Origin of the sequence: Mesorhizobium loti CJ3sym (assembly GCF_000472785.1) — a bacterium.
Lineage (GTDB): Bacteria > Pseudomonadota > Alphaproteobacteria > Rhizobiales > Rhizobiaceae > Mesorhizobium > Mesorhizobium loti_E.
In genome coordinates this window covers 111,498-166,048 of the sequence record NZ_AXAL01000008.1, presented here as the reverse complement: position 1 = coordinate 166,048, position 54,551 = coordinate 111,498, and the positions used below count along the sequence as shown (strand labels likewise).

Annotated in this window: 57 protein-coding genes and 1 tRNA gene (2 of these 58 cut by a window edge); 36 read left to right on the top strand and 22 right to left on the bottom strand. The window is 62.4% G+C overall.

Going from position 1 to position 54,551, the window contains the following annotated elements:
• Positions 1-124, bottom strand: partial view of a hypothetical protein gene (locus A3A9_RS45185; protein WP_080680850.1) — the 5' portion only. 44 nt of this gene lie to the left of the window's left edge; the window shows 124 of its 168 coding nt (coding positions 1-124); its start codon is at positions 122-124; the stop codon falls past the left edge of the window.
• 308 nt (positions 125-432) lie between these two features.
• On the opposite strand from A3A9_RS45185, the gene A3A9_RS0112670 reads away from it, so the two are divergent.
• Positions 433-1,386, top strand: a complete 954-nt coding sequence (locus A3A9_RS0112670; RefSeq protein ID WP_027059118.1) for a ring-cleaving dioxygenase — start codon at positions 433-435, stop codon at positions 1,384-1,386.
• Positions 1,387-1,501: 115 nt separating this feature from the next.
• On the top strand, positions 1,502-1,663 hold the full coding sequence (locus tag A3A9_RS45180; RefSeq protein WP_080643995.1) for a hypothetical protein: 162 nt from the start codon (positions 1,502-1,504) through the stop codon (positions 1,661-1,663).
• Positions 1,664-1,691: 28 nt separating this feature from the next.
• On the opposite strand, the gene A3A9_RS0112660 is transcribed toward A3A9_RS45180, so the two are convergent.
• The 7 genes from A3A9_RS0112660 to tkt form a co-directional block, all read right to left on the bottom strand.
• Complete coding sequence (locus tag A3A9_RS0112660; RefSeq protein WP_027059117.1) at positions 1,692-2,405, bottom strand: SGNH/GDSL hydrolase family protein; 714 nt, start codon at positions 2,403-2,405, stop codon at positions 1,692-1,694.
• 122 nt (positions 2,406-2,527) lie between these two features.
• Positions 2,528-3,268, bottom strand: coding sequence for a DUF899 domain-containing protein (locus A3A9_RS0112655; RefSeq protein ID WP_027059116.1), 741 nt, complete (start codon positions 3,266-3,268; stop codon positions 2,528-2,530).
• 169 nt (positions 3,269-3,437) lie between these two features.
• Positions 3,438-4,463 (bottom strand): class I fructose-bisphosphate aldolase, encoded by a 1,026-nt coding sequence (locus A3A9_RS0112650; RefSeq protein ID WP_027059115.1) that lies wholly within the window; start codon positions 4,461-4,463, stop codon positions 3,438-3,440.
• A 121-nt stretch (positions 4,464-4,584) separates the two neighbouring features.
• Positions 4,585-5,787 carry a phosphoglycerate kinase gene (locus tag A3A9_RS0112645; RefSeq protein WP_027059114.1) on the bottom strand — a complete coding sequence of 401 codons (1,203 nt, stop codon included), beginning with the start codon at positions 5,785-5,787 and terminating at the stop codon, positions 4,585-4,587.
• A 123-nt stretch (positions 5,788-5,910) separates the two neighbouring features.
• The gene (locus A3A9_RS0112640) at positions 5,911-7,800 is read right to left on the bottom strand and encodes a potassium/proton antiporter (RefSeq protein WP_027059113.1); all 1,890 of its coding nucleotides are present in this window, start codon (positions 7,798-7,800) and stop codon (positions 5,911-5,913) included.
• Between the two features lie 184 nt (positions 7,801-7,984).
• Complete coding sequence (gene gap, locus A3A9_RS0112635; protein WP_027059112.1) at positions 7,985-8,995, bottom strand: type I glyceraldehyde-3-phosphate dehydrogenase; 1,011 nt, start codon at positions 8,993-8,995, stop codon at positions 7,985-7,987.
• A gap of 158 nt (positions 8,996-9,153) precedes the next feature.
• On the bottom strand, positions 9,154-11,145 hold the full coding sequence (gene tkt / locus A3A9_RS0112630) for a transketolase (protein WP_027059111.1): 1,992 nt from the start codon (positions 11,143-11,145) through the stop codon (positions 9,154-9,156).
• A 260-nt stretch (positions 11,146-11,405) separates the two neighbouring features.
• On the opposite strand from tkt, the gene A3A9_RS0112625 reads away from it, so the two are divergent.
• The 4 genes from A3A9_RS0112625 (at position 11,406) to A3A9_RS0112610 (ending at position 13,947) form a co-directional block, all read left to right on the top strand.
• The gene (locus A3A9_RS0112625; RefSeq protein ID WP_027059110.1) at positions 11,406-11,678 is read left to right on the top strand and encodes a DUF4164 domain-containing protein; all 273 of its coding nucleotides are present in this window, start codon (positions 11,406-11,408) and stop codon (positions 11,676-11,678) included.
• A gap of 11 nt (positions 11,679-11,689) precedes the next feature.
• Positions 11,690-12,055 carry a cell division protein ZapA gene (locus A3A9_RS0112620; protein WP_027031503.1) on the top strand — a complete coding sequence of 122 codons (366 nt, stop codon included), beginning with the start codon at positions 11,690-11,692 and terminating at the stop codon, positions 12,053-12,055.
• A gap of 217 nt (positions 12,056-12,272) precedes the next feature.
• Positions 12,273-12,932: a peroxiredoxin gene (locus A3A9_RS0112615; RefSeq protein ID WP_027059109.1), complete on the top strand. Its 660-nt coding sequence runs from the start codon at positions 12,273-12,275 to the stop codon at positions 12,930-12,932.
• A 154-nt stretch (positions 12,933-13,086) separates the two neighbouring features.
• Positions 13,087-13,947, top strand: coding sequence for an MBL fold metallo-hydrolase (locus A3A9_RS0112610; protein ID WP_430515880.1), 861 nt, complete (start codon positions 13,087-13,089; stop codon positions 13,945-13,947).
• 155 nt (positions 13,948-14,102) lie between these two features.
• Here the strand turns inward: A3A9_RS0112610 and rpoH are convergent, their stop codons facing one another.
• Both rpoH and A3A9_RS0112600 read right to left on the bottom strand, forming a co-directional pair.
• Positions 14,103-15,014 carry an RNA polymerase sigma factor RpoH gene (gene rpoH, locus A3A9_RS0112605; protein ID WP_027031500.1) on the bottom strand — a complete coding sequence of 304 codons (912 nt, stop codon included), beginning with the start codon at positions 15,012-15,014 and terminating at the stop codon, positions 14,103-14,105.
• 212 nt (positions 15,015-15,226) lie between these two features.
• Positions 15,227-16,297 carry an RluA family pseudouridine synthase gene (locus tag A3A9_RS0112600; RefSeq protein ID WP_027059107.1) on the bottom strand — a complete coding sequence of 357 codons (1,071 nt, stop codon included), beginning with the start codon at positions 16,295-16,297 and terminating at the stop codon, positions 15,227-15,229.
• A 25-nt stretch (positions 16,298-16,322) separates the two neighbouring features.
• On the opposite strand from A3A9_RS0112600, the gene A3A9_RS0112595 reads away from it, so the two are divergent.
• The 7 genes from A3A9_RS0112595 (at position 16,323) to A3A9_RS0112565 (ending at position 20,606) form a co-directional block, all read left to right on the top strand.
• Positions 16,323-16,706 (top strand): hypothetical protein, encoded by a 384-nt coding sequence (locus A3A9_RS0112595; protein ID WP_027059106.1) that lies wholly within the window; start codon positions 16,323-16,325, stop codon positions 16,704-16,706.
• Positions 16,707-16,743: 37 nt separating this feature from the next.
• Positions 16,744-17,151 (top strand): VOC family protein, encoded by a 408-nt coding sequence (locus A3A9_RS0112590; protein WP_027059105.1) that lies wholly within the window; start codon positions 16,744-16,746, stop codon positions 17,149-17,151.
• Between the two features lie 90 nt (positions 17,152-17,241).
• A tRNA-Glu gene (locus tag A3A9_RS0112585) sits at positions 17,242-17,316 on the top strand.
• 20 nt (positions 17,317-17,336) lie between these two features.
• On the top strand, positions 17,337-17,708 hold the full coding sequence (locus A3A9_RS0112580; protein ID WP_033838520.1) for a hypothetical protein: 372 nt from the start codon (positions 17,337-17,339) through the stop codon (positions 17,706-17,708).
• Positions 17,709-18,489: 781 nt separating this feature from the next.
• Positions 18,490-19,071, top strand: a complete 582-nt coding sequence (locus A3A9_RS0112575) for a VOC family protein (protein ID WP_027059103.1) — start codon at positions 18,490-18,492, stop codon at positions 19,069-19,071.
• 29 nt (positions 19,072-19,100) lie between these two features.
• The gene (locus A3A9_RS0112570) at positions 19,101-19,967 is read left to right on the top strand and encodes a glutathione S-transferase family protein (protein ID WP_027059102.1); all 867 of its coding nucleotides are present in this window, start codon (positions 19,101-19,103) and stop codon (positions 19,965-19,967) included.
• Positions 19,968-20,237: 270 nt separating this feature from the next.
• A complete protein-coding gene (locus tag A3A9_RS0112565) occupies positions 20,238-20,606 on the top strand; it encodes a hypothetical protein (protein ID WP_027059101.1) in 369 nt (122 codons plus the stop codon).
• Between the two features lie 70 nt (positions 20,607-20,676).
• Here the strand turns inward: A3A9_RS0112565 and A3A9_RS42510 are convergent, their stop codons facing one another.
• Positions 20,677-20,892 carry a hypothetical protein gene (locus tag A3A9_RS42510; RefSeq protein ID WP_082222035.1) on the bottom strand — a complete coding sequence of 72 codons (216 nt, stop codon included), beginning with the start codon at positions 20,890-20,892 and terminating at the stop codon, positions 20,677-20,679.
• Between the two features lie 214 nt (positions 20,893-21,106).
• Between A3A9_RS42510 and A3A9_RS0112560 the strand changes: the two genes are divergently transcribed.
• From A3A9_RS0112560 to phoB, 8 genes are all read left to right on the top strand, one after another.
• The gene (locus tag A3A9_RS0112560; protein WP_027059100.1) at positions 21,107-21,343 is read left to right on the top strand and encodes a hypothetical protein; all 237 of its coding nucleotides are present in this window, start codon (positions 21,107-21,109) and stop codon (positions 21,341-21,343) included.
• Between the two features lie 590 nt (positions 21,344-21,933).
• Positions 21,934-26,127: a PAS domain-containing protein gene (locus tag A3A9_RS0112555; RefSeq protein ID WP_027059099.1), complete on the top strand. Its 4,194-nt coding sequence runs from the start codon at positions 21,934-21,936 to the stop codon at positions 26,125-26,127.
• Between the two features lie 522 nt (positions 26,128-26,649).
• Positions 26,650-27,705 carry a phosphate ABC transporter substrate-binding protein PstS gene (pstS, locus tag A3A9_RS0112550; protein WP_027059098.1) on the top strand — a complete coding sequence of 352 codons (1,056 nt, stop codon included), beginning with the start codon at positions 26,650-26,652 and terminating at the stop codon, positions 27,703-27,705.
• Positions 27,706-27,773: 68 nt separating this feature from the next.
• Positions 27,774-28,757 carry a phosphate ABC transporter permease subunit PstC gene (pstC, locus tag A3A9_RS0112545; protein ID WP_027031452.1) on the top strand — a complete coding sequence of 328 codons (984 nt, stop codon included), beginning with the start codon at positions 27,774-27,776 and terminating at the stop codon, positions 28,755-28,757.
• Between the two features lie 4 nt (positions 28,758-28,761).
• Positions 28,762-29,613 carry a phosphate ABC transporter permease PstA gene (gene pstA, locus A3A9_RS0112540; protein ID WP_027059097.1) on the top strand — a complete coding sequence of 284 codons (852 nt, stop codon included), beginning with the start codon at positions 28,762-28,764 and terminating at the stop codon, positions 29,611-29,613.
• Positions 29,610-30,413 carry a phosphate ABC transporter ATP-binding protein PstB gene (pstB, locus tag A3A9_RS0112535; RefSeq protein ID WP_027031450.1) on the top strand — a complete coding sequence of 268 codons (804 nt, stop codon included), beginning with the start codon at positions 29,610-29,612 and terminating at the stop codon, positions 30,411-30,413. Before pstA ends, pstB begins: the two co-directional genes overlap by 4 nt.
• Before the next feature lie 25 nt (positions 30,414-30,438).
• The gene (gene phoU / locus A3A9_RS0112530; protein WP_027059096.1) at positions 30,439-31,146 is read left to right on the top strand and encodes a phosphate signaling complex protein PhoU; all 708 of its coding nucleotides are present in this window, start codon (positions 30,439-30,441) and stop codon (positions 31,144-31,146) included.
• A 15-nt stretch (positions 31,147-31,161) separates the two neighbouring features.
• The gene (gene phoB / locus A3A9_RS0112525; protein ID WP_006328038.1) at positions 31,162-31,851 is read left to right on the top strand and encodes a phosphate regulon transcriptional regulator PhoB; all 690 of its coding nucleotides are present in this window, start codon (positions 31,162-31,164) and stop codon (positions 31,849-31,851) included.
• Positions 31,852-32,030: 179 nt separating this feature from the next.
• Here the strand turns inward: phoB and A3A9_RS0112520 are convergent, their stop codons facing one another.
• Positions 32,031-33,278 carry an ROK family protein gene (locus A3A9_RS0112520; protein ID WP_027059095.1) on the bottom strand — a complete coding sequence of 416 codons (1,248 nt, stop codon included), beginning with the start codon at positions 33,276-33,278 and terminating at the stop codon, positions 32,031-32,033.
• 270 nt (positions 33,279-33,548) lie between these two features.
• Here A3A9_RS0112520 and xylF point away from each other — a divergent pair, with 270 nt between their 5' ends.
• From xylF to A3A9_RS0112500, 4 genes are all read left to right on the top strand, one after another.
• Positions 33,549-34,589 (top strand): D-xylose ABC transporter substrate-binding protein, encoded by a 1,041-nt coding sequence (gene xylF, locus A3A9_RS0112515; RefSeq protein ID WP_027059094.1) that lies wholly within the window; start codon positions 33,549-33,551, stop codon positions 34,587-34,589.
• A 142-nt stretch (positions 34,590-34,731) separates the two neighbouring features.
• Complete coding sequence (locus A3A9_RS0112510) at positions 34,732-36,084, top strand: sugar ABC transporter permease (RefSeq protein ID WP_027059093.1); 1,353 nt, start codon at positions 34,732-34,734, stop codon at positions 36,082-36,084.
• 15 nt (positions 36,085-36,099) lie between these two features.
• Positions 36,100-36,897 (top strand): ATP-binding cassette domain-containing protein, encoded by a 798-nt coding sequence (locus tag A3A9_RS0112505; RefSeq protein WP_027031443.1) that lies wholly within the window; start codon positions 36,100-36,102, stop codon positions 36,895-36,897.
• Positions 36,898-37,062: 165 nt separating this feature from the next.
• Positions 37,063-38,688 (top strand): CHASE domain-containing protein, encoded by a 1,626-nt coding sequence (locus A3A9_RS0112500; protein ID WP_027059092.1) that lies wholly within the window; start codon positions 37,063-37,065, stop codon positions 38,686-38,688.
• A gap of 91 nt (positions 38,689-38,779) precedes the next feature.
• On the opposite strand, the gene A3A9_RS0112495 is transcribed toward A3A9_RS0112500, so the two are convergent.
• The 6 genes from A3A9_RS0112495 to A3A9_RS0112470 form a co-directional block, all read right to left on the bottom strand.
• Positions 38,780-39,037, bottom strand: coding sequence for a YMGG-like glycine zipper-containing protein (locus A3A9_RS0112495; protein WP_027059091.1), 258 nt, complete (start codon positions 39,035-39,037; stop codon positions 38,780-38,782).
• Positions 39,038-39,120: 83 nt separating this feature from the next.
• Entirely contained in the window at positions 39,121-39,447 is a 327-nt protein-coding gene (locus A3A9_RS0112490; protein WP_027059090.1) for a hypothetical protein, read from the bottom strand.
• Positions 39,448-39,577: 130 nt separating this feature from the next.
• Entirely contained in the window at positions 39,578-39,754 is a 177-nt protein-coding gene (locus A3A9_RS45175; RefSeq protein ID WP_202596368.1) for a hypothetical protein, read from the bottom strand.
• Positions 39,755-39,869: 115 nt separating this feature from the next.
• Positions 39,870-40,904 (bottom strand): sensor histidine kinase, encoded by a 1,035-nt coding sequence (locus A3A9_RS0112480; protein ID WP_027059089.1) that lies wholly within the window; start codon positions 40,902-40,904, stop codon positions 39,870-39,872.
• A 187-nt stretch (positions 40,905-41,091) separates the two neighbouring features.
• Positions 41,092-41,256, bottom strand: a complete 165-nt coding sequence (locus tag A3A9_RS42495) for a DUF1328 domain-containing protein (protein ID WP_027059088.1) — start codon at positions 41,254-41,256, stop codon at positions 41,092-41,094.
• A gap of 207 nt (positions 41,257-41,463) precedes the next feature.
• Positions 41,464-42,258 (bottom strand): response regulator, encoded by a 795-nt coding sequence (locus tag A3A9_RS0112470; RefSeq protein ID WP_027059087.1) that lies wholly within the window; start codon positions 42,256-42,258, stop codon positions 41,464-41,466.
• Between the two features lie 221 nt (positions 42,259-42,479).
• On the opposite strand from A3A9_RS0112470, the gene A3A9_RS0112465 reads away from it, so the two are divergent.
• Positions 42,480-42,683 (top strand): NepR family anti-sigma factor, encoded by a 204-nt coding sequence (locus A3A9_RS0112465; RefSeq protein WP_027059086.1) that lies wholly within the window; start codon positions 42,480-42,482, stop codon positions 42,681-42,683.
• 3 nt (positions 42,684-42,686) lie between these two features.
• Positions 42,687-43,238, top strand: a complete 552-nt coding sequence (locus tag A3A9_RS0112460) for an RNA polymerase sigma factor (RefSeq protein ID WP_027031435.1) — start codon at positions 42,687-42,689, stop codon at positions 43,236-43,238.
• 43 nt (positions 43,239-43,281) lie between these two features.
• Here A3A9_RS0112460 and A3A9_RS0112455 read toward each other — a convergent pair whose 3' ends face one another.
• Positions 43,282-43,602, bottom strand: coding sequence for a response regulator (locus A3A9_RS0112455; RefSeq protein ID WP_051370878.1), 321 nt, complete (start codon positions 43,600-43,602; stop codon positions 43,282-43,284).
• Positions 43,603-43,810: 208 nt separating this feature from the next.
• Here A3A9_RS0112455 and A3A9_RS0112450 point away from each other — a divergent pair, with 208 nt between their 5' ends.
• The 3 genes from A3A9_RS0112450 (at position 43,811) to A3A9_RS0112440 (ending at position 45,501) form a co-directional block, all read left to right on the top strand.
• On the top strand, positions 43,811-44,572 hold the full coding sequence (locus tag A3A9_RS0112450; protein WP_027059084.1) for a Crp/Fnr family transcriptional regulator: 762 nt from the start codon (positions 43,811-43,813) through the stop codon (positions 44,570-44,572).
• A gap of 126 nt (positions 44,573-44,698) precedes the next feature.
• Complete coding sequence (locus A3A9_RS0112445; protein ID WP_027059083.1) at positions 44,699-45,025, top strand: DUF883 family protein; 327 nt, start codon at positions 44,699-44,701, stop codon at positions 45,023-45,025.
• 11 nt (positions 45,026-45,036) lie between these two features.
• Entirely contained in the window at positions 45,037-45,501 is a 465-nt protein-coding gene (locus A3A9_RS0112440; protein WP_027059082.1) for a hypothetical protein, read from the top strand.
• A gap of 22 nt (positions 45,502-45,523) precedes the next feature.
• Here the strand turns inward: A3A9_RS0112440 and A3A9_RS0112435 are convergent, their stop codons facing one another.
• On the bottom strand, positions 45,524-47,056 hold the full coding sequence (locus A3A9_RS0112435; RefSeq protein WP_027059081.1) for a sensor histidine kinase: 1,533 nt from the start codon (positions 47,054-47,056) through the stop codon (positions 45,524-45,526).
• A 155-nt stretch (positions 47,057-47,211) separates the two neighbouring features.
• On the opposite strand from A3A9_RS0112435, the gene A3A9_RS45170 reads away from it, so the two are divergent.
• Positions 47,212-47,385, top strand: a complete 174-nt coding sequence (locus tag A3A9_RS45170) for a hypothetical protein (protein WP_082222031.1) — start codon at positions 47,212-47,214, stop codon at positions 47,383-47,385.
• 29 nt (positions 47,386-47,414) lie between these two features.
• Here the strand turns inward: A3A9_RS45170 and A3A9_RS0112425 are convergent, their stop codons facing one another.
• Positions 47,415-48,335, bottom strand: a complete 921-nt coding sequence (locus A3A9_RS0112425; RefSeq protein ID WP_027059080.1) for a diacylglycerol/lipid kinase family protein — start codon at positions 48,333-48,335, stop codon at positions 47,415-47,417.
• A gap of 262 nt (positions 48,336-48,597) precedes the next feature.
• On the opposite strand from A3A9_RS0112425, the gene A3A9_RS0112420 reads away from it, so the two are divergent.
• The gene (locus tag A3A9_RS0112420; protein WP_027059079.1) at positions 48,598-49,869 is read left to right on the top strand and encodes a PRC-barrel domain-containing protein; all 1,272 of its coding nucleotides are present in this window, start codon (positions 48,598-48,600) and stop codon (positions 49,867-49,869) included.
• Between the two features lie 48 nt (positions 49,870-49,917).
• On the opposite strand, the gene A3A9_RS0112415 is transcribed toward A3A9_RS0112420, so the two are convergent.
• The gene (locus A3A9_RS0112415) at positions 49,918-51,489 is read right to left on the bottom strand and encodes an alkaline phosphatase family protein (RefSeq protein ID WP_027059078.1); all 1,572 of its coding nucleotides are present in this window, start codon (positions 51,487-51,489) and stop codon (positions 49,918-49,920) included.
• A gap of 226 nt (positions 51,490-51,715) precedes the next feature.
• Between A3A9_RS0112415 and A3A9_RS0112410 the strand changes: the two genes are divergently transcribed.
• From A3A9_RS0112410 to A3A9_RS0112395, 4 genes are all read left to right on the top strand, one after another.
• Positions 51,716-52,648 (top strand): VOC family protein, encoded by a 933-nt coding sequence (locus tag A3A9_RS0112410; protein ID WP_027059077.1) that lies wholly within the window; start codon positions 51,716-51,718, stop codon positions 52,646-52,648.
• 4 nt (positions 52,649-52,652) lie between these two features.
• Positions 52,653-53,273 (top strand): alpha/beta hydrolase, encoded by a 621-nt coding sequence (locus A3A9_RS0112405; protein WP_027059076.1) that lies wholly within the window; start codon positions 52,653-52,655, stop codon positions 53,271-53,273.
• Positions 53,274-53,275: 2 nt separating this feature from the next.
• Positions 53,276-53,575, top strand: a complete 300-nt coding sequence (locus A3A9_RS0112400) for a GNAT family N-acetyltransferase (protein WP_027031425.1) — start codon at positions 53,276-53,278, stop codon at positions 53,573-53,575.
• Between the two features lie 145 nt (positions 53,576-53,720).
• Positions 53,721-54,551, top strand: the 5' portion of a protein-coding gene (locus A3A9_RS0112395; protein WP_027059075.1) for a dipeptidase. Its footprint extends 228 nt past the window's final position; 831 of the gene's 1,059 nt are visible here — the first part of the coding sequence; it begins with the start codon at positions 53,721-53,723; the stop codon falls past the right edge of the window.

Below are 54,551 nucleotides of genomic sequence, written 5' to 3'. Positions count from 1 at the left end.
CAATATCCTTGCGGATATCCGCGGGTAGTGCGTTCATGAAACGCTGCGTGCGGATTTCGTTGCGCATGGTGCGAACCTTGCCGACATAATGCTGCATGCCGCGCAGAATGGTGTAACCGTTCATAACCAGTCTCCTCTCTCTTGATGGAGACACTATCGCATACCCCTCCTGACAGCAGTCTGTCAGGAGCATGTCAGGCGTTCGGCGATAGTTTGGTTCGATGCGTCTCCTCAGGGGAAGCCTTGTTTCTCGCTGTCGTCGTGCCTCGACACAGCAAGCCGGTGAGCGCTGATTGTTCACCAATGGAAGAACAATGAGCGCGGTGTTGTTCATCACATGGCGACGGACTGTCAGGATAGACGGCCTTCAGCAAGGTGGCCGCAGTTCTGATATGAAGGGAGAAAATTCTTCCCCAAAACAGGGAGACGACCATGAGCCTGCAACTGACAGGAATTCACCATCTGACCGCCATCACAGCCAATGCGCCGGGCAATCTTCATTTCTACACCAAGGTGCTGGGCCTGCGGCTGGTCAAGAAGACGGTCAATCAGGACGATACCTCGGCCTATCACCTCTTCTATGCCGACGGCGAGGCAACGCCGGGCACCGATCTCACCTTCTTCGACTGGCCGGTCGGCCGCGAACTGCGCGGCACAAACAGCATTGCGCGAACCAGTCTCAGGGTCGGCAGTCCGGAAAGCCTTGCCTGGTGGAAGCAGCACCTCAACGGCGAGGGCATCGTGACGAGTGAGATTGCCGACATCGGCGGCTACCAGTCGCTGGACTTCGAAGACCCCGAAGGCCAGCGGCTGCGGCTGGTCAGCGATGGCGGCAAGGGCGGAAGCCATCCCTGGGCGCAGAGCCCGGTGCCGGCCGAGCATCAGATCCGCGGCCTCGGGCCGATCATCATCAGTGTTCCCGACATCACCAACACCGAAGCTGTGCTGACCAGGGTGATGAATATGCGCAAGGTTCGCGACTATGGCTCGCCGGACGGCGAGGGCCAGGTCCATGTCTTCGAAATGGGCGCGGGCGGGCCGGCGGCGGAGCTTCATGTCGCGGTGCAACCAAGGCTGGCGCCTGCGAGGCAAGGCGCCGGCGCGGTTCACCACGTCGCCTTCAGGGCGCCGGACCAAGAGACGTTGCATCAATGGACGGCGCGTCTGGCCGAATTCCGGCTGCCGTCGAGCGGCGAGGTCGAGCGCTATTACTTCCGCTCGCTCTATTTCCGCGAGCCGAACGGCATCCTGTTCGAGATCGCCACGGATGGGCCGGGCTTCACCGCCGACGAGCCGCTAGAGACGCTGGGCGAAAGCCTGGCCTTGCCGCCATTCCTCGAAGCAAAGCGCGCTTCGATCGAAGCCGGCCTCAAGCCGCTGAAGTAGATCGCTTCCCGGTCAGAGGCCGGCGCCGCGTTCCGGATCGTGGCGCCGGCCCTGTCACCGGGCGCGGATGAATGGTGTGCTTTGACAGCCAGCCGCGTTGCTGGTCAAAGGTGGCATGACGAAACTCCTCGCCCTTGTCATTATCGGCTTCATGGTCATCCAGCTGATCAAACCGATCGGCTGGCCGGGGCTGAAGCGACGCGGCGATTTCTGGAAGCTGGCGCTGCTGGCCATGGCGGCGATCTCGCTGGCAGCCGTGCTCGGGCATTTGACATAGGCATTCATAACCACCGGCCCGTCGATGCTCATTCAGCAAGCACCAGGCCGACAAGATGTTCCGCCCAGGCCCGATAGCCGGCTTCAGAGGCGTGGAATCCGTCCGAGGCAAAACCTGCTTCGGGGTTGGTGATCGGCAGGCGCGGGGCCGGCACCGCGCCGCGCTCCAGGCAAAGCCGTTCGCCCATCCGGTTCATTGCGCCGGCGCGGATCTCCAGGATCTTGCCGAGCAGTGGCGGCATGGCCGGCGCGCGGGTGAACTCCAGCACCGGTGACCACACCACGCGCGCTTCCGGCCATTTGGCGCGCAGGCCGTAGAGCAGGCTGCCGAACTCCTTCTTGAAGCGTGGCACGGAGTGGAAATTCTTGGTGTCGTTGGTGCCGATGGCGAGCACGATATGCGTCCATGGATCGGCCGACAGATTGGGCAGGACATGGTCGCGGATCTGGCCCGACGTCGCCGAGTTGAAGCCGGCGGCGCGCCAGCGCACGGCGCGGCCGGTGCGCTGCGAAATCAGCATGGCGAGTTGTGCGGCAAGCCCGTTTTCCGAATTGCCGATGCCGACCGACGCGGCCGAGGAATCGCCCAACACGAGCAACGAGATATCAGGCGCCTTGCCAGCTAGGTCGTGCATGACCGGCCCCTGCGCCGGTAGCATGCGCGAGGTGCGGCGGCGCACGCCGAGCCCCTGCCAGACATAGACGGGGAAGGCGAGCCAGGTGAGAAAGGCGGGAAAGCGCATGGCGATACCGTGTAGATTTGCTTTTTGCGCAATTCCGGACGGAAAACCGTTTCACACTTTTCCTGGAATTGCTCTGAGATCAGCGGCAGGCTTAGCGCATGTCCAGGCCGAGGTGAACGCCTTCAGTCGCAGCAATTCGGCTGCACCGCCTGTTTGTCCTGATATTCGTCATGCAGTCGCACCCAGTCCATCAGGCCATGATAGGGGCCATTTTCGTTGCGACCCTTCGGCGTCATGTCGAGATAGTCGTAAGCGCCGATCTGCGCCTCGCCGCCACGGGCGCGCGATGTGAAGGTGAGCAAGATGTCGCCATTCTCGTCCCTGTAGAAAACACTGGTGCCGGGCAGCTCCTTCGACGTCCGCGGACGCGTCTCGAAATTGTAAGTGGTGTCGCCGGCCGCGATCTGCCTCTCGGTGAAAGAAACCTGCATGTCGAAATTGAAATCCGAGGCATAGGACGACACCCAGTCGAACTTCCAGCCCATGCGCTGCCTGTAGGGCAGAAGTTCCGCCAACGGCGCGCGCGAGATCACGACCAGCGACACGTCGTGATGCCTGAGATGCTGGTTGGCGCCGTCGATGTGGTCGGCAAGGAAGGAACAACCTTCGCAATGATGGCTGCAGCCCGGCCCAAACATGAAGTGGTAGACGATCAGCTGGCTGTTGGCGCCAAACAGGTCGGCCAGCTTCTTCGGTCCTTGCTCGGTCTCGAAAACATAGTCCTTCCTGATCTTAAGCCAGGGCAGTTCACGCCGCTCGGCCGCGATGCGCTGGCGAAGTTGCGTCAATTCCTTCTCGCGGACCAGATGTGCCTTGTGCGCCTGGAACCAGTCTTCGCGCGAAACGACCTTGTTGCGATGCATGAACTTCTCCCTGTCTGCACCCCAAGGACGTTCGGGATGGGCGCAAACCGACATCGCGGCCGCTAACGCCCAGAGAAAATAAGAATTCGGAGGTCTTGCCCAAGGACGAGGTGACAAACAAAAACCCGGGCGCATTGGCCCGGGTTCGAAGGTGACGAAAGAACTGTGTTCAGGCTGCCTGTTCCAGGCTCGCCTTCCATTTTCCAAGCGCCGCCAGATGATTCATGTGAGCGCGATGGGCGAAGGCGGCCTGGCCGGCGGCGACGTTCGAGGCCTTGCCGCTCCATGCCTTTTGCGGGGCAGCCTGCAACGCCCGGCCATAGGAGAAGGTCAGCTTCCACGGATGTGGGCCGATGGCGTTGATGGCGTTGAGGTTGGCGGTCGCTTCCTCGTCCTCCTGGCCGCCGGAGAGAAAGGCGATGCCCGGCACCGCCGCCGGCACTGTCTCGCGGAACAGTTTTATGGTTTTCTCGGCGACTTCCTCAGGGCTGTCCACGGTGCCCGACTTCTTGCCCGACAGCACCATGTTGGGCTTCAAGATCGTGCCTTCGAGGACGACGCCGGCCGCGTGGAGCTCGTCATAGAGTCTTATCAGCGTCGCCTTGGAGACCTCAAAACAAGTGTCGATGTCGTGGGCGCCATCCATCAGCACTTCCGGCTCGACGATCGGCACAATGCCGGCCTCCTGGCAAAGGGCCGCATAGCGGGCGAGCGCATGGGTGTTCGAGTTGATCGAATTGGTTGAAGGCACGCCCTTGCCGGTATCGATGTCGATCACCGCGCGCCATTTGGCAAAGCGGGCGCCAAGCTTGTAGTAGTCAGCAAGGCGCTCGCGCAGGCCGTCGAGGCCTTCGGTGATGGTGTCGCCGGGAAAGCCCGCCAGTGGCTTGGCACCGGCATCGACCTTGATGCCGGGGATGGAGCCGGCCGCCTTGATGATGTCGACCAGCGGTGTGCCGTCGGCAGCCTTCTGGCGGATGGTCTCGTCATAGAGGATGACGCCGGAAATGTACTTGGTCATCGCTTCCTTGGCGCGGAACATCATCTCGCGGTAGTCGCGGCGGCTGTCGGCGGTCGATTCGACGCCGATCACGTCGAAACGCTTCTTGATCGTGCCGGAACTTTCGTCGGCGGCCAGCAGGCCCTTGCCGTTGGCCACGATCGCGGCGGCAATGTCTTCGAGACGTTCGCTCATTCTGCTTCTCCTGAAAGGGGTTCGTTCCGCGCTTAACGGAAGTCTACCGCCAAAGGAATGGCATCGGAAAGCTCGAATCGATTGAAAGTTTCCAGCGCCTCTTTTGGCGCTGTCGCTCCGGTCAGGCCTTCTTCTTCAGCACGTCGACGCCGGGCAGCGGCTTGCCTTCCATCCATTCCAGGAAGGCGCCGCCGGCGGTCGAGACATAGGTGAAATCGTCGGCGACGCCGGCGTGGTTGAGGGCTGCCACCGTGTCACCGCCACCAGCGACCGAGACCAGCTTGCCGGCCTTGGTGCGCGCCGCCGCGTGTCTTGCGGCAGCGACCGTGGCGTGATCGAACGGCTCGATCTCGAAGGCGCCGAGCGGGCCGTTCCAGACCAGCGTCGCGGCGCGGTCGATCCACTCGCCGATCGTCGTTACGGTTCTGTCGCCGACATCGAGGATCATGCCATCGGCCGGCACGTCGGAGATGGCGACGGTTTCGCAGGCAGCACCGGCCTTGAATTCCTTGGCGACGACGCCGTCGACCGGCAGGATGATGGCGCAGCCGGCCTCGGCCGCCTCGATCATGATCTGCTTGGCGGTTGAAGCGAGGTCATGCTCGCACAGCGACTTGCCGACATTGGTGCCGCGCGCGGCGAGAAAAGTGTTGGCCATGCCGCCGCCGATGACCAGCGCGTCGACCTTCTTCACCAGGTTCATCAACAGGTCGATCTTGGTGGAGACCTTGGCGCCACCGACGATGGCAACGACCGGGCGTACGGGGTTGCCCAGGCCCTTCTCCAGTGCTTCGAGCTCAGCCTGCATGGTGCGGCCGGCAAAGGATGGCAGCAGGCGCGCCAGCCCTTCCGTCGAGGAGTGGGCACGGTGCGCGGCCGAAAAGGCATCGTTGACGAAGATGTCGCCATTGGCGGCAAGCCTTTCGGTGAAGGCCGGGTCGTTCTTTTCCTCGGCCTTGTAGAAGCGGGTGTTTTCGAGCAGCAGCACGTCGCCCTTGTTCATGGCGGCGACAGCACTGCCGGCCGTGTCGCCGACGCAATCCGAGGCAAACCCGACCGGGCGGCCGAGCACCTGCGCCGTCGCTTTGGCTATCGGCTCGAGGGAGAATTCAGGCGAGGGGCCATCCTTGGGCCGGCCGAAATGAGCGAGCAGGATGACCTTGGCGCCCTTGCCGGACAGTTCGGCGATGGTCGGCGCGATCCGCTCGATGCGGGTGGCGTCGGTGACCTTGCCGTCGGTGACGGGAACGTTGAGATCGACGCGCACGAGCACGCGCTTGCCGCTGATGTTGCCGATTTCGTCGAGTGTCTTGAAGGCGGCCATACGGGTTCCTTTCGTGGAAAATCGCCGGGACCATACCTCGCATCAATGACGATGCAAGGTTCAGGCTGCGGTGGGAACGAAATTTTGACGCGGCTGCGAAGGAGCGCGCAGGCGATCGGCGTGTCAGCTCTCGGTTGTTGCCTTTTCCACCACCGGCTCCGGGACTGGTTTCTGCTCCGCCTGAGCCGCTTCCACCTGCGTCTCCGTCGGCTTGCGCCAGTTGCGGATAAAGGCGCTCAGGCGATCGCCCATCTCGCCGGCACTCAGGAACACCGGCACCCGCGCCACCGGCGCGGTCGGCTCGAAGGAGAGGCCGAGACCGGTGATCTTTCCCTTGTCGTCGACATCCCTGACGATGAGCTCGATCTGGCCGATCAGCACGCGATCGGCATATTCGGCATGGCCGCCAAGCCGCGCCGTGACCAGAGCGCCAACGGTCTGCTTCTGCTCCGCCTCGGTCAGGCCGGGCGTATAGGCCGCCTCCAGCTCGGCTGCGGAGCGGGCGGGATCGACGGCGAAGGCGCCGAAGAAATCGGCATCCTCGGGGTCGACCACGGCGCGGCTGGCAAACAGCTTGTCGAGCAGGCGCGGATAGCGGTCCGGCACGAAGATGTAGACCTGGTCGCCGGCGGCGAGCCGGCCCATGTCCTGGAAGCGCATCGAGCGGCCGTCGCGCAGCACCAATGAGGGCCGCGCCCAGCGCGGAATGCGTTCGCCGCGCGCCACCGGGCTGCCGGGCGCGACGCGATAGGCAAGAAGCTCGTGATGGGCGGAGCCCGGCAGTTCAAGTTCGACCTTGTCCAGCGGCCCAAGGCGCGCCGGCACGATGAGGCCAAGGCGGCGCGCCAGCGGACCGACGGTCCAGCCCTGGATGACCAGCGACACCAGCACGATGATGAAGGCGGTGTTGAAGATGATCCGTCCATTCTCCAGTCCGCCTAGCAGCGGTGTAATCGCCAGCAGGATCGACACTGCGCCGCGCAGGCCGACCCAGGAGACGAAAGCGACTTCGGGGCGCGGCAGGCGAAACGGGATCAGGCAGAGCCAGACCGCGATCGGGCGGGCGACAAACATCAGGAACAGGCCCAGCGCTATCGCCGGCACCATGATGGCAGGAAATTGCGAGGGCGTCGCAAACAGGCCAAGGATCAGGAACATGATGATCTGTGCCAGCCACGACATGCCGTCCTGGAAGCGCTTCAGGATGGTGACGGCGCGGATGTCCGAATTGCCGGCGATGAGACCGGCGATATAGACGGCCAGGAAGCCCGAGCCGCCAATGGCGCCGGCCGCGGCAAAGACCATCAGCGACAGGGTCAGCACGAAGATCGGCAACAGGCCATGGTCGAGGTTGAGCCGGTCCACGAGGCGCACGATGGCGAGACCGCCCAGCACGCCAACGACTGCGCCAAGGCCCATGTTGAGGAAGAAGCCAAGGATCAGGCTGGTGAGCAGGACATTGGTTTCAGGGTTGGCGTGAGCGGCGATGATCTCGACCAGCGTGATGGTCAGGAAGATGGCGATCGGGTCGTTGGTTCCGGATTCCACCTCGAGCGTGGAACGAACGCGCTCGCGCAGATTGATCTCGCCGGCGCGCAGCAGGAAGAACACCGCCGCGGCATCGGTGGAGGCGACGGCGGCACCGAGCAGGAAGGATTCCAGCCAGCTGAGGTTGAGCAGATAGTGGGCGGCGGCGCCGAAGAGGCCGGTGGTGAGAAGCACGCCTACGGTTGCCAGCGACAGCGCCGGGCCCGCCGCCTGCCGCAGGGCGTTAAGTGGCGTGCCGAACCCGGAATCAAACAGGATGACGGCGAGCGCCAGTGAGCCGGCAAAATAAGCAATGCGGGCATTGTCGAATTCGATGCCGAGGCCGTCGGTTCCGGTAGCGAGGCCGATGCAGAGAAACAGCAGCAGGAGCGGGGCGCCGAAGCGGAAGGCGATCAGGCTCGAAAACGCGGCGGCGACGACAAGAGCTGTGCCAACCAGCGTGACGAGATAGATCGCATGCTCCATCCGTGATTTGCCCCTCGAATTCCTCTGCCTTACCGATTCAAGGGAGAGTGGGGCGAAGGCATGGCCAGTGCAAGGCGGGAGGGTGGTTTTTTGCCCAGGGCCGCTGATTTTCCGCTGTTCCGGCAAATGAAAAACGCCCGGACAAAGCCGGGCGTTTCAAGTCTCGAGAAGGTGAGCCTTCAGATCAGGCGATGGTCTTGCCGAAGGCGACCGCAGTATCGCCCATGCGGTTGGAGAAACCCCATTCATTGTCGTACCAGGACAGCACGGAAACGAAGTTGCCGTCCATCACCTTGGTCTGGTCGAGCGCCAGGATCGACGACCGCGGATCATGGTTGAAATCGATCGAGACGTTCGGGTGATGGGTGACGCCGAGAATGCCCTTGAGCTTGCCATTGGAAGCCGCGATCACCGCTTCGTTGATTTCCTGAACCGTGGTGGCGCGCTTGGCGATGAACTTGAAGTCGACGACCGAGACGTTGGGGGTCGGCACGCGGATCGAGATGCCGTCGAGCTTGCCCTTGAGGTCGGGCAGGACGAGGCCGATCGCCTTGGCGGCACCGGTCGAGGTCGGGATCTGCGACAGGGCGGCAGCGCGAGCGCGGTAGAGATCCTTGTGCATGGTGTCCAGCGTCGGCTGGTCGCCCGTGTAGGAGTGGATCGTCGTCATCATGCCTTTTTCGATGCCGACCGTCTCGTGCAGCACGGCGGCCAGCGGCGCCAGGCAGTTGGTTGTGCAGGACGCATTCGAGATGACGATGTGGTCCTTGGTCAGCTTGTCGTGGTTGATGCCGTAGACGACGGTGAGGTCAGCGCCGTCGGCAGGCGCCGAGACCAGCACGCGCTTGGCGCCAGCGGTCAGGTGGGCCGCGGCCTTGTCGCGAGCGGTGAAGATGCCGGTGCATTCGAGCGCGATATCGACGCCCAGTTCCTTCCACGGCAGCTGGCTCGGATCCTTGATCGCGGTGACCTTGAACGTTTCCTTGCCGACCGTGATCTGGTCGCCGGAAACCGACACTTCATGCGGGAAGCGGCCGTGCACGCTGTCGAAGCGCAGGAGGTGAGCGTTGGTTTCGACCGGGCCGAGATCGTTGACGGCGACGACCTCAATGTCCTTGCGGCCGGATTCATGGATGGCGCGCAGGATGTTGCGGCCGATGCGGCCGAATCCGTTGATGGCAACTCTGACGGTCATTTTTCTCTCCCTGGGAGTTGGAGGGCAGACGATGGGTCCGCAGCTTCATAGCGGCGCAAGCGGAAAGAATCCAGCCGCAGCGACACAGATTTAAATCGATTAGGTTGGGCCAGCCCGGCGAAATCGCTTTGCGCGATTTCGCCGGGCTGGCCAAATCTTTACTTGGCGTGCAGGCGGGCTTCCGCTGCCTTGGCCGCGGCCTCGGCGGTTATGCCGAAATGCGGGTAGAGCTGCTCGATGGTGCCCGAGGCGCCGAAGCCGGTCATGCCGATGAAGATGCCGTCCGAGCCGATGAGGTGATCCCAGCCCTGGCGAATGCCGGCCTCGATCGCCATCTTGATCGGCGCGCTGCCGATCGTCTTCTTGCGATAGTCGTCGCTCTGCTTGTCGAACAGCTCGAAGCAAGGCACCGAGACGACGCGCGTCGGGTGGCCATGCTTTTCCAACAAGTCGCGGGCGCCAAGGGCGATCTCGATCTCGGAACCGGTGGCAAAGATCGTCACGGCTGCCTCGCCGCTGGCCGCGGCCAGCTCATAGGCGCCCTGGCTGCTCAGGTTCTTGGCCGAGTGCTCGGTGCGCACCGTCGGCAGATTCTGGCGGGTCAGCGCCAGGGTCGACGGCGTCTTTTCGGATTCGATGGCGATCTGCCAGCATTCGGCGGTTTCCACCGCGTCGGCCGGACGGAAGACATTGTGGTTGGGGATGGCGCGCAGGGCCGCCAGATGTTCGACCGGCTGGTGGGTCGGGCCGTCTTCGCCCAGACCGATGGAATCATGGGTCATGACGAAGATCGAGCGGATGCCCATCAGCGAGGACAGCCGCATCGACGGGCGGGCATAGTCGGAGAAGCACATGAAGGTGCCGCCATAGGCGATTAGGCCGCCATACAGCGTCAGGCCGTTGATCGCCGCCGCCATGCCATGCTCGCGGATGCCATAGTGGACATAGCGCTGGCCATAATCGTCCGGCGTGATGTTCTTGGTCTGGCTGGTCTTGGTGTTGTTGGAGCCGGTCAGGTCGGCGGAGCCGCCGATGGTTTCCGGCACCGCGCCGTTGATGACTTCCAGCGCCATTTCCGAAGATTTGCGGGTGGCGACCTTCGGCTTGTCGGCCGAGAGCTTCTTCTTGTAGTCGGCGATGACGGCGTCGAAGTTGGACGGCAGCTTGCCGGCGATCCGGCGCTCGAACTCGGCCTTGAGCTTGGGTTCGGCCTTGGCCAGGCGGGCTTCCCAGTCGGTGCGCGGCTTGGCGCCGGCCTTGCCGGCGGTGCGCCATGCGTCGAGGATGTCGGCCGGGATCTCGAAGGGCGGCGAATCCCAGTTGAAGAACTTGCGCGCGCCGGCGATCTCGTCAGCGCCGAGCGGCGAACCGTGCGCCTTGTTGGTGCCGGCCTTGGTCGGGGCGCCGAAGCCGATGGTCGTCTTGCAGGCGATCATCGTCGGCTTGTCGGAATGACGGGCGGCTTCGATGGCATAGGCGATCGCTTCGGGATCGGTGCCGTCGATGTGGCTGGCGTTCCAGCCGGAGGCCTGGAAGCGGGCGACCTGATCGGTGTTGTCGGACAGCGAGACCGGACCGTCGATCGAGATGTTGTTGTTGTCCCAGAAGACGATCAGCCTGTTGAGCTTGAGGTGGCCAGCAAGCGCGATGGCTTCCTGGGAAACACCTTCCATCAGGCAGCCGTCACCGGCCAGCACGTAGGTGTAGTGGTTGACGAGGTCGTTGCCGAAGGCAGCGTTCATGATGCGCTCGCCGAGCGCGAAGCCTACCGAATTGGCCAGACCCTGGCCGAGCGGGCCGGTCGTCGTCTCGATGCCGGTGGCGTGGCCGTATTCGGGATGGCCGGCGGTCTTCGAGCCCAACTGGCGGAAATGCTTGATCTGGTCGATGGTCATGTCTTCGTAGCCGGTCAGATGCAGCAGCGAATAGAGCAGCATCGAGCCATGGCCGGCCGACAGGATGAAGCGGTCGCGATCGGGCCAGTGCGGCGCCTTGGGGTCGTATTTCAGGAAGCGGGTGAACAGCACGGTGGCGATGTCGGCGCAGCCCATCGGCAGGCCAGGATGGCCGGACTGGGCCTTCTCGACCGCGTCCATGGAGAGAAAGCGGATCGCATTGGCCATCCGGTCATGTTGTTCACGCGACGTCATGGTTCCTCCAGAAATGGGGTTTGGGGGCTTGGGAGAGCCTTGAAAAGGGTGCGCGACACATAGCAGGCGCCGGCTTTTAGTCAACAAACCGGTGCGCATTTGCCGGTCTTGTGATGCCGGCGCCAAGCCTACATTAGCGTTAGCGGGGGACAGTCGCGAGAGCTTTGTTGACGTTGCCTTCACCCGGTGCCTAATGTTTCGCGGATAACGCGTTCTGAACGCGAACGATTCGGTGATGGGCAGGGCACAGGACGAAGGCCATGACCGGGGAAACCACGCTCAAGGAAGTGATCGACAGGCTGAGCAAGGCCATCGAAGGGCTGGAAAATGCCGTCGCCGCCAAACTCGAGCATGAGCGCGACTACTCGGAAGCCGAGGCCGAGGTGCAGCGGATGAATTCCGACCGCTCCCGGCTGGCGCAGGAACTCGACAATTCCGAAGCGCGCGCCGAACGGCTGGAAGATGCCAACAAGGAAGTCTCGCGACGGCTGGTGACCGCCATGGAAACCATCCGCGCCGTGTTGGACAGATAGGAGCTGGCCCGATGGCACAGGTCACGGTTTCAATCGACGGCAAGCAGTATCGGATGGCCTGCGACGAGGGCCAGGAAGAGCATCTGATCGACCTGGCCGAGCGCTTCGACCGCTACGTCTCGCATCTGAAGGACTCTTTTGGCGAAATTGGCGACCAGCGCTTGACTGTCATGGCCGGCATCATGGTGATGGACGAACTCTCGGAGTTGCAGAAGCGCGTCAAGGGCATGGAAAGCGAAGTGCTGACCTTGCGCAAGACGCGCGACGAGGCACTGACCAAGGCCGACAAGAATGACGGCGTGCTAACCAACGCCCTCGGCGCTTTGGCGCAACGCATGGAAGATCTGACGGCGACGCTGGCCGTCAACAAGGCCTGACGCGGCGCTTAGCAGCATCCCTCCCGAAAGATGATCAGGCGTCGATGACGCGCTGGCAGAACGAAAATGCTCGTTCTGTCGCCGACAAGAGTTTCCTATTATCTTGCAGTCGCGATTTTTGCGCTAAGATGCGGCGATGCCGGAGCGAGGACGCTTTGACGGCGGCGTGGTTTGCCGCTCTCGCTCCTGACCAGATTAGTTACAGGAGAAATGTGCCATGAGCCTTCGTATCAACGATATCGCGCCGGACTTCACCGCCGAGACCACGCAAGGGACGATCAGCTTCCATGACTGGATCGGCGACGGCTGGGCCCTCTTGTTCAGCCATCCGAAGAATTTCACGCCGGTCTGCACGACCGAACTCGGCACCGTGGCCGGGCTGGAGGGCGAGTTCAAGAAACGCAACGTCAAGATCATCGGCACTTCGGTCGATCCGGTTGCAAGCCACGACAAGTGGCAGGCCGACATCAAGACGGCGACCGGCCATGAGGTGCACTATCCGCTGATCGGCGACAAGGACCTCAAGGTCGCCAAGCTCTATGACATGCTGCCCGCCGGCGCCGGCGAGACTTCCGAAGGCCGCACGCCCGCCGACAACGCCACCGTGCGCTCGGTCTATCTCATCGGGCCGGACAAGAAGATCAAGCTGGTGCTGACCTATCCGATGACCACGGGCCGCAACTTCGATGAGATCCTGCGCGTCATCGATTCCATCCAGTTGACCGCCAAGCACCAGGTGGCGACGCCGGCAAACTGGAAGCAGGGCGAGGACGTTATCATCACCGCCGCCGTCTCCAACGAGGATGCGATCAAGCGTTTTGGCGCTTACGAGACCATCCTGCCGTATCTGCGGAAGACCAAGCAGCCTTCCGCCTAAAACAGGCGCCGGAACGGCTTTTGCCGTTTCCACCCTTGCGGGCCAAGTCATGCTTGACTGACCCGTAGGGGTGGACAACCATGCTCTTATTGGAGCTCGGCGGAGAAAATCGTTCCTGCCGGCTGGGGTTGGGGAGCTCGGTTTGGACGTGGCTTTGGCAAGACCTGAGGTCAAGGGCTTTTACGACAAGCCGACGGGGGCCATCCAATATGTCGTCACCGATCCTGCGACCAGGCGGTGCGCCATTATCGATCCGATCCTCGACTTCGATGAGAAATCCGGCGCAACGGGTACGAAGAACGCGGATGCCCTGCTCGATTTCGTTGGAGAAAACGGGCTGGAGATCGAGTGGATCCTCGACACCCACCCGCATGCCGACCATTTCTCGGCTGCACACTATCTGAAACAGAAGACCGGGGCGCCGATGGCGATCGGCGACAGGGTTGTCGACGTCCAGAAGCTGTGGAAGGTGATCTACAACTGGCCGGATTTTCCCGCCGACGGCTCGCAGTGGGACAGGCTGTTCCGGGAAGGCGAGACGTTTGCGATCGGCAGCCTCCCAGTCAAGGTGCTGTTCTCACCCGGTCACACGCTGGCCTCGATCACCTATGTGGTCGGCGACGCCGCCTTCGTGCATGACACGCTGTTCATGCCCGACAGCGGCACGGCAAGGGCCGATTTTCCCGGCGGCAGCGCCGCGCGGCTGTGGCGCTCGATCCAGGACATACTGGCCTTGCCGGACGAGACGCGCGTTTTCGTCGGCCACGACTATCAGGCCGGTGGCCGCGAACCCTTGTGGGAAAGCACGGTGGCGGCGCAGAGGGCCAGCAATATCCATCTCGTTGCCGCCCACAGCGAGGCTGAGTTCGTGGCGCTACGCGAAGCGCGCGACAAGACATTGCCGATGCCGCGGCTGATCCTGCATGCGCTGCAGGTCAATATGAATGGCGGTCGGCTGCCGGAGCGGGAAGCGAACGGCCGGCGGTATCTGAAGTTTCCACTGGATGGGCTGTGAGGAGTATTTTTGTGGCGGGCGCCGCCGGCGAAACTGCCGATCTCCCCACCTGCGGGGGAGATTGCCTGTCGCCCTCGCTTTCGCTCACTCACCAGCCGAATACAAAGGCGGCGCCAGTTTCCTGGCGCCGCCTTTTGTTCATTGCCAAAGCTGGCTTAAGCCGCCGGCTGTGCCTCGATGGTGCGCAGCGCCTGGGTCTGGCGCTTGGCGGCGGCCTTGACGGCATCCTGCACCTTTTCAAAGGCGCGCACCTCGATCTGGCGCACGCGCTCGCGGCTGATATCGAACTCGGAAGACAGCTCTTCCAGCGTCAGCGGTTCCTCGGCGAGGCGACGGGCCTCGAAGATGCGCCGCTCGCGCTCGTTGAGCACGGCAAGAGCGCCGGACAGCATGCCGCGCCGGTTTTCCAGCTCGTCCTGCTCGATCAGCATGTCTTCCTGGCTTTCGTGGTCGTCGACCAACCAGTCCTGCCATTCGCCGGACTCGCCTTCGCTCGCGCGGATCGGGGCGTTGAGCGATGCATCGCCCGACAGGCGGCGGTTCATCGAAACCACTTCGGCTTCGGAAACGTTCAGCCGCGTGGCGATCTCGGCGATCTGGTCGGGCTTGAGGTCGCCGTCATCCAGCGCCTGGATCTTGCCCTTCACCTTGCGCAGGTTGAAGAACAGACGCTTCTGGTTGGCGGTCGTGCCCATCTTGACCAGGCTCCACGAGCGCAGGATGTACTCCTGAATCGATGCCTTGATCCACCACATGGCGTATGTCGCGAGGCGGAAGCCGCGCTCGGGTTCGAATTTCTTGACGGCCTGCATCAGGCCGACATTGCCTTCCGAGATCACTTCGCCGATCGGCAAGCCATAGCCGCGATAGCCCATGGCGATCTTGGCGACGAGCCGCAAATGGCTGGTGACGAGCTTGTGGGCAGCAGAAGTGTCTTCATGCTCGGCATAACGCTTGGCGAGCATGTACTCTTCCTGCGGCTGAAGCATGGGAAAGCGGCGGATTTCTTCCAGATAGCGGCTGAGGCCGCCTTCGCCGGAAACGATACTGGGTAATGACTGGGCCATGATAGCGCCCCCTCTATATTGGAGTGATGCCCCCGAAACGCGGCGGGCATGTGACGCGAGCACCAAAAGGCTCGCTCGCGACATCAGATCTTGTACAGGAACAAAACCAGAAAAGACAGGCATTTGTTCAACACGAAACAGTGTGTCACGCTGAAGTGAACAATGCCACTCAGGTTTTTTGATGGCTGGTTTCTGGCTTGACGGTGACAGGTTCAGAGTTTGCGAAAGCCGCCGACGAGTTCCTCCATGTCCCCCGGTATCGGCGCCTCGAACCTCATCGTTAGATGGGTAGTGGGGTGGCGAAATGCAAGGAGCCAGGCATGCAAGGCTTGCCGGGAAAATGCCTTGACCTGGCTTTTCAGTGGTTCGGGCAGCCGGTTGGACTTGGTGCGGAAGGCCTGGCCGTAGTCGGGGTCACCGATGACGGGATGGCCGATATGGGCCATGTGGACGCGGATCTGGTGCGTGCGGCCGGTTTCCAGCCGGCATTCGACCAGGCTGGCGGTGGCGAAGTCCTTCTGGCCTTCGCCGAAGCGCTCCTGCACGGCAAAGTGGGTAACAGCATGGCGGGCGTCGTCGCGCCCTTCCGGCACGACGGCACGACGCACCCGGTCGGCGGCGCGGCCAAGCGGCGCATCGACCGTACCGGTCGGCCTCTGCGGTATCCCCCAGACCAAGGCGAGATAGGCGCGCTCGAGATCGCCGGTCCGGCCGTGATCTGCGAAGGCCTCCGATAGCGTCTTGTGGGCGCGGTCGGTCTTGGCCACCACCATGACGCCGCTGGTCTCCTTGTCCAGGCGGTGCACGATGCCCGGCCGACGCACGCCGCCAATGCCGGAAAGGCTGTCGCCGCAATGATGGATCAGCGCGTTGACCAGCGTGCCGGTCCAGTTGCCGGCACCGGGGTGCACGACCAGCCCGGCCGGTTTGTTGATGACGATCAGTTCGTCGTCCTCATAGAGCACATCGAGCGCGATGTTCTCGCCCTGTGGCGAGGCCGGCTCCGGTTCGGGCATGACGACCGACACGCGCTCGCCTGGGATCATCTTGCGCTTGGTCTCGTCGACCGGCTTGCCGTCGATCGTGACAGCGCCTTGCCGGATCAGCATCTGCACGCGGCTGCGCGACATGTCGGGGCCCAGGCTCGCCGCCAGCCACTGGTCGAGGCGCTGGCCGGCCGCGTCCACGCCCGCCACCAGCACGGTCGGCTCGGCCTCTGTGAACCGGTCCTCAATCAATCGGTCCTCTATCAATTCGGGGGCCTCTTCGTTATGAGCGCTCATCGAAAACCGTTCCGGAATATTTGCCATGGCCCGGCCCGACGCCGACGAAGATCAGGAAAAGCCGCTCGACCCCCAGGTCGAAAAGATGCGCGGCAAGCTCGTCCGCTTCATGGCCATCAATCTCGGCCTGCTTTTCGTTGCCCTTATGGTGGTGATCGCGGCGATTGTCTACAAAGCCCGCAAGGCGCCCGCAGTGAACCCGCCGCTGGCCGGCGACATCCAGGTGCCCGCCGGCGAGCCGCTCAGCGGCGACATCGTGCTGCCGGTCGGCGCAAAAGTGGTCAGCCAGTCGCTGTCCGGCAACCGCATCTCGATTGATGCCGAGCTTGCCGATGGCAGCCGTGCGATCTTCATCTATGATATCGCCGGGCGCCGCCTGATCGGCCAGTTTGCAATTCGCAACAAATGACAAACAAGTTTGTCACAGAAATGACCAGAACTCAGCCATGAAAGGCTTCGGCGAACATCGTCGTGTCGCGACCGTGGCGCTCGTCGTCGCCAATTATGACGAGGCGATTGCCTGGTATGTCGAGCGGCTGGGCGTTCTGTTGCTCGACGATGTCGATCTCGGCGGCGGCAAGCGCTGGGTCACGGTGGCGCCGGCCAACGGGCAAGGCGCCAGGCTGCTTCTGGCCGAGGCGTCCGACGCGGCACAAAGCAATAGCATCGGCAACCAGACCGGCGGCCGGGTTTTCCTGTTCCTCGAAACCGACGACTTTGCCCGCGATCATGCGGCGATGCTGGAAAAGGGTGTCGAATTCCACGAGGCGCCGCGCTTCGAGCCGTATGGCACGGTGGCGGTTTTCGCCGATCTCCACGGCAATCTCTGGGACCTGATCGAGCCGAAACGGTAAAGCACGGACGTCTTTTCATTCGATGCGGCAAAGCAGCCAAACCCCAGTTGCTTTTTCCCAGCCGTCAGCCTATATCGCCGGTTCTTGAGCGCGCCCATCGTCTAGCGGTCAGGACACCGCCCTCTCACGGCGGGAACAGGGGTTCGATTCCCCTTGGGCGTACCAAGGATTTTCTGCCAGATGTGATGCTTGCGCTATACGGCATGTTGCAGCAAGTTGGCTGCATGAAACAGTTGGTTTTGCCGCTCCTCATTTCCGCGTCCGTGATTGCCCAGTGCGGGCCGTCGTTCTCCAAGGACAGGAAGATCACCGGCACCATTCGAGGTTTCGAATGTGGCGACAATTGCTATCTGACCATTGTCGACCGCAAGAAGGTGGAGCAAGTCGGCCTGTGTGTCGCGGCTGAGTGCGAAAGCTGGAACGAGCAAACCGCGATGCCGTCCCGCTACAAGGGAAAGCACGTGACCGTTACAGTCGGGCAAGGGCAGCAGGTCGATGACAGCGGCAACGTGATGGGAGAGATGATGTCCTTCACGAAGATCAGATTTCTCGACTAGCATCGGCGGCTATTCGTGACCACCTCGCGCTCAAAGCAGAAGTGGGCTAGCGCAGTGCCGGCCCCTTTTGCTCCAGACTGCTGCGTAGCAATCTGTCCGGCGTAACAACAGCTCGGTCTTTTCTTTCGACATTCTCGGATCACATTCAGCCAGGCACCCGCGTGGGTTGCGCTTGGCCGGGAGGGTTCGCGAAGCTCGCGAAAACCCGGCGCCGCGCATGCCCGAATACACCCAATTTAAGTCAGGTCGCGACGCTTGAAAGGGCAACAATTTCTGTTACTTGCGACGCGGGGATAGCTGCGTCAGCGCGGATTTTGGGTCGGGTAGAGTTGGAATGGCCTCAGTGAATACGATATGCCCGCGCTGCCATGGCGGCGGCAAGGTTTTCGATTGCTCCAGATGGAGCGCGTCGAAAGGGCATTGCTGCCCGCAAGGGACGCATCAGACCGGCTGCCCGGGCAGGACCATCGCGTGTAACGAGTGTGGCGGCGTTGGGATGCTGGCGGAAGCCGAGCTCAAGGCCGTCGCTTAGCTGTTGCTTCGGCCAGGACGCGACGCGGGCGGCTGTCGCGTTGCGGTCGTGTCCACCATCTCTTGAAAAGGGTTTTACGGGCAAGAGCGGTCTCACCGTCGTGCAATGATAGGACTCGCCGCTTCTGGCGCGGCGGGGCCGATTGCATTAGCATCAGGTCACGTATTTCGCGGCACCGCTCAAGCGGCACAGAGAATGCCGGGTGTCAGGCGGATCCAGACGGCAACCGATGCCGCGGGGAGAAGGCCAATGCAGAAGCTGCAATCGCAGGGCGTCCACCACATCACGCTGGTCGGCGCCGGGCGCCAGACCTCGATCGATTTCTGGGAAGGCGTGCTCGGCATGCCGTTCATCTTCGAGCAGCCTAACCTCGACAAGGCCAGCGAAAGCCATCTCTATTTCGATCCGGGCGACGGCCGGCTGATCACCGTCTTCACCGACGAGAGCCGCACGCCGCAGAAGCGGCGCACGCCGACCGATCCGGGCTGCGTCCACCACATCGCTTTTGCTGTGTCGCGCGTCACTTTCCTGCAGGCGGTCACCCGGCTCGACGAACGCGGCATCAAGCACAGCGGCGTCAAGGATCGTGGCTTCATGGATTCGATCTATTTCGAGGATCCGCTCGGCCTGCTGATCGAGCTCGCTTCCTACCGCTTCGAGCCGCCGGCGGGTTTCACCCATGCCGACGTGCTGATGGAGGCGCACAGGCTGCGTGTTGGGCGCGGCGACTACAACATTGCCGAGGCGCACCTTGCCGACGCAATCCAGGCCCTTGTCGAGCGATCCCGTGCAACCTTGTCGGGTGACCGGGCGCCGAAAAATCCATACTGACGGCCAACAAAACAGGAGGGAGGACCACAATGGCAAAGACAGTGACCAAGAGTGCGAAGAAGCCTGCGGCCAAGGCAGCTGCCAAGCCGGCAAGCAAGGCTGCAGCCAAGCCGGCGCCAAAGGCTGCCGCGAAGGCGTCGGCAAAGCCGGCGACCAAGATGTCCGCACCGAAGGCCAAGGCGAAATCGGCGAAAAAACCGGCGCTGAAGCTCAGCATGCTGAAGCCGAGCGTCAACAACATGACGGTGCGGGTGTTTGCCCGCGCGGCCGGGTTCGACGCCGCCGAGACCGACGCCTGGGGCAACACGCGCTCGCCCGAATATATGGCGCGCAACCCGGCGCATCTGACACCGATGATCGAGGATAAGGGGTTGCCCAGAGGCGTGCTTTGGGAAAGCTGTGCCATCATGCAATATCTCGCCAACAAGCACGGGCTGGAGAAATTCTATCCGAAGGCGCCGGCCAAGCGGGCGATGGTGGACAGCGCCATGTTCTACCTGATTGGCACGCTCTACCCTTATGTGGCGCGCGCCACCTATCCGGCGCTGGGTTTCCCGCACTATGCGGGCGAGGTCGGCCACAGCGACGCCCACCCGGACAAGAAGTCCGAAGCCCAGAAGGCCGCGATGGCGGCGATCGCCGAGCCGTTGGAAGTCTTCCACAGCTTCTTCAGAGACGGCAAGCCGTTCATCGGTGGTAAGCATCCGTCGATCGCCGATATCCGGCTGGCGGCGACGCTGGAGTTCCTCGCCGTCATCGACTACACGCTGCCCAAATGGGCGAAGGAGTATGTGGCGGCGATCGAGAAGAAACTCGGCAAGGCCTATGCCGAGCCGGCTGGCGATGTGCGCGGCTACATCGCCTATGTGCGGTCGCAGGCGAAGGCTCCAGCTTGAGGATTTGTTAACCAAAGCCCTGTCTACTGCCAGGAATTCGCCGCGCGACCACGGATGTACTGGCGCACTATCGGCGGAAGGAAAGGTCGGCTCAATGCCGGCCTTTTTGCTTTTTCGGGCCTGATGCCTCGACATCCCGCGACAGCGATCAGGCAACGCCGGAGCTTCAACTTTTTGCGCCGAGACATTGTCATCGCCAACCCTGGCTCTAACATCCATGCCAGAGATTCGGCATCGATTGCCGGCTGGTTGTGAGAACGAGGGCTTGCGATGAAAGGCGTTGCAAAACTGGTGATTGCGGGTGCGATCTCGGCGGGTGTTGTGTGCCCGTCCTATGCCGCGACGCTCGACACGATGGACGATGTCGGTACCGCGATCCAGGCATGCTGGACGCCGCCGGCGGACGCCGGGAAGTCCACCGTGACCCTGAGTTTCAGCTTCAAGCGCGACGGTTCGCTGATCGGTCCGCCGCGGCCGACCGACGTCAAGGTGGCCGGCGATGACAAGGCGCGCAAGGCGTTCATCGAAGCGGCCATCGCGGCCGTCAAGAACTGTACGCCTCTGACCCTTTCGCCGACGCTGGCGAAAGGCATTGGCGGCAACGTCTTCACGCTGCAATTGGTTTCTCCGAAGAACTAGCCGTTTTCTTCGTCAGCAGGCACCGCTCGATAAAGGCTTCCGTCAGACGGACATTCCTATAGCCGGCAGGTCAATGGCTTAGTCGCCGTGCTTCGGCGTGTCGCGCCAGGTCCGGTGTCTCGAAGACGTAGTCGCTCCAGGCCGATTCCGGGATTTGCCCGGCCAGATAGCATTCCAGCAACAGGCTTTGCTCTGGGTTGAGGGCCCTTGGCGCGCGCTCGTGATCCAGCCCAAGAGAATGAAAAAGATTTCTTGTCAATTCCGACACCGTGAAGTGGATCGACATCTGCGTTCTCCTCTGCCCTTCAACGCAGCAGTCACGCAAAGGTTTCAGCGGAAGGCGCTGGTAATACCGGACCCCGCTGAATCACCCATGCTTTGTATCCCGGATGAAAGGCAGCCGCGAACTGTCATCGTACGGCGTACAGCCTGATGTTGGGCCGGTCAGGAACAGAGGGGCCCTCACGGCGTTGTGATCGACATCAGCCAGGAGAAACGTGATGGCTACGTTCAGGGAAATGCGGGTTCTGGAGATCGTCGAAGACGGCTCCCTGACCACCGAACAGAAGATCGCTGAACTGCGTGAAATCGAATCCGAGGCGCGCGGGCTGCAGCGGGCCGCTTCGGAGAGCCCGATGGGCGACGATGACGGCTGGCAGGACGATTTGCGCCAGGTTCGCTTCGCGCTCGACAAGCTTGGGGCGAAGGAACCGAAGAAGGGCGCCGCATCGCTATAGGTCCTGCTCGCAGGCGGGAGGCTTGTTGAGCCGCTTTAATCGCAGACCATGCGAACCCGTTGGCCAGGCGCGCTTACGTTCCTGCATGCCAGTTGTTTCTCCGAATTCGAGGCTGCGGGAGACGGCTGCGAATGCCTCGTCTGGTGCCGTCTGTGCACAGCAGGCCGCATGACCCTGCGCTCGGAAAATTGTCCTGATGTCGAAAATTGTCCTGATGTCTGGGGCGGTCCAGGAAATGCGCCGTTGTCGACCTGCGGTTCGTAATCGACATTGGGCGGCGGCCGTTCCCAAAAGCGCCGGGCGTCGAGCCGCCGTGGGATCTCGACCGTGCCGTCATAGCTGCGGGAGCAGCCGCTGCCGAAAAGCAGCGCCACGCCCAGCAAGAAAGGCCCGATTCGTCCAATCATAAGCAACACCCCTGCACGGACTTATAACGCAGCCTTGGTCCGCACGACAACCTGACGGAATAACGCAGGAAGAACGGGTCGGTTGCGCCGTTAAGGTTAGCAGATCGTTAATGCTTCTCGGGCACATTCCGCCGACGAACCGCGGAGGGAGGGTTCGGCCTTGATTTTCGGGGTGGGGACAGCATGGCGGAAGCGGACGAAGCAATCGGCGCGCGCGGCAAGCGTGGGTCCGGCAAGGCAGCAGGGCATGGCGACGACGCATCGTCACGCCTCGCTGAATCCCATATTGCCGATATCGATCGCGCCGACGCGCTTCGCCAACTCGTAGAGGCGGGCTCGGATTGGACCTGGGAGACCGACGCCGAGCTGCGCTTTTCCTGGCTTTCACAAAACTACCAGGCTGCGACAGGCATCGATCCGGCTGACGTGCTTGGCCGGTTCCGCTTCGATTTCCTCAACCAGGTCCTGAAGGGTAACCCCAGCGCGGCAGCCCATCTCGAGGATCTGCAGGCGCGCCGGCCCTTCCGCGACTTCGTCTACGAACTGAAGGGAGGCGGCGCCGGCTGCCGCTGGGTGCTGACGTCAGGCTTCCCACGGTTTGATAGCGAAGGAAAGTTTGCCGGCTATCGCGGCATAGGCCGCAACGTCACCGCGTTGGCGAGCGCATTCGAGGAGATGGAGCCGAGGCTGCCGGCCGGCGGCGAGACCGCCGGGCATCTTGCCGATCTCGAGCGGACGATGGACGCCATGCACATGGGCGTCGTGCTTCTCGATGCCAAGCTCGACACACTGATCGTCAACGAGGCCTATCGCGACCTGTCGAGGATTCCGGACGGGGCTGTGACCGTCGGCGCTCCGTTCAGCCAGTTGATGGAACTCAACCGCCGTAATGGCATCTATGGCGACATCGACGAACAGCAGTGGCAGCGTTATCTCGCCACCCGGATCGAGGAGATTCGCACCGGTTCCGTCGCGCCGCGCGAATTTGTCCATGCCAACGGCAGGACGATGATGTTCTCGGTGACGGCGCTGTCTGGCGGCAAACGGTTACTGACCTACTATGAGGTCACCGAACTCAAGCGTCGCGATGCCGAGATCGAAAGCGCCAACGCCAAAATCGCCGAGACCTTCGTCAATCTCCGCACTATGGTTGATGAGATGCCGATCGGGGTTCTCGTCCTCGATGCCGATATGCGCGCCGAAGTGATCAATCGCGCCTTCTATGACTTCTGGAGGATCGATCCAGGCCGCGCCGGGATCGGCTCGGCTTTTCGCGAGCTGATGGAAGCCAGCCGGGCCATCGACCCTTACGGCGCCGATGAAATTGCCTGGCAACGTCACACCGCCGAGCGCGAAGCCGAAATCAGGGCCGGCGTCGCCGGTTCCAGGCAATTGCCACACAATGAAGGGCGCACGCTTGTCGCGTCGCTGGCGCCGCTACCCGGCGGCAAGCGGCTCATTTCCTATGTTGACGTCACCGACATGAAGGGCCGCGAGACCGAGGCACAGGATGCGCGCAAGCATCTGGCGAGCGTGCTGGAATCGCTGCCGGCCGGCGTCATCATCTACGACCGCGATGACAAGTTCGTCTTCGCCAACCGCAAGCTTCAGGACTCGCTGCCGGCGCTGAAGCCGGTCTGGCAGCCCGGCTGCACCTTCCGCGAGGCGCTGGAGTTTGGCCATGCGGTCGGCTATTTCCGCTCGTGTGGCGATCCCGAGCTCGACAAGCTTTACGACGTCGACACCGAACGCTGGGCCGACGGCGTGCTGGCTCGGTACCATCTGCCAAATTCTTCCTACGAGCGGCTCAATGCCGATGGGCGCTGGTACCAGGTCTATGACATGCGCACTGATGACGGCACGTTCATCGGCGTGCGTGTCGACATCACCGACATCAAGAGCCGCGAGGCGGCGCTGCGCGATTCAATGCGCCAGATTGACCTCTTCCGGCACGTCATGGACGAGTTGCCGGTGGCCGCCTTCATCAAGGCACAGGATTTGAGCATCGAATTCGTCAACAAGGCCTGGTGCGCGATTACAGGCCTCGCCAAGGGAGACGTCATCGGCCGCACCGACCGCGAGCTGTTCGGCACGCAAGACGCGGAAAGCTACAGCCATGACGACACCGAGGTCGTCGCAACCGGCAAGGGTCTCGAGGTCGAGGAGCCCGTCACCCATCGCGACGGCACGGTGCGGCAGTTGATGACGCGCAAGAGCCGCCTGGTGGCGATCGACGGATCGATGCACCTCGTCGGCTCCAGCACCGACATCACCGAAGTCAAGGCGCGCGAACGGGCGCTGGAAGAGAGCATGCGCGAGAACGAGGTGTTCCGCAGCCTGATCGACAACGTGCCGGTGTCGATCTACGCCAAGCGCTCCGATCTCAGGCAGTTCTATGTCAACAAGGGCTGGTGCGATCTGACCGGCCTCAGCAGGGAAGATGCAATCGGCAAGACCGACATCGAGATTTTCGGGGCGGACGGCGAGGCTTTCGTGGCCGGCGATCTGGCTGTGCTGCGCACCGGCGAAACGCAGGAGATCGAGGAAACCGTGACGCTTGCCGACGGCAGCGTTCGCCATCAGTTCGCGCGCAAAGGCGCGATGATCGCGTCGGACGGTTCGCTCTACCTGATCGGCTCGACCACCGACATCACCGAACTGAAGATGCGCGAGGCCGAACTGCGCGAGGCGCGCCAGCGCGCCATACTCGCCGACCGCGCCAAGTCGGAATTCCTCGCCAATATGAGCCACGAGATCCGCACGCCGATGAACGGCGTGCTGGGCATGGCCGAACTCCTCGCCAAATCCAATCTCGATCCGAAGCAGAAGACGTTTACCGATATCATCGTCAAATCGGGCAACGCGCTCTTGACCATCATCAACGACATCCTGGATTTCTCCAAGATCGATGCCGGCCAGTTGGTGCTCGACCCGGCGCCCTTCAATCTTGCCGAGGCGATCGAGGACGTGGCGACGCTGGTGTCGACACGCGCCAAGGAAAAGGACCTCGAGCTCATCGTGCGCATCGAGCCGAGGCTCGAGAGCCTGTTCATCGGCGATGTCGGCCGCATCAGGCAGATCGTTACCAACCTTGTCGGCAATGCGGTGAAATTCACCGACGAAGGCCATGTGCTGGTCGATGTGACCGGTGAGCGGGTGCCTGCCGGGACCAGGCTGACCATCTCGGTCACCGACACCGGAATAGGCATCCCCGAGGAAAAGCTGAAGCTGGTGTTCGAAAAATTCAGCCAGGTCGACACCTCCTCGACAAGGCGGCACGAGGGCACCGGGCTTGGCCTTGCCATCACCTCACGGCTGGTCGAACTGATGGGCGGCGACATTGGTGTCGAGAGCGCCGAGGGCAGGGGTTCGACCTTCTGGTTCACGGTGACGCTGCCCAGGGCCGAACAGCAGAACGGGCAGCGCATCATGCCGGTGGACGTGACGGGCGCACGCGTGCTGATCGTCGACGACAATGCGGTCAACCGGGCCATCCTGACCGAGCAGATGACGTCGTGGACGTTCGATTCCTGCGCCGCCGAAAGCGGCGCCGAGGGGCTGAAAGTGCTGATTGCCGCCGCGGCCTATGCGGTGCCCGTCGACTGCGTCGTGCTCGACTACCAGATGCCTGGCATGAGCGGCGCCGAAATGGCGCGCATCGTGCGCAACACCGCAGGCCTCGCCGACACACCGATCATCATGCTGACCTCGGTCGACCAGTCGCTTGCCAACACCAGCTACCGCGATCTCGGCATCGACGCTCAGCTGATCAAGCCGGCGCGCTCCTCCGTGCTCCTTGAAACGCTGGTCGCGACCATCCAGCGCCATCGCCACACCACGGGCGGCCATGCCCGGCCGCTCTCAGGCGAGGGGCTTGACGCTCCCCAGCGGCCGCCCTTGGCGCCCTCCGACCAGCGCGCGCAATTGCAGCCACCGCCGGTTCGTCCGAGGCTGCCCGCCACGGGCGGCGGTGGACACAGGCTGGATATTCTCGTGGCCGAGGACAATGAGGTGAACCAGATGGTGTTCACCCAGATCCTCGGCGAGACCGGCTATGGTTTCGAGATCGTCAGCAATGGCCGCAAGGCGCTCGACGCCTTCGGCAGGCTCAATCCGTGCATGATCCTGATGGACGTCTCGATGCCGGAGATGAGTGGGCTTGAGGCGACGGCCGCGATCCGTCGGCTGGAGCAGGAAACCGGCACGCATGTGCCGATCGTCGGCGTCACCGCGCATGCGCTCAAGGGCGATCGCGAACGGTGCCTGGAGGCGGGCATGGACGACTATCTGCCCAAGCCGATCAGCCCAAGGGCCCTGCTCGAGAAAGTCGAACTCTGGGTCGGCGCCGGCCGTCAGGTCCAGCGCAACGCGGGATAGTATCGCGTCGCCCGGTTCGCCGGATGCGAAGCGGAAGCTCGAGGGAATCAGGGTTCGCTACCCCTGCGTGCAATGACTATGGTGCGATCGCACCATATCAAAGGTCGTGTCCAGCCGGGACAATGGCAACATCGAATTCCGCCTTTGCAGTTACGGGCGGGAGCAGCGACCGCCATTATCGAACAGTGTCACCTACCCCAACGGACCTGTTTTTGGCGATGGCCCGGCCAGATATGCTCTGGCCTTGAGCAACGCACTCCCGTCCGGATTTTCTTCACCAGAGAAAGCCCCGTCGAATCCGGCGGTGGCTCCCGGCGGCGGATGGCTCAAGCCCCTGATTCCGGAGGCAAACTCGCATCAGGCCGCGATCGCCCCGTACCGCCGCGTTTCCCGGTGCCGGCGACGCGTTACCGGGGTGACACGAAACTGTCATGCGACTGTTATAATCGAAGGCTATTGGCCTCAGCGGGCGCTGGTTAGGAATGGCGCCGAGAGACCATCTTCCGAACAGGAGCAGGCCACATGAGACATTTCATCCGCTCGGCGGCCGTTGCGATTGCAATGGCTACAGCGTCTACCTTCACCCTTTCCGCAGCAATGGCAGCTGACCTTTCCGGCGCCGGCTCGACCTTCATCTACCCGGTGTTCGCCAAGTGGGCCGACACCTACAAGAAGGATACCGGCATCGGCCTCAACTACCAGTCGATCGGTTCCGGCGGCGGCATCAAGCAGGTCATCGCCAAGACCGTGACCTTCGGCGCCACCGACAAGCCGATGTCCGATGCCGATCTGGAAAAGAACGGCCTCGTGCAGTTCCCGATGGTGATGGGCGGCATCGTGCCGATCGTCAACCTGACCGGCGTCAAGCCGGGCGAACTCGTCCTCGACGGCAAGACGATTGCCCAGATCTATCTCGGCGCCATCACCACGTGGGACGATGCCGCGATCAAGGCGCTGAACCCCAACCTCACCCTGCCGTCGACCGCGATCGCCGTCGTGCATCGTTCGGACGGCTCGGGCACCACCTTCAACTTTACCAACTATCTGGTGAAGCTCTCCCCGGACTGGAAGGACAAGGTCGGCTCGGACACCGCCGTCGAATGGCCCACGGGCGTCGGCGCCAAGGGTAGCGAAGGCGTCGCCAACACCGTCAAGCAGACCGATGGCGGCATCGGCTACGTCGAGTATGCCTATGCCAAGCAGAACAACCTGTCCTACTCCAAGATGCTGAATGCCGCCGGCAAGGTCGTCGAGCCATCGCTCGAATCCTTCGGCGCGGCCGCTTCGAATGCCGACTTCAAGACTGCCAAGAACTTCAACGTCATCATCACCAACGAGCCCGGCGACGCCACCTGGCCGATCGCGGCTTCCACCTGGGTCCTCATCCACAAGGCTCCGGAAGATGCCGCTGCCACCGGCGAAGCGCTGAAGTTCTTTGCCTGGGCTTACAAGGACGGCAAGGAAACCGCCAAGGCGCTCGACTACGTCTCGATCCCCGACAGCGTCGTCGACCTGATCAAGGCTTCGTGGAAGACCGACATCCAGGCCGACGGCAAGCCCGTCTACGCCGGCGAGTAATATCCGTTGAAGGAGCGCCGCATTCGCGGCGCTCCTTTTCTCATCAATTTGAAAGAGCCGAGCTTGACATGAGCGCTGTCCAGGAAGCCTTGCCAGCCGTTAGAGGATCGCGCGATGCTATAGTTCGACGGTTCGCGCTCACCGACGCGATCTTCCACGGAATGACCCGGGCCGCCGCTATATTGGTGCTGGTCCTGCTCGGCGGTGTGGCGATTTCGCTGTTTGCCGGTTCTTGGCAAGCGCTGTCGACCTTCGGCTTCTCCTTCCTCACCAGCGAAAGCTGGAACCCGGTGACGGAGAAATTCGGTGCGCTGGCGCCGATCTACGGCACCATTGTCACCTCGGCAATCGCAATCCTGATCGCCGTGCCGCTCGGCATCGGCATCGCCATCTTCCTCACCGAGCTTTGCCCACGTCCGTTGCGCCGTCCGATCGGTATGGCCGTCGAACTGCTGGCCGGCATCCCGTCGATCATCTACGGCATCTGGGGCCTGTTCGTGCTGGCACCGTTCCTGCAGACGACGATACAGCCTTTCATCATCAGCGTGTTCCATGGCATTCCCGGCCTCAACAGCCTTTTTGCCGGTCCGCCCTACGGCATCGGCCTGCTGACCTCGTCGCTGATCCTTGCCATCATGGTGTTGCCCTTCATCACCTCGATCACCAAGGACGTCTTCGACACGGTGCCGCCGGTATTGAAAGAGTCAGCCTACGGCATTGGCTGCACGACCTGGGAAGTGACCCGCCGCGTTGTCATCCCCTACACCCGCATCGGCATCATGGGCGGCGTCATGCTGGGCCTCGGCCGCGCGCTCGGCGAAACCATGGCGGTGACCTTCGTCATCGGCAACGCGCATCGCATCTCGACCTCGCTGTTTGCGCCGGCAACGACGATCTCGGCCACGATCGCCAATGAATTCACTGAAGCTGTCGGCGACCTCTACACCTCCTCGCTGGTGGCGCTCGGCCTGATCCTGTTCGTCATCACCTTCCTGATCCTTGCCATCGCACGCTACATGCTGATGCGCATCGACGCCCGCACCGGAGCCTGAGCCGATGTCGACAGCCTCATCGCTTCACACCCGCCGCAAGACCAGAAACTCGGTGATGATGACGCTGTGCGTCGTCGCTGCGGGCATTGGGCTTGCCTGGCTGGCCCTGATCCTGGGCGCGCTGGTCTATAAAGGTGCAGCCGGCTTGTCGTTTGATGTCTTCACGCAAATGACGCCGCCCCCCGGCGACGCCGGCGGCCTGCTCAATGCCATTTATGGCAGCGTGGTGATGACGGTCATCGCCGTCATTGTCGGCACGCCGATCGGCGTGCTGGCCGGCACCTACATGGCCGAGTATGGCCGCTTCTCGAAGCTCACCACCGTGGTGCGTTTCATCAACGACATCCTGCTGTCGGCCCCGTCGATCATCATCGGCCTGTTCGTCTATGAATTGATGGTGCGGCCGATGGGGCATTTCTCGGCGATCGCCGGCGCTGTCGCGCTTGCCATCCTGGTTATCCCGGTCGTCGTGCGCACCACCGAGGACATGCTCAATCTGGTGCCCAACGCCCTGCGCGAAGCCGGCACCGCGATCGGCGCGCCGCGCTGGGTGGTCATCAAGTCGGTCGCTTACCGCGCCGCCCTTTCCGGCATCGTCACCGGCATATTGCTGTCGATCGCCCGTATCTCCGGCGAGACGGCACCATTGCTGTTCACGGCGCTCAACAACCAGTTCTGGTCGAGCAACCTCAACGCTCCGATGGCCAGCCTGCCGGTCACCATCTTCCAGTTCGCTCTCAGCCCCTACGAGGAATGGCAGCAACTGGCGTGGACCGGCGCACTCATCATCACATTGACGGTCCTCGCGCTCAGCATCGTTGCGCGCAGCCTGACCGGACGCAGAGAGGACAAATGAGCCAGATGTTGTCTCCAGACATGACGATCGCGACCGAGGCCGCCGCCAAGGTGAAGATCGAGGTCAAGAACCTCAATTTCTACTATGGCCAGTCGAAGGCGCTGAAGGACATCACACTGTCGCTGCCCGAGCGCAGCGTCACCGCCTTCATCGGACCGTCGGGCTGCGGGAAATCGACGCTGCTGCGCGTCTTCAACCGCATCTACGAGCTCTATCCCAAGCAGACCGCCGAGGGCCAGGTGCTGCTCGACGGCCAGAACGTTCTCGACCGCTCGCAGGACCTCAACCTGCTGCGCACGAAGATCGGCATGGTGTTCCAGAAGCCGACGCCGTTCCCGATGTCGATCTATGAGAACATCGCCTTTGGCGTCCGGCTCTATGAGAAGATCAGCAAGGCCGAGATGGACGGCCGTGTCGAGCAGGCGCTGAAGCGCGCAGCACTGTGGAACGAGGTCAAGGACAAGCTCAACGCCAGCGGTCTCAGCCTATCGGGCGGCCAGCAGCAGCGGCTTTGCATCGCCCGCACCGTGGCGGTGAAGCCCGAAGTCATTCTGCTCGATGAGCCGGCCTCGGCGCTCGATCCTCTGTCAACCGCCAAGATCGAAGAGCTGATCGACGAGTTGCAAGCCGACTACACGATCGTCATCGTCACCCACAACATGCAGCAGGCGGCGCGCGTCTCGAAGCAGACGGCGTTCATGTATCTGGGCGAGCTGGTCGAGTTCGACAAGACCGAGAAGATCTTCACGTCGCCCCGCGAGAAGCGCACCCAGGACTACATCACCGGCCGCTTCGGCTGATCGCACGCATACGAGGACCAGGATCATGGCCGAACATACAGTCGCAGCCTTCGATGAGGAGCTCGGACAAATCAGCAGGCTGATCAGCGACATGGGCGATCTCGCCGGTTCGATGGTCGGCGGCGCCACCAAGGCGCTGCTGAACTCCGACAATGCTCTCGCCCAGCGCGTCGTCTCCGATGACGCGATCATGGATGCCCGCCAGCGCGAACTCGACGACCGCGCCATCACGCTGATCGCCAAGCGCCAGCCGATGGCCGACGATCTGCGCCATGTCGTCGGTTCGATCCGCATGGCCGGCGACCTCGAACGCATCGGCGACCTTGCCAAGAACATCGCCAAGCGCGTCGGCACCGTCGGTCTCAGCGCCACGCCGCGCGACCTGTCGCACTCCATCGATGCCATGGCGCAGCTGGTCCTGATCCAGGTGCAGGGCGTGGTCGAGGAGTATGCGGCGGGTGATGCCGCGGCACTCGCCAAGCTGAGGAATGACGACGAGCGCATCGACGTCAAATACACCTCGGTGTTCCGCGAACTGTTGACCTACATGATGGAAGACCCGCGCAACATCACCGCCTGCACGCATCTTTTGTTCTGCGCCAAGAATCTCGAGCGCATCGGCGACCATGTGACCAACATCGCCGAAAATGCGTATTATGTGCTGACCGGCACGCAGCTGCCCGCCAATCGCCCGAAGCAGGACGAGACCGCAATGTCGGCGCCGGCAGCATAACAGGGTGACAAGCCGATGATCGCGCCACGCATCATGGTGGTGGAGGACGAGGAGCCGCTAGGCGTGCTCCTCCGCTACAATCTGGAATCGGAAGGTTACCAGGTCGAGGTGGTGACGCGCGGCGACGAAGCCGAAATCCGACTGCAGGAAAACGTCCCTGACCTTCTGGTGCTCGACTGGATGGTGCCGGCGGTGTCGGGCATCGAGCTTTGTCGTCGGCTAAGAATGCGGCCCGAGACCGAGCGGCTGCCGATCATCATGCTGACGGCGCGCGGCGAGGAAAGCGACCGCGTGCGCGGCCTCTCGACCGGTGCCGATGATTATCTGGTCAAGCCGTTCTCGACGCCGGAATTCATGGCCCGCATCAAGGCGCTGCTGCGCCGCGCCAAGCCGGAAGTGCTGTCCAGCGTGCTCAAGGTCGGTGACATCGTGCTCGACCGTGAATCGCACCGGGTCTATCGCAAGAAAAGCGAGATCCGGCTCGGGCCAACCGAATTCCGCCTGCTCGAATTCATGATGCGCCATCCCGGCCGCGTGTTCTCGCGCAGCCAGCTGCTCGACAATGTCTGGGGCGAGACGATCTACATCGACGAGCGTACGGTGGACGTGCATGTCGGCCGCCTCCGCAAGGCGGTCAACAATGGCCGCATGCCGGATGTGATCCGCACCATTCGTGGGGCGGGTTACGCGATCAGGGAAGATTAGGGATATGCTGATATTCAGGTGATGCCGGCCTGCGAATGGCGGTTTCCTGCGCTTCCACGTTCTACTGCGTCGCAGTAGAACGGTACTCACGGACCCAAATGTCCGCTGCGTTCCGGTTCTCGGAACCCACCATTCTCGACTCGGCCTGACCTGAATCTCAACATATCCCAGCGCGGTGCTCACGCCACGTTCTTACCCGCGCCCCCCGCTCTGGCCTGCGCGCCCGGCGCGAAAATCTCCTGGTCGACGAAGGTCAGTGCACGCATGGCGCAGCCTTCGCGGATCAGGGGGAGTTCGTTCGGCTCGGTGTCGAAGGAAATCGATTTCGAGTGCTGGCCGCCGGCGGTCTGGGCGATGGCCTCACGCAATGCCGGCTCGATCAGGTCGAAGGCGGCGGCGCTGACGCCGACCATGGCGACGGGGGCGGGGTCGATCAGGGCGAACAGGCTGCCGAGGCCGTAGCCTAGCGCCTCGCCCGCCTTGCGGTAGGCTTCGCGTTCCGGCCCGTCCCGCTCCCGCGCCGTGGCGGCAAGGGCCCGCATCTGCGCGTCGCTGACGTCTGCCACCGGCTCGGAGTCCTCGCCGAGCTGTTTTGCATTGCGCCAGATGGCATAGTTGCCGGCATAGGCCTCGACGCAACCGCGGCGTCCGCAGCGGCAGAGCGCGCCGTTCGGCCGATGGATCATGTGGCCGAACTCGCCGCCCGACGAATGGGTGCCGGTGAACAGCTCGCCCTTCAGCACCAGGCCCATGCCGATGCCGTGCGAAAGCAGGATGGCGATGAAGTCGTCGCGGTAGCGCTCGGGATCGCGCCAGCGCAGCGCCACCGCCATCATGTTGCAGTCGTTTTCCATGGTAGCGGGGATGCCGAACTCGGCTTCGAGTATGTCGGCGAAGGCGATGTCGGTCTGCGGCGTGATCGGCGACCAGAGCATCGCCCGGGCATCGGTGTCGGTGATGCCCTGGATCGCCAGCGCGATGCGGGCGACGCTGCGGACATCGATGTCGGGATCCTCGAGGCGCCGCCGCACGATGGCCACACATTCGCCGATCAGCGCCTCGCGCGACATAGTCAGCGTGTCCAGCCGGCGCTGCTCCTCCGATATCACCTGGCCGGCATAATCGATGACGGCGACGGAGAGGAAATTCAGCGACAGCACCACGGTCATGACGGCCGCGGCCTCCGGGTTGAGGCCGAGGCCGACCTGCGGCCTGCCGCGTTTGAGCGCGCCGGCCTCGCTCGGTTTGCCTTCGGCCAGGATGCCTTCACTGATCAGATCGGAGGAAATCGCAGATATGGTCGAGTGGCTGAGGCCAGTGGTCGCGGCGATCTCGGTGCGCGAGGGCCGACCGGCCAGGCGCACGGCCGCAATCACCATCGCGCGGTTGCGCCGGCGCAGATCGTCGTGGCGGATTCCGACCGACATGCTTTCTCACATCCTCCCGGTCGCCGCGGTTCTTCCGGCCCCTCGAACACAGCCGACGACACGGTCAAATACTGGCAGAAGCGGCCCGTCCTGTCATTTATTTATTCCGAGGCTCGAAAAAAATTCGCGGGGACATCAAAATCCATCAGAATCGATGTTGACAGCGTTCCGGTGTTGGACCAGTGTTTTTTCGAGGCTCGAAAAAATAGAGCCTTTGTGCCGGCCTTCGGGCCAGTTTGGTCGCGCCATACGCGGCGCAGGGAGGATACAATGAAGAGATTCACAGCCGCCATCCTGGCGGGTGTCGCCATGTCGCTGACGCTTGCGTCGGTCGCGCAGGCGAAGGACAAGGTTGTCGGCGTTTCGTGGTCCAACTTCCAGGAAGAGCGCTGGAAGACCGATGAAGCCGCCATCAAGGCCGCACTGGAAGCATCTGGCGACAAGTACATCTCCGCCGACGCGCAGTCCAATCCCGGCAAGCAGCTCACCGATGTCGAAAGCCTGATCTCGCAGGGCGCCAATTCGCTGATTATCCTGGCGCAGGACGCCTCGGCGATCGGCCCGGCGGTCCAGAAGGCGCTGGACGAAGGCATTCCTGTCGTCGGCTATGACCGCCTGATCGAGAACAAGGATGTCTTCTACCTGACCTTCGACAACAAGGAAGTCGGCCGCTTGCAGGCGAGCGCTGTGTTCAAGGCCAAGCCGGAAGGCAACTATGTCTTCATCAAGGGCTCGGGCTCCGATCCGAACGCAGATTTCCTGTTCTCGGGCTCGATGGAAGTGCTCAAGGCGGCCATCGACAGCGGCAAGATCAAGAATGTCGGTGAGGCCTATACGGACGGCTGGCTGCCCGCCAACGCCCAGAAGAACATGGAACAGTTCCTGACCGCCAACGACAACAAGGTCGATGCCGTGGTCGCGGCCAATGACGGCACCGCCGGCGGCGTTGTCGCGGCGCTGACGGCGCAAGGTCTCGCCGGCACCGTGCCGGTCTCGGGCCAGGATGGCGACCATGCCGCCCTGAACCGCATCGCGCTCGGCACCCAGACCGTGTCGGTGTGGAAGGACGCGCGCGAACTCGGCAAGAATGCCGCCGAGATCGCCTCGCAACTGGCCGACGGCAAGAAGATGACCGACATTGCCGGCGCGAAGGACTTCACGACGCCTGGCGGCAACACCGTCAAGTCGCTGTTCCTGACCCCGGTCGCCATCACCAAGGACAATCTCAAGGTCGTCATCGACGCCGGCTGGATCAAGAAGGACGAAGTCTGCGCGGGCGTCGCCGCCGGCAGCGTCGCGGCCTGCAACTAAACTTGACCGCCTGAAAAGATAAAAACGCCGCGGCCCCAAGCCGCGGCGTTTTCTCAAAAAGATTTGTGTTTCCGCCTCTGGCGGATAGCTTCTAGGCTGGTTTCGGCATCCGCGTCAGACGCCCAGCCGGTGGGAGGAAATCATGACCGATACGACGTCCAACCCGCAGGCCGATACCGCGCGTGCGTCGGAACTCGGCGCGCTGGCGCGGTTCCTGAAAGCAACCGAGATCGATACCCGCATGCTTGGCATGGTCGGCGCGCTGCTGATCATCTGGATCGGGCTGCATATCATTTCCAGCCTGCGTCTCGGCGTCAATCCGCTCGATTTCGACAGCCGCACCTTTCTCACGCCGCGCAATCTGTGGAACCTGTCGGTGCAGACCTCCGCCGTCGCCATCATGGCCTGTGGCATGGTGCTGGTCATCGTCATGCGCAACATCGACCTGTCCGTCGGCTCCGCCGAAGGCGTGATCGGCATGGTCATGGGCTTTGCGCAAGTGCATTTCCTGGTGCGGTTTGTCGGGCTCGAACTTGGCAATCCTTGGATCTGGGTCCTGGCCCTGGTCATCGGCCTCGCGCTCGGCTTGCTGATTGGTGCCTTCCAGGGTTTCATCATCGCCTATCTCGAAGTGCCGGCTTTCATCGTCACACTGGGTGGGTTGCTGATCTGGCGCGGTGCCGCCTGGTGGGTCACCTCGGGCCAGACCGTGGCGCCGCTCGATGCCACCTTCCAGCTGATGGGCGGCGGGCCGGCAGGATCGATCGGGGCAAAATGGAGCTGGGTCGTCGGCATCGTCGCTTGCCTGGCGGTGGTGTTTGCGCTGTTCAACGGACGCGTGCAGCGCAAGCGTTTCCGCTTTCCCCTGCGGCCGATCTGGGCGGAGACGCTGCTCGGCGTGGTCACCTGCGCCGTTATTTTGGGAGCCGTCTGGCTCGCCAATTCCTATCCTTGGCCGATCGGCATCGTGAACCGCTATGCGGCGGCCAACAACATCACCGTGCCCGCGGGCGGCCTGTTCATCGCGCACGGCATCGCCATACCGGTATTGATGGCGATCGCGGTCGGCCTGATCATGACCTTCGTCACCAACCGTACCCGTTTCGGCCGCTATGTCTTTGCCATCGGCGGCAATCCTGAAGCCGCCAATCTCGCCGGCATCAACACGCGCTGGATCACCATGAAGGTGTTCATGATCATGGGTGTGCTGGCCACGATCGCCGCCGCGATCTCGTCCGCCCGGCAGAATTCGTCGACCAATGTGCTTGGCACATTGGATGAGTTGCTTGTGATTGCCGCCGCCGTCATCGGCGGCACGTCGCTGGCCGGCGGCTCGGGAACGATCATCGGCGCCATGCTCGGCGCGCTTTTGATGCAGTCACTGCAGTCCGGCATGGTGCTGCTTGGCGTCGACTCGCCGCTGCAAAGCATCGTCGTCGGCGCCGTTCTGGTCATCGCGGTGTGGCTCGACACCGTCTATCGCAAGCGCGTCTAGGGAAGGAGAAGCGACATGGACAAAACCGCTCCCGCCGGAACGCCGCTGATCGACATGAAGAACATCTCGATCGCCTTTGGCGGTATCCGGGCCGTCGATGATGCCTCAATCGATCTTTTTCCCGGCGAGGTCGTGGCGCTGCTCGGCCACAACGGCGCCGGCAAATCGACGCTGATCAAGATCCTGTCCGGTGCCTACAAGCGCGATGCAGGGCAGATTTTCGTCAATGGCCAGGAGGCGTCGATTTCCAATCCGCGCGATGCCAAGAAGTATGGCATCGAGACCATCTACCAGACGCTGGCGCTGGCCGACAATGTCGACGCCGCCGCCAATCTGTTCCTCGGCCGCGAACTGATGACCGCCTGGGGCACGCTCGATGACGTTGCGATGGAGGCCGAGGCGCGCAAGGTGATGGGCCGGCTCAATCCGCGCTTCCAGCGCTTCAAGGAGCCGGTGATCAAGCTGTCCGGCGGCCAGCGGCAATCGGTGGCGATCGCACGTGCGATCCTGTTCAACGCCCGCATCCTGATCATGGACGAGCCGACCGCGGCGCTCGGTCCGCAGGAAACGGCGCAGGTCGGTGAACTGGTCAAGCAGCTCAAATCCGATGGTATCGGCATCTTCCTGATCAGCCACGACATCCACGATGTGTTCGAACTTGCCGACCGCGTCTGCGTGATGAAGAACGGCCAGGTCGTCGGCACCGCGCGCACCACCGATGTCACGCAGGACGAGGTGCTCGGCATGATCATCCTGGGCAAATGTCCTCCAGGTGCCATTCCAGGGCCGGGTGCGCTGAAGATCGCGGCCTGAGGCGTGTCGGCGGTACGGTATGCGCTCATCGGGTATGGCCGGTTACTACTCACGTGATGTGCCAGTAATCACGATGGCTTGGCCTTGCCATTGTGTTGTCCTGGCGACTTGCCCATAAAAGTCCGGTATTGCACCTGGACCGCATCATCTGGACCGCATCATCCGTTGAAGAAGCTTTTTCCGATAGTCGCGTTCATCGCCGTTGCGCTGATCAGCATGACCATGGCGGGGTTCGCCTATTTCGCGACGCAGGAAGCCTCTCGCATCAAGTTCGAAGCGGCGGCCGACGACGCGCTCAACCGGATCGAGAGCCGGATCGACCTGCATCTGTCGCTGCTGCGGTCGACACAGGCCCTGTTCGATGCCCGCAATGGCGATATCTCGCAGAGCGAGTTCAAGGCGTTCTTCAATGCGCTGGATGTCGACAACAATTTCGCCGGCCTGCGCGGCATTGGCTTCCTCGGGCTGGCCAAAACGGGCGACGAGGCGGCGGTCGAACGCGACATCCTCCACGATTTTGGCGCCAGCCATCCGGTCTATCCGGACACGACGCAGCCCTGGCGCGCGCCCATCATGCTGTTCGAGCCGCTGGACCCGTCCAACCAGGCCGCCATCGGCTACGACATGTTCAGCGAACCGGTGCGGCGCACGGCGATCGAGCAGGCAATGGCCGATGACCAGCAGCACGCCAGCGGGCTGCTGCAACTTGGCCAGGGCACGGGTGCTGCGCAGACGTTCACCGGTTTCCTGGTCTTCGTGCGGCTCAATGTCGAAACAGCACCGGAGGTCATCAACGCATCGCGATCCTCGACCGCGGGCTTTCTCTACGCGGCCTTCCGGGCCCGGGATCTGTTCCAGGTCGCGTTGAGCCGCGCGCCGCTGCTGCCGGTTAACACCGAGATCTATGATGGTGCGGCGGTAAACGGCGACAATCTGTTGTTCCGCTCCGAAACGCCGCCGGCTCCGTCCTTTGGCGACCGGCTGCTGGTCACCCGCAAGATCACGGTGGCCGGCCGCCCGTGGACCGTGCTGTTCAGGCCGACCAGCGCTTTCTCGCAGCCGTCGTCGCGCGCCATTCCGGTGATGCTGGGGCTGTTCGGACTGCTCGCGGCCGGTGCCATCGCGCTGGTGGCGCGCTATCAGGAGCGGGCCTATGAAGCGGCGTCACGCCTGCACGAGACGACCGAAAAGAGCCTGCTCGACAAGGACCTGATGCTGCAGGAGATGAAGCATCGCATCAAGAATTCGATCACCAGAGTGCTGGCGATCGCGCGGCAGACGGCTTCGCGGGCGACCGATGTCAACGAGTTTTCAGCATCCTTTTCGGCCCGGTTGCAGGCGATGGCGGCTTCCCAGGACATGCTGACGCGCTCGCGCTGGCAGAAGGCCGATCTCGCCGATCTCCTGCGCATCGAACTTGGCCAGGTGTTTGGTAAGGACCTGCCCGAGGGCCTGGTGTCAGGACCCGAGGTGCTGCTCGACGAGACCACGACGCAGGCGCTTGGCCTGACCTTCCATGAACTGGCGACCAATGCGCTGAAATATGGCGAAGCCGGAACTTTTGTCGGCGCTCTAAAGGTGGACTGGTCGTTCGAAGGGCGCGGGCGCGAACGAACGCTGGCACTGAACTGGCGGGAGTCCGGGATGAAGAAGGTCGAGGCGCCAGCGGAGACCGGGTTCGGCACCAAGCTGATCGACCTCAATGTCACGCGCGAACTGCGCGGCACGATCAAACGCGATTATCAGGTCGATGGTCTGAAGGTGGAAATAAGAATTCCGTTCACGGACTAACGTCGCACCCTCACATTAGAGAGAATAGATCATCAGGCGTGAAAATCCAGGGACCAGCCAGCTGGTCCCCGGATTGACCGATATGGCTGAACTAGTTGCAGCGGGCCCTGTAGTAGTAGACGCGGCCGTCACGATGATGACCACGATACTGGCAATAGCCGCCCTGCAGCCTGCGCACCAGCAGGCCGGACCCTGCACCGACAGCCGCACCGATCAGCGCGCCCTTGCCGCCGCCGACCAGACCGCCGACACCGGCGCCAATCAAGCCGCCGCCAACCACGTCCTGCTCGGTCGAGGTACAGCCGCTAAGGGCAGCTACGGCGAGCACGGCAATAATCATCTTCCGCATTGAGTCACTCCTCACTTTGTGTCCACACTTTGGTAAGCTCCAACAGCCATTTAGCACGAAATGACGGCCTTTGCTGCTCGAATTTATTGTTGGCTAAGATAGTCTTTTTCTGGGCGTATGGTGTTAGATGCCATGACGAGACTGGAAACCGCAAGCGATGCGTCGAGATTTCCATCGGAGCGCACCTTCCAGACGATCTGATCATAATCATCCTCAAGCGCGGGATCGACAGCAAGACATCTGGCAACGATATGCTGTGCCTGTCCCTGCACGTCACCCATCGCGAAGGGCCGCTCCGCGGTGCACTCGTCAGCAGTCGCGAAGATACTGACAGGCACCTGCAATTCACGACAGTCGGCCATCGTGTTCGAACAGCCAATGACCAGCAGCAATGCAGCGATGTGTTCCACGGCGACGTCCTCTCGCCATAATAACGGCCCATATCGGCCAAAGTTCCTGACCGACTGGGGGCACATGCAAATAATGTCAGCGCTGCAAGCGGTTAACACCGAGGCAGGGCCACCGGAGGGCGGATTTCGGTCAGCTCAACTGGAAGAAGGCGATGAGAAGAATTGTCGCCGCCGCCGCCAGCACGATGCCCCATAGCAGGCTGTGGTGCGGTGATGAAAGCGGTTCCACGGACGTCTCGGGATCCTGAAACTCGCCCATCGAAATACGAGCGGCCTGTTCCAGTCTGTTCATGTCGGCGACCGTCAAGCGCTCCTCCCCACACCATGCCGAAACCCCAACGGGTTGCAGCGGTATCTGGGTAAAACAGCATCCGCCCTTATGGTGAACAGCCGGTTAAGGATCGCTGCTTGCGGTAGGGCGATTACGGCGTCTCGAAATTGCTGTGCGGAACGACCAGGCGATATTCAAGATGGCCATCCGCGATATCGAGGCTTGCAGTTCCGCTCAGCGACGCCGGCACCACCCGCTCCAGCGCGACGCTGCCGAAGCGCTTCTGATGGGCCCGGCCGCCACTGCCCCCTATGGTTTCGGCCCATGTCAGCGACAAGGCGACCTCACCGGTCGCCGCGGTGTTGAGATCGGCGGTCAGCTCGACGTATCCATCCGGCCGCGACAGGGCGCCGTAGCTGACCGAGTTGACGGCGAGTTCATGCATCGCCAGGCCGATATGCAGCGCGGCGTTGGGATTGAGATAGGGATTGGCGCCCCGGAAGCGCAGGCTGTGCGATGTGTTCGTGCCATAGCGGCCGATCTGGCTCGTCACCAGTTCATGAAGCGCCGCACCGCGCCAGTTGGAGGATGTCACCAAATCCTGGGAGGAGGCCAGCGACTGCAGCCGGCCGCGAAACCGCGTCAGAAAATCGCCGATGCCGTCGGAATAGCGACCGGTCTGGGTGGCGATGCTCTGGATGATCGCCAGCAGATTCTTGGAGCGGTGGCTGACCTCGCGCAGCAGCGTTGTCAGTGTCTGTTCGCGCCGCTTCTGCTCGGTCGTCTCGACCATGGTGGTGACGACACCTTGCACGTCGCCGGCGTCGCCGCGGTCGGCGTCGACCCAAACCTGAAACCAGCGGACGCCGTTCTCGACCGGAACGCTGATTTCAAGCCGCACCGGATTACCGGTAGCGATCACATCACGCTTGGCGGCGGTGATACGGTCAGCCTGCGCCATCGGCAAAATGCCATTGCCATCAGCACCGTCCGATACCCATGGCGCACGCATGTTGCGGGCCCATACGGTCTTCATTTCGCGATCCTGATAGAGGACGGAAATGCCCGCATTGTGCAATGCGTGGAGAAGGGCCCGGCCAAGCTGCATGCCATTTTCCGCCGGATGCAGGGCGATGACTTCGTCGCTCCGCGCGCCTTCCGTTTTGTCGTCAGTCCTGGAGCGCATCGGTCAATCTGTCCACCCAACTCAGGCTGAACGGCTTACTGTTGAATGGGTTCCAAAATGAAATTTCCCAGGAAAACTGTCCCTAAAGCGGTCCGCCGGACGGTGTCCCCTAAAGGATACCGCCCGGCGGTGGCTGGAAACCGTTTGAGGGGTGCGGCTTCCAGTGTTCGCTCGGATCTACGTTCGCTCACGCCCGTTTGAACAGGCCGGCCAGGAGCGAGATGACCAGGAAAGCGAGGAAGATGAAGAACAATATCTGCGCTATGCCAGCGGATGTGCCGGCGATGCCGCCGAAACCAAGCGCACCGGCTATGATTGCCACGACGAAAAATACGAGCGCCCAGTAAAGCATGGTTCATCTCCTTCCGAAGGGTGCGATGAAAACGTGAGTGGATGCGGTTTGTTCCACCTTTTGCCGAAAAAGACGATGCTTGCAAACCGTTAGAGGCGGAGCGGGCCTCAAAATTCAGGGATGATGGGTCCGATTGCAAAAAGGCCGGCCGATGCATCGCATCAGCCGGCTTTCGATGTTGTGTGTTTCTGCTTAGAGGCAGCGAAACTATGCGGCGGCCTTCGCCTGGCGGTCGAAGAACAGCGCCTGGCTGATCAACGCCTTGACCATGTCGGGATTGAACGGCTTGGTCACCAGGAAGGCCGGTTCGGGGCGCTCGCCGGTCAACAGGCGCTCGGGAAAGGCGGTGATGAAGATCACCGGCACTGAAGTTGACGACAGGATTTCGTTGACCGCCTCGATGCCCGAGCTGCCGTCGGCGAGCTGGATATCGGCCAGCACCATCTTCGGCCGCGTCTTGCCGAACATCGTCACCGCTTCGGCATGGGTGCGCGCCGTTCCAACGACGCGATGGCCGAGGCTCTCGACCATTTCTTCGATGTCCATGGCGATCAGCGGTTCGTCCTCGATGATCAGCACGTCGGTCGCCACCTGGCGGGAAATCTCATTGCTTGCCTGGGCAAGCAACTCGGAGAATTGCTGATCGCCGACGTCGAGGATCTCGGCCGCCTCGTCCTCGCTGAAGCCTTCGACGGCAACCAGCAGGAAGGCCTGGCGGGGAAGCGGCGCGATCGCATTGAGATTGGCGGCGGCGCGTTGCTCCCACGCCGATTGCGCCTGCTCCTGCGGCACGCGGATGGCGACCGAGGTGAACAGCTTGGCAAAAACCTTATAGAGCGCGATGCGGTCGCTCGATGCCTCGGGGAAGATATCGATATCGGCAATGATGGCTTCGAGCATCGCTGCGACCAGCGCGTCGCCGCTCTCTTGCGATCCCGACACGGCGCGCGAGAAGCGGCGCAGGAACGGCAGGTGCGGCGCGATGGTGGCGGATAAACTCATGGTAAGACGTCTCCCTCAGAATGACGTTATTGCCTGGATTGCAGGTCAAGCTGATTGCTAGCCCCGCTAATACAACGCGGGTTTTCCGAAAAAGTTCCGCCGCCATGGAACGAAAAGGCCGGACCGGCGTTTGGTGTCGGGATGGGCAACCAGACGAGGGTGCCGCTTGCCTTGTGTTGAGTTGATATGAGCGGCCTGGATGCTGGGAATATAAGGGCAAAATGAAGGAAATGACGAAAGATATTTTGGCTGGCGCCGCGGGCAAGCGCCGGAACGGTGCTGGCGACCCGCTTGGCGCCAATTCCGAAATCGGGCGAAAACTCAAACAATATTACGACGAGCTTGTCTCCGACGATGTGCCGGATCGATTTGCCCAATTGCTTAGCCAATTGGAACAGACCGAACCCGCGCAGAAGAAGGACTGAGGCATGGCCGCGGTCTCCCAAGGCTTCAAGACCGATCTGCTTGGGGCAATCCCGAGCTTGCGGGCCTTTGCCGTATCGCTGACGCAGAATGCCGACAAGGCCGACGACCTCGTTCAGGAAACACTGGTCAAAGCCTGGGACAAGCATGAGAGCTTCCAGCCCGGCACCAATCTCAAGGCATGGCTTTTCACCATTCTGCGCAATGAATTCTATTCGCAGATGCGCAAGCGCGGTCGCGAGGTGCAGGACAGCGACGGTATCATGACGGCCAGGCTTGCGGTCCATCCCGCCCAGCACGGCCAACTGGATCTTAAGGATTTTCGTGGCGCTCTCGAGCAATTGCCGGAGGACCAGCGCGAGGCGATCATCCTCATTGGCGCCTCGGGATTCTCCTATGAGGAGGCCGCCGAAATCTGCGGTTGCGCGGTCGGAACCATCAAGAGCCGCGTCAGCAGGGCGCGCACCCGCCTGCAGGAAATCCTGAAGATCTCCGGCGAGGACGAATATGGTCCTGATGCGATCTCGGCTCAGGTTACCGGGACGGCGGCGCGTTGACGTTAGAGCTCGGATAACGGAGTCCGGGCGCGGCCGTGTCGGTTCACCCAGGAGAGCCGCGTCCGTAGGCCGCTGCCACCGCCTCGACCAGATCTTCCCCTGAATACGGCTTGGTCACCAGCCTCACCCCGGGAAAGGATGTCCTGATCTCGTCGGCATCCGAATAGCCCGAGGCAAACACGAAGGGCATGCCTGTTTCCCGCAAGCCGGCGGCGAATTCCAGCGTCGAGGTGCCGCCCAGCATCAGATCGACGATGGCGGCGTCGAATTGCGTTGCGACTTTTTGGTCGTCGATCTCTGTCAGGTCGCGGGCGATCACCACCTCTTGTGCACCATGGTCACGGCAAAGCTGCTCGACATCCATGGCAATGAGGAATTCGTCCTCCAGGACTAGAATCCGCAATCCGTCAAGCAATGTGGGCACAGGTCAAGGCTCCTTGAAACGCCCGGAGTCATGATCGCTATTGCGAGTGTTGTCATTTAAAAAAGACATGCCTTCAACCCGGAACTCCGATCCCGGCAAAACGTTTAAATGGACCTGCTGACCGGCAGGCCTTCGAAGAGGGGTCGAAATGCCAGGGCAGAATGGGCGCGCTTTTTCGGGTCGCCAGTATCCTTGCGAGAATTGTCCGTTGCGGCCCTTGCCGGTTTTCCGGGAGTTCGAGAAAGAGGAACTGGCTTTCATCAGTAGGTTCAAGAAGGGCGAACTCGCGGTCGACAAGGGCGCAACGGTCCTCGTGGAAGGAAGCCATAGCGCCCACCTTTACACGGTGCTGTCCGGCTGGGCGTTCCGCTACAAGCTGTTGCCAGATGGTCGCCGACAGATCCTCAATTACCTGATGCCCGGCGATCTTATCGGACTGCAAGGCAGTGTCATGGGGGAAATGCAGCATTCCGTGGAGGCCCTGTCGCCAATGCTGCTTTGCGTCTTCGAGCGCGACAATCTGCATGAGCTCTACCGCAGCCATCCAGGCCTCGGCTACGACATCACCTGGATCGCATCGCGTGAAGAACGCATGCTGGACGAGAACCTGCTCAGTGTCGGCCGACGCAGCGCGATCGAGCGCGCCGCCTATCTGATTGCTTTCATAGCCAGCCGTGCCAAGGTTGTCGGGCTGAACGGGAAGCAATCTATACAGATACCGATCACGCAACAGCATATCGCCGACACGCTTGGCCTGTCGCTGGTTCACACCAACAAGACGATCCGCAAGCTCATGGACCGCAAGCTGATACTCTGGCGCGACGGTGGCTGCGAGGTCGTCGATACGGAAGGGCTCAAGCATCTCGCTGGCTGGGAAGGGCTGGGCGAGGGGCGTCGGCCACTGATCTGACCAAGCGCCTTTCGCCATGGATTGGTGATTGGTGCGTGCGCGCGCGTTTTCGGCTAGTTTGTTCCTATGCCGGAACCTTGAGACGCACGGCGCGTTTGAAATCGAGCAATCACAAGGAGTTAAGCAATGGCAACCGCCGCAGGAAAAGCCGCCAACGAAGCGCGGGCGAATTCGGACCTCGAGGCCGACATCCGGCAATTGAAGGCCGATATCGACAAGCTCACCAAGCAGTTGGCCAAGACCGGTGAACATGGCTATGGCACTGCCCGCCGCGCGGCCACAGAGGGCGTCGAGCAATTGCGGGCGCAGGGCGAGGCTGCGTTTGACAGCCTTCGCGGCAGTGCCAAAGACATCGAAGCACAGTTGCTGGCAAATGTCCGCGAAAAGCCGGTGACATCGCTGGCGATCGCCGCCGGCGTCGGCTTCCTCTTCGCGCTGCTCGCGCGTCGCTAGTCCGCAAATCCATGGGAATGTTCGCGTCCCTGATATCAGGCCTCGCTTCGGGCGAGACTCTGGCCGCCATGCGCCGCGCGCGCTCGGCGGCCATCATCTATGTGCTGGCGACAATCGCCGCGCTGTGCGGTCTCGGCTTCCTCATTGGCGCTGCCTACATCTGGACCGCTTTTCGCTATGGGTCGTTTGCCGCGGCTCTGGGTTTTGGCATCGGGTTTCTGGTTCTCGCGGGCCTGATCCTGTTGATTTACCAGATATCGGCCGGCTCGCGGGCCAGGCGTCGTGCAGAACGACGCAAGTCCGACATGACGGCGATCGGCATTACCGCGGCACTCGCGGTGCTGCCGACCCTCCTGAAGGGCAAAACCGGATTGGGTGTCATACTCGGGCCGGTTGCCGCGCTTGCGGCTTATGCCATCTACCGCGAGAACGTGAAACCGGGCAGCGAAGATACGGATGTCGACAGTAGGAAGTGAGTCCGCAAGGCCCGCTTTCGGGTCATTTCGACAGATCTTCCAGCGGCATCGATATCTCGGCGAAGACGCCTTCCGGCCGGAATTCATGGGTCACCTCGCTTGAGATGACCTTGGCCAGGCTGCGGCGGATGAGGATCGAGCCGAAGCCGTGCCGCTCGGGCGGGGCGACTTCCGGGCCGCCGCTCTCGCGCCAGGTGAGCACCAGGCGCCGGCCGTCCTTCTTGCCTTGTGCCTTCCAGTCGAGATCAACCTTGCCCGATGCAACCGACAACGATCCATATTGCAGCGCGTTGCTGGCCAGCTCGTGCAGGATAAGTCCAAGGCCGACGGCCTGGTCGGGCGACAGCAAAAGGTCGGCGCCGGAGATTGTGATGCGCGGCTGGTCGGCGGCGTCAAAGGGCCTGATCTCGATCTGGACGAGTTCGCGGATGCCGATGCCGCGCCACTCGCGGTCGGACAGGAGATTGTGGGCGATGCCAAGGGCCTGAAGCCGGGCGCCGAAAGCCTCGAGGAATTCGCTCGGCTGACGGGCATGACGCACGGTTTGCGTCGCCAGCGCCTGGACGGTCGCCAGCGTGTTCTTGACGCGGTGGTTGAGCTCGCGCAGCAGAAGCCGTTGCCGCTCGTCGCCGAGCTTGCGCTCGGAAATGTCGTAGTTGACGCCGAAGATCAGTGTCGGCTTGCCCTCGCCATCGCGCTCGATGACGCGGCCGCGCGTGGCTATCCAGCGCTGCGGATGAAAGCCTTTCACCCGGTATTCGCCGAAATAGTCGTCACTGCCGGACAGGGCATCGCGAAAGCGGGTTTCGGTCTGGTAGACGTCGCGCGGATCGATGGCGCCCAGGATGTCGCGCGCCCGAAGCCGGGTCGAGCGCGGCAGGTTGAACAGTTCCGACAGCCGGACATCGCATTCGATGATGTCGGTGCGAATATCCCATGCCCAACTGGCGAGCGAGGCCGCGTCGAGCGCAATGGCGCGCCGTTTTTCCTCGCGGGCCAGTGCTGCCTCGGCGATAGCGCCGCTGCGGGTCGCGTCCTTCAGGGTGAACAGGCTGGCGGCAAGGCTGGCGAGTGTCTTCAACTGGTCGAGCTCGGTCTGCGACGGAAAGGCGTGCGGCTCGCGGTCGAGCACGCACAGCGTGCCGATCCTCGCGCCTGCCACGACCATCGGCGCGCCGGCATAGAAACGCACATGATGCTTGCCGGTGACCAGCGGGTTGGCTTTGAAGCGCGGGTCCGTCGTTGCGTCCGTCACCACCATGGGCTCGTCGCCGGCGGCGATGGCGTGGGCGCAAAAGGAGATGTCGGTCGCGGTCTCGGTCTCGTCTAGGCCAACACAGGATTTGAACCATTGCCGCTCGAGATCGACGAGCGTGACCAGGGCGATCGGTGCCTGCATCACCGTGGCGGCGAGGCTGCTGATGCGGTCGAAGTCCGGGTCGGCCGCCGTATCCAGCATCTCCAGCCCGTGCAGCACGGCCAGCCGGTCCTTGCCATTGACCGCAAGGGCCACTTCAGCCGGCAGGCTGCCCCCTATGTCCGCCTTGCTATTCACCCCAGTGCCCCAATGTCCCTGCCGGCCTTTGCCGTCTTGCCGCTTCGCGAGGCTGCCGCCGGTCGGCTCGCCCGGAACCATCCTAGCGAGGAACCGTTACCCGACCGTGATCTGCCGCGTGCGCCAACAGACGCAAAACGAAACAAGGACAGGCCATGACCAAGATCATTCCGCAGGACAAAGCGCGGCAGGGGCGGTGGGGCTGGCATCGCCTGCGCATCCTGATCGCCTCGCTGCTTCTGGCTATCGCGGCCTGGGGCATCGCTGAAATCTATGGTCAGATGGTCAAGACACCGGCGACAGAGCAAGGAAGTGCGCCGGGTGGCTAGAGTTTCGGCCATCATCGTTCGAGATTGCATCAGGCAGCCTTTGCCTCCGCAACTCTGGCGGGCACCAGGACATTCAGCGCGCCAGGCCGGATTTCGATCGTCGTCTCCCGCTCGAGCCTGACCAACTCGCCATCCATGACGGCGCGGAACTTCCTGCTGCCGGAGTGGATTTTCAGGATCGTCCGATCCGATTGATGGATTTCGACATGTTCATTGTCGCGCCATTTGCCACGCGCGATGTTGAAGAGGAATTTCATCAGTTCGGTCCGTTGCTGCGCCACCGTGACATAGATGCCAAGCACGCCGCCCGCCGGGTTGTCCGCATAAGGCAGATGGCCCTCGCCGAACAGATTATTGGTCACGCCGATGGCCGTGATGCGCGCCGTCATCTCGGCCTCCCTGATCCCCAGTGTGACGTTCATCGCCGGCGGATTGTTGATCGTTTCCCATGCGGCCTTGGCCGAAGCGCCGATCTTTCCCAGGCGCGAACCGAATTCCATCTTCTGGCGCAGCTGCACCATCCTGGCATGCATGCCGATCGAAAACTGGTGGATGAAGGGCCGGCCGTTGGCCGTGGCCATGTCGACCGCGATGATCTCGCCATCGGCGAAGGAATTCAACGCGGCATCGAGCGACTGCGGAATGCCGAGGCCTCGCGCGAAGAGGTTCATGGTGCCGGCCGGCAAAATGGCAAGCGCCTTTTTCTTGCCCATCAGCCTTGCGGCCGCCGCTGAAATGGTTCCGTCACCCCCACCGGCCAACACGACATCGACGGCAAGGCGCGAGGCAGCACTGTCGAGGGTTTCCACCACATCCTTGCCGGCAACCACATCGATGGTCAATGAGTGGCCTGCCGCTTCCAGCGTCTGACGCATCCTGTCCGAAAAAGCGGTGAGGTCTGTGGTGCGCAAGGTGCCGCCGTCCCGGTTCAGCACCGCCGCAAATTTCATGCCCCACTCCGCTATGTCAGCCAAAACGGGCCGGGGCGAACCCAGCCTCAGGCTGAAACGTAGCGATGCAGGAAAGGTTCCGTTGCAAGGCGCGCGATTCAGCGGGTGTTACGCAACCATCGCGTGTTTTTGGACAGCCATTTTTGTCGGAACAACAGCATGATCACGACGTTGTGAACCCGTAGAGAATGCCGTGCCGGCCGTCCCAGTGACGGTCAAATCGAGCGCGGCGCGCATGAATCACGCATTAGGAGATACTATCATGATCCGCACGCTTTTAGCCACGACCGCACTCGCAACATTGATCGCGACCGGTGCCCTCGCGCAGAGCGCGACGACGTCAGCCCCTACCGCAGCCCCCGCTGTTGAGGAGCCGGCTGCAGCTGCTCCTGTGCCGCACACGGAAGGCAGCATCGTCACCAACATCATCGGTGAATCCGTCTATAACGGCACCGGCGACGACGCCGAGAACATTGGCAAGGTCAGCGATGTCGTCTTCGACAAGGATGGTATGGCGAAATCTGTCGTCATCGGCGTCGGCGGCTTTCTGGGCGTAGGGGCGAAGAATGTCGCCTTCGACTACGATAAGCTGCAGTGGGCCGAAAAGAACGGCGACCGCTGGCTGGTGGCCCAGACGACCAAGGACGAACTGACGGCGCATCCGGAGTTCGACAGCAAGCCTTACGATTCGGCACCGGCGCCTGCCGCATCCACCGACGCGGCAGCACCGACGGCGCCCGCGACGACGGATACCGCACAGGCGCCTGCCGCGGCTCCGGCCGAGCCGGTGAAGCGTGCTGATGGCAATCTCGCCACCAAAATAATCGGCGAAACCGTCTACAATGGCACCGGCGATGACGCGCAGAATATTGGCAGCGTCAACGACATCGTGCTGACCAAGGATGGCAAGGCCGAATCCCTGGTCATCGGCGTCGGCGGCTTCCTTGGTCTCGGCGCCAAGAATGTCGCTTATGATTTCAGCAAGGCACAGTGGGCCGAGAAGAATGGCGACCGTTGGCTGGTGGCCCAGACCACCAAGGAAGAGTTGACGGCACAGCCGGACTTCAACCGCAAGGCTTATGATCCGGTGCCGGCAACCACCGCGTCGAATGCTCCGGCAGCAACCGCTCCGGCCGGCAAGACGGCCGAGGCTCCGACCGCACCCGATCAGACTGAGACCGCCGCCATCGACAAGTCGACGCTGACCGCGATGCCGGTTGGCGAAATCAGGGCCGATGACCTGAAGGGCACCACCGTCTATGGCGCCAATGATGCCAAGGTCGGCGAGATCGGCGATGTCGTGCTGACGCCTGACAAAAAGACCGACGCGGTGATCGTCGATGTCGGCGGGTTCCTCGGCATTGGCGCGAAGGAAGTCGCTGTCGGCCTGGATAATCTCAAATTCATGACCGACAAGGATGGCAAGAAGTATCTCTACACGACCTTCACCAAGGAGCAGCTCCAGGCGCAAACCGCCTATGACAAGGGCAGCTATGCGCAGAAGCGCGACCAGCAGCGTTTGATCGTGCAGTAATTTCGTTCAACCGGTGAAAAGCCCGCGCCGACAACGGCGCGGGTTTTTTCATGTCAGGCGAGGAGGAAGGCCGGCGACGTGCCCGGCGACACCATTTTCCGTCAATTCCGCCAACGCCAGTGACTGGTCGAGATGTTCGGCACGCCAGGCGAGAAGCCGCTCGGCGAATTCCAGGCGGGTGGACAGATGTGCAGGGCTGGTGGCGAGGTTGATCAGTTCGCCGGGGTCTGCCTCGACGTTGAAAAGCAAGGGCGGCAAACCGCCGCCAAAATGCACGTATTTGAATTTTTTGGTGCGGATGACAGCCAGGTTGCATTGGCGCGAGGCAATGCCGAAATGCTGCTCGGGCTCGCCGCCCGCGATCGAGCGGAAATCGAACTCCCAATGCGCGGCGTCGCGCCAGATAGCGGGGGTCCCGCCGCTCAGGAATGGTTTCAGCGAGCATCCGTCGAGATGCGGCTCAGGCGCCTCGCCAAGCAGGTCGATAAGCGTGGGCAAGATGTCTACCGCTTCGGTGAAGCGATCGACCGTGCTGCCCGCAGCCTTGCGATGCCGCGGATCGCGAATGATCAGCGGGATGTGGTAGCTGCCGTCGAAATAGCCACCCTTGCCCAGCATGAAATGATCGCCCATCATCTCGGCATGGTCCGAGGTGAGAACAATGATTGTGTCGTTCCACGCGCCTGAAGCCTTGAGCAACTGCCATATCCGGCCAAGCTGTGCGTCGACCTCCGAGATCATGCCATAATAGATCGACCGGAGGCGGCGGAAATCATCCTCGCTCCAGTCATGCACCTTGCCTGCGGTGCCGGGGCGGAAGTTGGCGCGTTTCCGCCGGCTGAGATCATAGGCGAGATAGGGATGGCTCTGAGCCTCGGCCCGCCAACTCTCCGCGCGGTGAAAAGCCGGGCCGTCGGCCGGATCGTATAGTGTGTTGTAGGGTTCCGGCACGATGAAGGGCGGGTGCGGGCTGATGAAGGACAGATGCGCAAACCACGGCGTGGCCTGTTCCTGCTCGCCCAGCCAGCGGATGAACTCTCCCGCCATGAAAGCCGTCGGCGTATGGTCTTTTGAATAGATTGGCGGCGCCTCTGTCACGCCATCGGCGTGGCCTTCTTCGTCCACGGCACGGTGGATGTCCGGAGATCCAGCGCTGGCGTCGATGCCCTGCATCTTCAGCCAGGAGAGCCATTGCTTCTGATGCTCGGGCAGCAACTGGCGCACCGTGAATCCGGGCAGCACGCCCTCATAGCTCTTCAGCCTTGGATCGCCAGGCGCCAGTTGGCGCGGATCGAGCGACACGTCGGTGTAGCCGAACAGGGTTGGGTCATAGCCTGTGCTGCGCGCATGCTGCGCGATGTTGCCATGACGGGCATCGAGCGGCGAGCCGTTGCGGCAGACGCGATTGTTCATCTGGTAGAGGCCGGTGTAGAGGCACGCGCGGGCCGGCGAGCAGGGTGCGGCGCCACCATAATGCTGCTTGAACAGCACACCCTCGGCGGCCAGTGCGTCGGCGTTCGGTGTCTTCACCACGGGGTGGCCGGCGGCCGACAAGCAATCACCGCGCCACTGGTCGCAGGTGATCAGGAGAAAGTTGGGGCGCCTGGCTTTTCCTGTCACTCGCGACACCTTTCGCTGTATGTTCGAATGCAGCTCATGGAACCGATTTCCAGCAAAGGTGCAAGGCCGCCCGCACTAGTCAATTGGTGAACAAATCTCTTTCGATTGTTCACTTTTACAGCACAGTCCATTCTGTGTTTGCCGCCTTTGCTATGAGCAGGCCTGTCCTCATATTGGCGTGGACAGCGGCAAGGGCCGCACGAAAACCAAGGGAAGGAGCAAGACAATGCTCGACCAGATCAAGGGCCTGCATCACGTCACCTCGATGGCCAGGGATGCCCGGCAGAACAATAATTTCTTCACCCACAAGCTCGGCCTGCGCCGGGTCAAGAAAACCGTCAATTTCGACGCGCCTGACGTCTACCACCTCTATTATGGCGACGAGGCCGGCACACCCGGTTCGGTGATGACCTATTTTCCGTTTCCCAACATCGGCAAGGGCCGTCACGGCGTCGGCGAGGTCGGCACCACGGTTTACTCCGTGCCGGAAGGCACGCTCGCCTATTGGGAAAAGCGCTTCACTGACGAGGGCGTGACCGGTGTCTCCCGCGAGGAGAGTTTTGGTGAGAAGCGGCTCGGATTTGCCGGGCCGGATGGCGACGGTTTCGCGCTCGTCGAGGACAAGGCCGATAGCAGAGCCCCCTGGGTCAAGGGCGGCATTCCAACCGACGAAGCGATCCGTGGCTTCCACTCGGTTTCGCTCAGGCTGAAGGACGGCGGCGCCACCGAGGAGCTCTTGAAATTCATGGGTTACGAGGAGGTCGACAAGTCAGGTACTATAAGGCGGCTTGCCGTTAAGAACGGCAATGGCGCCGATGTCATAGACATTGAATCGCTGCCGACCGCGCCCTTTGCCGATCTCGGCGCCGGCTCGGTCCACCATGTCGCCTTCGCCGTCGAGAACCGTGCCAAGCAGCTCGAAGTGCGCAAGGCCTTGATCGATACCGGCTATGGGGTGACGCCCGTGATCGACCGCGATTATTTCTGGGCGATCTATTTCCGCACGCCGGGCGGCGTGCTGTTCGAAGTCGCCACCAACGAGCCGGGATTCGACCGCGACGAAGACACCGCGCATCTCGGCGAAGCGCTGAAGCTGCCGACACAGCACCAGCATCTCAGACCCTATCTCGAACAGCATTTGCAGAAGCTGGAAGGCTGAAGTCATGAGCAAGGACGCTTACATCCACAAGGCGCTGCCCGGTTCGCCGGGCGGTCCACTGCTTTTCGTCTTCCATGGCACGGGAGGTGACGAGAGCCAGCTTGTCTCGCTGGGGCGCGATCTCGTGCCCCAGGCCACCATCATCTCGCCGCGCGGCGATGTCTCCGAACACGGTGCGGCGCGCTTCTTCCGCCGCACCGGCGAGGGCGTCTATGACATGGGCGATCTGACGCGGGCGACGGATAAGATGGCCGAATTCGTCAAGGCGCATGTCGAGGCAGCGAAGCCATCAATCGTGCTGGGCCTAGGCTATTCCAACGGCGCCAACATACTGGCATCGCTGGTGTTCGAGGCCCCCGACCTGTTCGACGCCACGGTGCTGATGCATCCGCTGATCCCGTTCGAGCCTGAGATAAACGGCAGCCTTGTCGGCCGGCACATCCTGGTGACCGCCGGCAAGCGCGATCCGATCTGCCCGCCGAACCTGACGACGCGGCTCGAAGCCTATTTGCGTGCCGATGGTGCCGATGTCACAGTGGAGTGGCACGAAGGCGGGCACGAGGTGCGGCCTAATGAAATCGAGACGGCCCGGCGGCTCTTCGCCGGTGTCGCTCAAGGAGTGTAGACATGCCCGACCAACTGCCTGAAATCGAATTGGAAGACCGCGGCTCCAAGGGCCGCTATGTCCTGCGCGGACCCGGTGGCGCCGAGGCCGAGATGACCTTCACCAAGATCGGCGAACACCAGATCATCATCGACCACACGGAAGTGCCGGACGCATTTCGCGGCCAGGGTGCCGGGCTTCGGCTCGTCACCCGTGCCGTCGAGGATGCCCGGGCAGTGGGCAAGAAGATCATCCCGCTTTGTCCCTTCGCCAACGCCCAGTTCCGCCGCCATCCGGAATGGGCCGACGTGCTGAAGCAGTAGGGGGGCGCAAGCACCTCGTCGATCGGTGTGCATGCAAGAAGGGGGCGGTCGCGGCAGCCGATTGGCTTTGTAATTTGCCGCGACCGGATATCTTGCCTAGATATGATATATCGCCGTGCCGACAAACGAAGTGAATGATCCCCCTATGACCGAAACAGACCTCGTCCCCGTCTTCGACGGCCACAATGATACGCTGCTGCGACTTTATCAGTCGAAGGACACGGACGTCGAAAAGCTGTTCATCGAGGGCAAGTCGGGCGGTCATATCGACCTGCCGCGTGCGAAAGCCGGCGGCTTTGCCGGCGGCATGTTCGCGATCTTCCCGCCGCCGGTCGAGAAGGCCAGGCGCAGCGCGGTCCCGTTGGCACCGAGTGACAGCGAGCCTCTGCCGCCGGAGGTGCCGCGCGCCGATGCGCTCAACTCAACGATCGCGATGGCCTCGATCCTGTTTCGGCTGGAACGGGCCGGAGCGCTTGCCGTCTGCCGGACCGCCGCCGACATATACAACGCCATGGCCAAAGGCACGATCGCCGCCGTGTTCCACATCGAGGGCGTCGAGGCGATCGATCCCGAACTCACCATGCTCGACGTGCTGCATGCCGCCGGCTTGCGCTCGCTCGGCATCGTCTGGAGCCGGCCGAATGCTTTCGGTCACGGCGTGCCGTTCCGCTTTCCGTCCTCGCCGGATACCGGCCCGGGTCTGACTGACGCCGGCAAGGCGCTGGTCAAGGCCTGCAATCAGCTGAAGATCATGATCGACCTCTCGCATCTCAACGAGAAGGGTTTTCGCGATGTCGCTGGTCTCAGCGACGCGCCGCTGGTCGCCACGCACTCCAATGTGCACGCGATCTGCGGCCATTCACGCAATCTGACTGACTGGCAACTCGGCGCAATCCGCGAGTCGGGCGGCATGGTCGGGCTGAACTTCGCCACCGGATTTTTGCGCGAGGACGGCCGCATGAACGCCGACACCAGC

What these genes read in the sequence shown, in the direction of transcription:
- A3A9_RS0112670 (WP_027059118.1), top strand. Translation starts at nt 433, where the DNA reads ATGAGCCTGCAACTGACAGGAATTCACCATCTGACCGCCATCACAGCC.
- A3A9_RS45180 (WP_080643995.1), top strand. Translation starts at nt 1,502, where the DNA reads ATGACGAAACTCCTCGCCCTTGTCATTATCGGCTTCATGGTCATCCAG.
- A3A9_RS0112660 (WP_027059117.1), bottom strand. Translation starts at nt 2,405, where the DNA reads ATGCGCTTTCCCGCCTTTCTCACCTGGCTCGCCTTCCCCGTCTATGTC.
- A3A9_RS0112655 (WP_027059116.1), bottom strand. Translation starts at nt 3,268, where the DNA reads ATGCATCGCAACAAGGTCGTTTCGCGCGAAGACTGGTTCCAGGCGCAC.
- A3A9_RS0112650 (WP_027059115.1), bottom strand. Translation starts at nt 4,463, where the DNA reads ATGAGCGAACGTCTCGAAGACATTGCCGCCGCGATCGTGGCCAACGGC.
- A3A9_RS0112645 (WP_027059114.1), bottom strand. Translation starts at nt 5,787, where the DNA reads ATGGCCGCCTTCAAGACACTCGACGAAATCGGCAACATCAGCGGCAAG.
- A3A9_RS0112640 (WP_027059113.1), bottom strand. Translation starts at nt 7,800, where the DNA reads ATGGAGCATGCGATCTATCTCGTCACGCTGGTTGGCACAGCTCTTGTC.
- gap (WP_027059112.1), bottom strand. Translation starts at nt 8,995, where the DNA reads ATGACCGTCAGAGTTGCCATCAACGGATTCGGCCGCATCGGCCGCAAC.
- tkt (WP_027059111.1), bottom strand. Translation starts at nt 11,145, where the DNA reads ATGACGTCGCGTGAACAACATGACCGGATGGCCAATGCGATCCGCTTT.
- A3A9_RS0112625 (WP_027059110.1), top strand. Translation starts at nt 11,406, where the DNA reads ATGACCGGGGAAACCACGCTCAAGGAAGTGATCGACAGGCTGAGCAAG.
- A3A9_RS0112620 (WP_027031503.1), top strand. Translation starts at nt 11,690, where the DNA reads ATGGCACAGGTCACGGTTTCAATCGACGGCAAGCAGTATCGGATGGCC.
- A3A9_RS0112615 (WP_027059109.1), top strand. Translation starts at nt 12,273, where the DNA reads ATGAGCCTTCGTATCAACGATATCGCGCCGGACTTCACCGCCGAGACC.
- rpoH (WP_027031500.1), bottom strand. Translation starts at nt 15,014, where the DNA reads ATGGCCCAGTCATTACCCAGTATCGTTTCCGGCGAAGGCGGCCTCAGC.
- A3A9_RS0112600 (WP_027059107.1), bottom strand. Translation starts at nt 16,297, where the DNA reads ATGAGCGCTCATAACGAAGAGGCCCCCGAATTGATAGAGGACCGATTG.
- A3A9_RS0112595 (WP_027059106.1), top strand. Translation starts at nt 16,323, where the DNA reads ATGGCCCGGCCCGACGCCGACGAAGATCAGGAAAAGCCGCTCGACCCC.
- A3A9_RS0112590 (WP_027059105.1), top strand. Translation starts at nt 16,744, where the DNA reads ATGAAAGGCTTCGGCGAACATCGTCGTGTCGCGACCGTGGCGCTCGTC.
- A3A9_RS0112580 (WP_033838520.1), top strand. Translation starts at nt 17,337, where the DNA reads ATGCTTGCGCTATACGGCATGTTGCAGCAAGTTGGCTGCATGAAACAG.
- A3A9_RS0112575 (WP_027059103.1), top strand. Translation starts at nt 18,490, where the DNA reads ATGCAGAAGCTGCAATCGCAGGGCGTCCACCACATCACGCTGGTCGGC.
- A3A9_RS0112570 (WP_027059102.1), top strand. Translation starts at nt 19,101, where the DNA reads ATGGCAAAGACAGTGACCAAGAGTGCGAAGAAGCCTGCGGCCAAGGCA.
- A3A9_RS0112565 (WP_027059101.1), top strand. Translation starts at nt 20,238, where the DNA reads ATGAAAGGCGTTGCAAAACTGGTGATTGCGGGTGCGATCTCGGCGGGT.
- A3A9_RS42510 (WP_082222035.1), bottom strand. Translation starts at nt 20,892, where the DNA reads ATGTCGATCCACTTCACGGTGTCGGAATTGACAAGAAATCTTTTTCAT.
- A3A9_RS0112560 (WP_027059100.1), top strand. Translation starts at nt 21,107, where the DNA reads ATGGCTACGTTCAGGGAAATGCGGGTTCTGGAGATCGTCGAAGACGGC.
- A3A9_RS0112555 (WP_027059099.1), top strand. Translation starts at nt 21,934, where the DNA reads ATGGCGGAAGCGGACGAAGCAATCGGCGCGCGCGGCAAGCGTGGGTCC.
- pstS (WP_027059098.1), top strand. Translation starts at nt 26,650, where the DNA reads ATGAGACATTTCATCCGCTCGGCGGCCGTTGCGATTGCAATGGCTACA.
- pstC (WP_027031452.1), top strand. Translation starts at nt 27,774, where the DNA reads ATGAGCGCTGTCCAGGAAGCCTTGCCAGCCGTTAGAGGATCGCGCGAT.
- pstA (WP_027059097.1), top strand. Translation starts at nt 28,762, where the DNA reads ATGTCGACAGCCTCATCGCTTCACACCCGCCGCAAGACCAGAAACTCG.
- pstB (WP_027031450.1), top strand. Translation starts at nt 29,610, where the DNA reads ATGAGCCAGATGTTGTCTCCAGACATGACGATCGCGACCGAGGCCGCC.
- phoU (WP_027059096.1), top strand. Translation starts at nt 30,439, where the DNA reads ATGGCCGAACATACAGTCGCAGCCTTCGATGAGGAGCTCGGACAAATC.
- phoB (WP_006328038.1), top strand. Translation starts at nt 31,162, where the DNA reads ATGATCGCGCCACGCATCATGGTGGTGGAGGACGAGGAGCCGCTAGGC.
- A3A9_RS0112520 (WP_027059095.1), bottom strand. Translation starts at nt 33,278, where the DNA reads ATGTCGGTCGGAATCCGCCACGACGATCTGCGCCGGCGCAACCGCGCG.
- xylF (WP_027059094.1), top strand. Translation starts at nt 33,549, where the DNA reads ATGAAGAGATTCACAGCCGCCATCCTGGCGGGTGTCGCCATGTCGCTG.
- A3A9_RS0112510 (WP_027059093.1), top strand. Translation starts at nt 34,732, where the DNA reads ATGACCGATACGACGTCCAACCCGCAGGCCGATACCGCGCGTGCGTCG.
- A3A9_RS0112505 (WP_027031443.1), top strand. Translation starts at nt 36,100, where the DNA reads ATGGACAAAACCGCTCCCGCCGGAACGCCGCTGATCGACATGAAGAAC.
- A3A9_RS0112495 (WP_027059091.1), bottom strand. Translation starts at nt 39,037, where the DNA reads ATGCGGAAGATGATTATTGCCGTGCTCGCCGTAGCTGCCCTTAGCGGC.
- A3A9_RS0112480 (WP_027059089.1), bottom strand. Translation starts at nt 40,904, where the DNA reads ATGCGCTCCAGGACTGACGACAAAACGGAAGGCGCGCGGAGCGACGAA.
- A3A9_RS42495 (WP_027059088.1), bottom strand. Translation starts at nt 41,256, where the DNA reads ATGCTTTACTGGGCGCTCGTATTTTTCGTCGTGGCAATCATAGCCGGT.
- A3A9_RS0112470 (WP_027059087.1), bottom strand. Translation starts at nt 42,258, where the DNA reads ATGAGTTTATCCGCCACCATCGCGCCGCACCTGCCGTTCCTGCGCCGC.
- A3A9_RS0112465 (WP_027059086.1), top strand. Translation starts at nt 42,480, where the DNA reads ATGAAGGAAATGACGAAAGATATTTTGGCTGGCGCCGCGGGCAAGCGC.
- A3A9_RS0112460 (WP_027031435.1), top strand. Translation starts at nt 42,687, where the DNA reads ATGGCCGCGGTCTCCCAAGGCTTCAAGACCGATCTGCTTGGGGCAATC.
- A3A9_RS0112455 (WP_051370878.1), bottom strand. Translation starts at nt 43,602, where the DNA reads ATGGATGTCGAGCAGCTTTGCCGTGACCATGGTGCACAAGAGGTGGTG.
- A3A9_RS0112450 (WP_027059084.1), top strand. Translation starts at nt 43,811, where the DNA reads ATGCCAGGGCAGAATGGGCGCGCTTTTTCGGGTCGCCAGTATCCTTGC.
- A3A9_RS0112445 (WP_027059083.1), top strand. Translation starts at nt 44,699, where the DNA reads ATGGCAACCGCCGCAGGAAAAGCCGCCAACGAAGCGCGGGCGAATTCG.
- A3A9_RS0112440 (WP_027059082.1), top strand. Translation starts at nt 45,037, where the DNA reads ATGGGAATGTTCGCGTCCCTGATATCAGGCCTCGCTTCGGGCGAGACT.
- A3A9_RS45170 (WP_082222031.1), top strand. Translation starts at nt 47,212, where the DNA reads ATGACCAAGATCATTCCGCAGGACAAAGCGCGGCAGGGGCGGTGGGGC.
- A3A9_RS0112425 (WP_027059080.1), bottom strand. Translation starts at nt 48,335, where the DNA reads ATGAAATTTGCGGCGGTGCTGAACCGGGACGGCGGCACCTTGCGCACC.
- A3A9_RS0112420 (WP_027059079.1), top strand. Translation starts at nt 48,598, where the DNA reads ATGATCCGCACGCTTTTAGCCACGACCGCACTCGCAACATTGATCGCG.
- A3A9_RS0112410 (WP_027059077.1), top strand. Translation starts at nt 51,716, where the DNA reads ATGCTCGACCAGATCAAGGGCCTGCATCACGTCACCTCGATGGCCAGG.
- A3A9_RS0112405 (WP_027059076.1), top strand. Translation starts at nt 52,653, where the DNA reads ATGAGCAAGGACGCTTACATCCACAAGGCGCTGCCCGGTTCGCCGGGC.
- A3A9_RS0112400 (WP_027031425.1), top strand. Translation starts at nt 53,276, where the DNA reads ATGCCCGACCAACTGCCTGAAATCGAATTGGAAGACCGCGGCTCCAAG.